We start from the raw sequence: 55796 nt of genomic DNA, 5'->3' as shown, positions 1-55796 counted from the left end.
AAACCGCAAGCCCACCACACGCAGAACGCCCCGCTCCCCCACCAAGGGGGAACGGGGCGTCCTCATGCTGCTAGAAACCTAGCGAATAATCCTCAAAGGAATTACTCGGCTACAACGTCCAGCTCAACGTTAGCTACAACGTCTTCGTGCAGACGCACGGAAACGGTGTAAACGCCGGTGCGCTTGATAGCGGAACCGAGGTTGATTGCACGCTTGTCGACGGAGCCTGCACCTGATGCCTCAATGGCGTCAGCAACGTGCTCAGCCTTGACGGTGCCGAAGAGGCGGCCGTCAGCACCAGCCTTGTGAGCAACAACAACGGGCTTTGCTGCCAGAGCAGCTGCGGTTGCCTTTGCCTCTTCGAGGTTAGCCTTGGCGCGAGCAGCGCGTGCTGCGCGGATGGACTCAACCTGCTTTTCGCCGCCTACAGTCCAGGTGACTGCGAAGCCGCGGGGCAGCAGGTAGTTACGTGCGTAGCCGTCCTTTACGGTGACGACGTCGCCAGCGGCACCGAGACCGGTGACTTCCTGAGTAAGAATGATCTTAGCCATGTTCTTCTACTCTCCTATCGATTTAGCGGCCAGCGCCTGAGTAGGGCAGCAGTGCAACTTCGCGGGCGTTCTTGATTGCCTGAGCGATCTTGCGCTGTTCCTGAACGGTCACGCCGGTGACGCGACGTGCACGGATCTTGCCGCGGTCGGAGATGAACTTACGCAGAAGTGCGACGTCCTTGTAGTCGATTACGGTGACGTCAGCAGCCTTCAGGGGATTCTGCTTGGGTTTGGGCTTGCGGATTTCAGCCTTAGCCATCGTGGTGCTCCTTTTTCTGGTGGGAGCCCGCGGGATAAACCGCGGGATGGATGAATATTTTGTCTTGGTTCAAAGAAGGACGCTGGACGCCCCTTCCCTTCTGCCGTGCAGGCGGTGCCTGCCCTGGGTTTAGAAGGGGGGTTCGTCGTCTGTGCCGGATCCCCAGTCGTAGTTGCCACCGGACTGCTGGCCCCAGGGGTCAGCAGCGGGTGCCTGCTGGGCAGGTGCGGCCTGGGGGGCTGCTGCGGGTGCGGCAGGGGCAGCGTTGAAGTTGCCCTGCTGTGCGCCGCCGGTGTTGCCACCGTAGCCGCCCTGGTTGCCGTAACCTGCGCCGCCGCCGTAACCACCCTGGCCACCGGCGTTGAAACCGTTGCCCTGCTGGTTGCCGTAGCCGCCGCCGAAGCCCTGGTCGCCACCGAAGTTGCCACCTGAGCGCTGGTTGCGGGATACATTAGCGGAGGCGAAGCGGAGTGAGGGACCGATTTCTTCGATCTCTAGCTCCATGCTGGTGCGGCGTTCGCCTTCTTTGGTTTCATACGAGCGAGACTTCAGACGGCCCTGCGCGATGACGCGCATGCCCTTCTTCAGGGTCTCGGCGACGTTCTCGGCAGCTTCACGCCAGACGCTGGCGCGCAGGAAGAGGGTCTCGCCTTCTTTCCATTCGCCGGACGCGCGGTCGAAGTTGCGGGGAGTCGAAGCGATCGTGAAGTTAGCTACCGCCGCACCGTTGGGGGTGAAGCGAAGCTCAGGATCGCCGGTCAGGTTACCGATGACGGTAATGACGGTATCGCCAGCCATGTGATGCCTCCAGTCGTAATAAGAGTAAGTATTTGAAGTTTTGCACGGGGGTCTGACATTTTAGTGAACAGGGCCCCGTCTCAAACATTTACTTGGAGGAGATCTGCTGATCTTCCGGGCGGATGATCTTGGTGCGCATGACGGATTCGTTCAGGTTCAGAACGCGGTCCAGTTCAGCTGCAGTCTCGGGGGTTGAGGTGAAGTTAACGACGGCGTAGATGCCTTCGGACTTCTTCTGAATCTCGTAAGCGAGCTTACGGCGGCCCCAGATGTCCATGTTGTCAACGGTGCCGTTGTCCTTGGTGACAACTTCGAGGAACTTGGTGAGGGTGGGCTCTACAGCCTTGTCCTCTACCTCGGGGTTGAGGATAACCATCAGTTCGTATGCACGCATGATTAAACCCCTCCTTTGGGCTAAGCGGCTATGGGATTTCCATAGCAGGAGATTACGTACGGCCTGGCCGGTCTCAGGTGTTGGCCGAGTGCCAGCACAGACTTGACCAACTTTACCGCAGGACGCCCGGTTTGGGCAGGGGTGGCGCGGTTAAAGCGGTGTTGTTCACAGCACCATTAGTAGATGCGGCGGTTAGCGAGGGCGTTGAGGTAGCCAACGCGTACGGGGATGGTGAAGAGATCCCAGATCATGACGATAACCAGAGGGATGTAGAAGATCCAGCCAATGAAGGGCACGGCCGCGGTGATGCCACCCGCGATGAGGTTACCCACGATGTAGAAGATACCCATGAAGGGCTGGCGCAGGTAGAACTTGTGGGCCCCGAGCCACCAGAGGAAGAAGAAAAGCAGGTAGGCCACCAGGGTGGATTTGGCCTGCACGATGTAGACCGGCTGGCCCTGCGCAAAGGAGCGGGCGCGGCCGGGGTTGTTGATGTAGGTGGGCTGGTAGTGCTGGGGCTGTTCGGGCATGGTCTCCTGCCTTTAGGGGGTGGTCTCGAGTGAGGCCACAAATTTTTGGAGGGTGGATTTGGCGGCGTCTTCGCTGTTGATGGCTTGGCGCAGCTGGGCTTCACTTTCTTCGCTACCGCCGAGGCCCACGCTGATGTCAGCTTGGGCTCCATCTGAGACTACCTCAGCGTTGATATAGAAGGGGATGATTTCTCGTTGGGCTTTACCGTCGGCAAGGTAGGTGACTTCAAAGGTGGCCTGGCGGTAGCGGGAGGCCCGCCAGATTCGGGGGTCGGTACGGTCTGGCACCAGGTAGAAGGCGGGGCGGTCGGTGAGCTCCCAGGAGACATTGCTGATGGTGGCGGTGGAGTCTTCGCCGTGCAGGAGGGATGTGGGGCACCCTGCGATGTCCAGGCGGCGGGCGCTTTCACAGCGTTCTAACCAGGAGGTGATGAGGTTGTTGGTTTCGTTCCACATGCGGGGAGAGGGGCGCACATCGAGGGTGAGCTCTTGGGTAGCATGCCCCTGACCGGGCAGGGGTGCAGTGATCACGTGGTCAGCATGGTTGAGGGTGTAGTAGGAGCTGCTCGGCAGGGTGAAATCGTAGGTGCCAGGCAGGGTGGGGATAGTCCACTGGTAGCCGGCCTCTGTTTCTGTACGGCGCGTAACGGGAAGGTCAAGGGACTGGCCGTTGACCTGCACCCCAGCGAGCGCTACCGGCGCGGTGAGGGTGAGGTAAGACTGGGCGGGGGTGGCAAGTTGCCAGCTGTCGTTGAAGGGCCCGGTGCGGGGTATCTGGGTCAGTGGCAGGGCGAGCTGGTGGTCTTGCCCCGCGACCGTGGCGAGGACGCTGGCTGTTACCTGCCCGGCGGCGTCCTTGCTGGTACCGGTGATGGTGTAGTTTTCTATGCGCCCCTGGGCGGCGCGGTAGATGGAGTTGGTGAGATAGGTGTAGGTGAAGTCGCTGTAGGCGCCGCGGTCGATGCCGGCGATGTAGTCGCCGCGTTCGAGGGCGCTCATGTAGTGGTCAACGCTGTCTTCGGGGGTGTGGGTGAGAGAGAGGTAGTTACCCACAGCGGCGACCAGTATGGCGAGCAGGGTGACGAAGAGGGTGGTGAGGGTGAGACGGACGCGGACGGTGTGGGCGTCCTTGCGGGTCAGAACGCCGGCAGCGCGCCCGGAGAACTCCCCGACCTGGCCAGGGATTCGGCTTACTCGCTGGATGGAGGTGGTGAAGGTGTCGCGCACAGCCTCGGGGCGGGCATGGGAGACGGCACGAGCCAGCCACTGTTCGCCGTCCTTTTTCTTGCGCTCAACCATGGCTCTATTGTAAAGCTAAACAATAAGGGTGGTGTTTTCTTCTCTGCTAGAGAGAAGAAAACACCACCCTATCTTTCTGAGGGGCTAGCCAGTTTTAGCCGCGGGTATCAGTGAGAGTAAACCGCAGGTAACCCAGCAGAGCGGGCACAGCAGCCCAGAGGGCAAACCAGGCACCGCCTTCCAGGTAACTGATGTCGGCGTCTGAACTCAGGTCGTAGGTGAGAATAACGCGGCCCAGGCCCGAGGGCAGGTAGTTGTAGGCGTCCGCTACCCATTCGAATTGACCCATGAAGATATTGGCAATGATGGGCAGCACGAAGAGCAGGAAGACCACCATGACGATGCCACCAGCGTTATTGCGGAAGAGGGCGCCGAAGCCGTAGCCCATCCAGGTCATAAACATGAAGTAAAGACCCACTGCCGCCCAGTTGAGCACCAGCCCGTCGGTGAATTCCAGGGTGTCTCGGATAGTTGAATCAAGCACGGGGTAGCCGGCAGCATAAGCCAGGGCAGCCAGTACAAAGCCCAGTACGAAACCATAGACGCTCAGAACCAGTAGCTTGGCGATGTAAAGCGACGAACGGCGGGGAACAACGGTTAGACTAGTATGTATAGACCGAGTGGCATATTCAGCCCCAATAAATACAGCTGCAACAGCGGCAATGAGCATATTGGCCAGATCAACACCCGAAGTGCCCAGGGCATATGCCATATTGGTCATAGATTCGATGCCGGCATTCGTCTGAGCCATACCCTCAGAGGCCTGAGCCATCATCTCAGCGTTCTCTGCCATAGAGTTCAACACGAGGGAGTACAGCGGGGCCATACCCACCATCACCACAGCCAGAATCAGGGTCATGGCCCAGTTGGTGGTGAGGGTTCGGAACTTCAGCACCTCAGAGCGCAGCACACCCCAGAAGGTCAGCTTGCGGTCGGCAAAACGGGAGTGGTTGACCTGCGCGGACGCGGGAGAAACAGATGCGGTGGTCATGGTTAGTTCTCCTGTGCTGAGGTTGAGTACCAAGGGGCTGCCGGGGCGGTAGCACCAGCCGGAGGCTGAGAGCTGGTGGGGGCGTCCGCACCGCCGTCGGACTGAGAGGTAGCGAAGCTAGCCGAGGTGTATTCCACGTCGTCGCGGGTCATATTCATATAGACCTGCTCCAGGGTGGACTTCTGCGGGGTGAGCTCATGTAGCAGCACGCCGACCCCCTGGGCCAGGCGGGCCAGGTCGCGAGCATCCGTCTGTTCCACCATCAGACCGTCCGTTTCAAGGGCGGTGAAGGGGTGGCCGGCTTCGTTCAGGGCGGTAGCGAAGGTATCGCGGGCGTCGGTGCGCACGAGAACCTTATTTTCATCGCCGATTTTCAGGAAGTCTTCCATGGAGCAGTTGGCCAGCAGACGGCCACGGCCAATCACGATGAGGTCGTCTGCAGTCTGGGACATCTCACTCATCAGGTGGGAGGAAATGAGCACGGCGCGGCCCTCAGAAGCCAGGTGGCGGGCCAGGTTACGCACCCAGATAACGCCCTCGGGGTCAAGGCCGTTGACGGGTTCATCGAGAATGATGTTCTGGGGATCCCCCAGCAGGGCGGCTGCGATGCCCATGCGCTGGCCCATACCCAGAGAGAAGCCCTTGACCTTCTTCTTTGAGACAGCGGCCAAGCCGGTCATCTCGATAACCTCATCAACACGGGATTTCGGGATACCGTGCGTCAGCGCCAGCGAGCGCAGGTGGGCTGCCCCGTTACGCCCGGGGTGCATGGCTTTGGCGTCGAGGAGGGCGCCGACAGAGGTGAGCGGGCTTTTGAGGGAGCGGTAAGGCTGGCCGTCGACCAGGGCGCTGCCCTTGGAGGGCTTTTCTAGCCCCACCAGCATGCGCATGGTAGTTGATTTACCGGCGCCGTTGGGGCCGAGGAAGCCGGTGACTCGGCCGTTGGGCACGGTGAAGCTGACGTCATTGACGGCCGTTTTTGGGCCGTAGTTTTTGGTGAGGTTTCTGACCTCGAGCATGGGTCTCCCCTTGTTGTGCGTGACGGTATCACTTTTAACACTAGGGGGTTAGGCCGAAGAAAACATCAGCCTGAGAGGTGAGTTCTTCATACTTCCTCAGTATGAAAGCCAGTCTCGCCATCCACTACTTTTTCCTCTAGCCCATTTGGATTAGGTGTGTAGGTAGGACGCATAGACCTGCCCAGAGTGCCGATGCAAAAGTTCCTACAATGAACTTTTCAGCGAGACTGCTCTTTGCGCGAATCTCAGGGTAACGAGCCAGCCCCTTAACTGCTACCACCGCTGCTAAAAGTGCTGGCTGTGCAAAGACGAGCAGCGCGGCGATGGTTAAGCGCTCAAAGATTCCAATCCAGTGCCCACCGGCTAACAGAGCACTCTCATGTGTTTTCGGCGAACTCAGCGTTCCTTCAATCTGTAGCTGTTCACCTTCCGGTGTTGTTATCGACCCGTGCAGTTGCTTCGAATCGTCAGAGCCAGTGGAGAGTTCAGATTCACGGTTTGCGATACGGTTTAGCAAAGTTGCTAGAGGAAGACTTCCGCCACACGCTGCGGCCCAAACAGCACACACGGTCAGTACCCCAATTTCCTGATAAGAATTTATATACCCATAGAGGCTTACCACGAGTACGGTGACCATGAGTGCTGCTTGAAGAATAAGCAGGAAGCCCGCTCCTGGCATTCTGTTGAGAGCGGGTTGCAAGCTGGGCAGAATGCCCGCCAGACCCACAACCGCTAGGGCACAGGCCAAAAAGATGCTCATACAGCTCCCTCATCGTTGAGTTTCGCTACCGCAGGATCTCTACCAGTTCGTCTATCAGGGCTCGTGTTTCAGACCAGTAGCCCTCGCTGAGCCGCTGGCTCACGGCAGACTGACTTATCCCAAGTTTTTCAGCTATTTGTTTCTGAGACAACCCCTGACGAGCTATTTCTCCTGCCTGCTGGCGGGTTTCTTGCCGGTCTATTTCAAGACGGGCGAGCAAGCTCAGGGCTCTATCAACCAGCTGAGCTACCGCTACAGACCCAGCGAAGCAGCAGCGTCCTTTTGTTTTTTTAGCCCGCTCAACCGCTCTGCGGGCATACTCAAAGGCAGGCCCTGCCCCTGCCCGAGTTTCTGCAGGTAGCGGGACGTTTGCCGGCCCCTCCCCTATGCCCACATACCAGTGACCGGTACGCACCAGGGCAAGAGCGGTTACAAGCGCAGCAGCTGGGTCATCGAACACCGCTTGGGCTTCATCGCCTGCGGTGCGCTGGAATGGACGGAGTGGGGCGCCACCGCTCTCTAGCCCATCAACAAGGGCAAAGAGGTCGGGGATTCGATCTTTATCAGCGGAGGATCCCACCTGGTCAACAGTCAGAACAAACATAAGATAAGCATATAGACTTATATATTCATATATAAGGCTATATGCTTATACCCAGGTTTCTGGACTTACTTTTTACTCCACTCCAGCAGGCGGGCCGTCGCTTCTTCTTTGCCCAGGGCGCCTTCGTCCAGGCGCAGGTTGAGCAGGAACTTGTAGGCCTGCCCCACCCGAGGGCCGGGCTTGATACCCAGAATCGCCATGATTTCTTCACCGTCCAAATCGGGGCGGATAGCGTCCAGCTCCTCCTGCTCGGCCAGCTCTGCGATGCGACGCTCTAGGTCGTCATAGGCGGACGCGATGCGGTTGGCCTTGCGCTTGTTGCGGGTGGTGACGTCCGCCCGGGTCAGCCGGTGCAGGCGCTCCAGCAGGTCCCCGGCGTCACGTACGTAGCGGCGCACCGCAGAATCTGACCAGCCGGCGTCCCCGTAGCCATAGAAGCGCATGTGGAGCTCTACCAGGCGGGCAACGGCCTTGATGGTGTCGTTATCGAAGCGCAGTTCGCGCATGCGCTTCTTGGTGAGCTTAGCCCCCACCACGTCGTGGTGCAGGAAGCTCACAGCCCCGTTGCTCTCGAACTTGCGGGTGGCGGGCTTACCGATATCGTGCATGAGGGCGGCAAAGCGCAGGATGAAGTCGGGGCCGGGCACAGCTCCGTCCGCGTCGGTTTCGAGGGCGGCAGCCTGCTCCATGACGGTCAGAGAGTGATGGTAGACGTCCTTGTGGCGGTGGTGCTCGTCGACCTCCAGCTTGAGCGCCGGGATTTCGGGCAAAACAAAGGACGCCAGCCCCGACTCCACAAGCAGGTCAACACCGCGGCGGGGGGCGGTACCGCAGATGAGCTTGACCAGCTCATCACGCACGCGCTCAGCAGAAATAATCTGAATGCGGTCGGCCATATCGACCATGGCCTCAAAAACCTCGGGAGCCAGGTCAATATCCAGGCGGGAGGCGAAGCGGGCAGCGCGCATCATGCGCAGCGGGTCGTCAGAAAAGGACGCCTGCGGGGTGCCGGGGGTGCGAATAATGCCCTTCTGCAAATCCTCCTGGCCCCCAAAGGGGTCAACCAGTTCAAGAGAGGGCAGGCGCAGGGCCATCGAGTTGATGGTGAAGTCGCGGCGGAAGAGATCTTCCTTCAAATCTGTACCGAAGGCAACGACCGGCTTACGGGAATCAGGGTCGTACTTTTCAGCACGGTAGGTGGTGATTTCAACCATCTCATTGCCCTTGCGGATGCCGATGGTGCCGTACTCCTTGCCAATCTCCCAGGTAGCGTCGGCCCAGCCGTCCACCACAGCCAGGGTTTCATCGGGAGTGGCGTTGGTAGTGAAGTCCAAATCTACCGAGGTTTCCCCCAAAAACAGGTCACGGACGGGCCCGCCCACCAGGGCCAGCTCGAAGCCAGCGCGGGCAAATAACTCGCCCGCCTCAAGTGCTACCGGGTGAATGAGGGAAGTATCAAAAACATGCGCCATAACCCTTCAATCGTGCCAGCAAACCGCATAAGTTACCACTTACACCCTTAACTTTTAAAACATCACCCCTCTCTATCGGTTAAGGTAGAGACATGACTTTTCCTATTCCCCGGGCACCAAAGAAGCGGGCTTTCACGCCCGTTGCTGCCATGCCCACGGTTGAGGAGGTCTCTGCAGGCGGCGTCATCGTCAACTTTGACGACCGCAACCTACCCGTTGCCATCATCGCCCGCATCAACCGTGGCGGGCGTCTGGAATGGTGCCTGCCCAAGGGCCACCCCGAGGGGGACGAGTCCAAGGCGGCCGCTGCGGCCCGCGAAATTGAAGAAGAAACCGGCATCTCTGGCGATGTGATTACCTCGCTGGGGTCCATTGACTACTGGTTCAACGTTTCGGGGCACCGCGTGCATAAGACGGTTCACCACTTCTTGTTCTCCGCAACCGGTGGCGAGCTCACCACCGAGAACGACCCTGACCACGAGGCGGTTGACGTCGCCTGGGTCAATATTGACGATTTGGGGCGTAGGCTCTCGTTCCCCAATGAGCGGCGCATCGCTGAGATTGCCCGTGAGTACATCATTCACCAGCTCTCCTAGCTGACTGAGTAGATAAGGATTCCCGTGGCACGTTCCGGTGCTTTATCCAGCGCGATTATGGCCGCTGGTACGCTCGTTTCGAGGGTTCTCGGCTTCGTTAAAACCTTCCTGATTACTGTTGCTCTCGGTGCTACAACCACCGTGGGCGATATTTTTGAAACCGCTAACACCCTGCCCAATCTGATTTATGTGCTGGTGGCTGGCGGTATTTTTAATGCCGTGCTGGTGCCGCAGATTATCAAGGCAGCTAAGCACGATGACGGCGGCTCAGACTACGTCTCACGCCTGGTAACGCTGGCGGTCAGCGGTATCGCCGCGGTGACCGCTGTGGTTCTGCTTTTCTCATGGCCCATCATTGCGGTCATGGGCAGTAAGTGGACGCCCGAGCAGCAGCACTTCGGCTGGATTTTCGCCCTCTGGTGCCTGCCCCAGATCTTCTTCTACGGCCTCTACACGGTGCTGGGCCAGGTGCTGAATGCCCGAGGGGCCTTCGGCTGGTATATGTGGGCCCCCGTCCTCAACAACGTGGTGGCTATCGCCGCCCTGGTCGTTTTCATCATGGCCTTTGGCCCCCAGGACGTCACCACCAACCCGCCTTTCCACAACCTGGAGAGCTGGACGTCCGTCCAGACCCTGGTGCTGGCCGGTTCAGCGACTCTGGGTGTGGCCCTGCAGGCCCTGATTCTCTTTATCCCCCTGCGCAAGGTGGGCCTGAAACTACGCCCCAAGTTTGGTTGGCGCGGCATCGGTCTGGGCACCGCAGCCAACCTAGCGGGGTGGACGCTGGCCACCGGCGTCATCTCCAATCTAGCCTTCCTCTACCTGGCTAAGGTAGCGGCAGGTGTTGTCGGTGCCCGCGAGGACTTCCTGGCCATGGGCGTGCAAATTCCCGGTGTGCAGGCCCTGAATTACTCTTCCATGCTCTACTCCCTGCCCCACGGCGTCATTGGCCTCTCCATCGCCACGGTGCTCTTCAACCGTATGTCGGCCGCCTCTCAGGACGACGACCGTACCTCGGTAGCTACCGCGCTCTCGTCCGGCCTGCGTACCGCCTCTATCGCCACCATCTTCTGCGCCGTAGCCCTCATCGTCTTTGCCGGGCCCATCGGCATGATCTTCGGCGGCGGATCCCAGCAAGCAGGCGCTGTAATCGGCCAGACCATCGCTGTCATCGCCCTGGGCGGGCCCTTCCTCACCATCGCCTTCATGATGGGCCGTGTCTTCTACTCCCAAGAAGACGCCAAAACCCCCTTCTACATTCAGCTCTTCTCGGCGGTGGTCATCGTGGCCATGGGCTTCATCGCCTCCCGGCTAGCCCCCCAGCACATCATCTACGGCCTGGCTCTCACCTACGCCCTGCAGAACGTGCTGGCGGTCTACCTAAGCCACCGCGTCCTTGCCCGCCGCCTCGGCGACTACGGGGTGCGTGAGCTCATCTCAACCCATGCCCGCGTCTCCTTCGCCTCTATCGGCGCAGGTCTGGCCGGCGCCGCAGCCCTCTACCTGCTGGGCGGCTACACCTTCGACGGCTTCGCCTGGGCCTCACGCGGCAGTGCCTTCATCACTGTCCTTGCGGGCGGCATCGTCATGGCCATTGCCTACTACGCCATGCTCATGCTCTTCCGCGTGCGCGAACTCGACACCCTCATCAACCCGATTATGGCGAAAATCGGCATGCGCCGCCCCGCCGCCCGCCACAGAGGGTAAACTCAGTAACCTAACCAATCACTCACCCATTCGCTACGGGAGGCCCCACTTGACACAGCAGATTCCCCTCAACACCCTGCTGGGAGATCGCTACAAAGTCACCGCGCACCTGCTCGACACAGCCAGCGGCGACACCGTGCTCGACGGCCTTGATACGGTACTCGGCCGCAAGGTCTCCATCGTTGTGGCCGCTCCCGACCACAGCCGCCTGCTGGTCACCAACGCCCGTAACTCCAGTTCATTTTCACGCTCCGCCGTGCAGGTGCTCGATTTGGGCAACCACAGCGAGCACACCTACCTGGTCACCTCCCACTCCCGCCCCGACACCCTGCTCGATATGCTGCTGACCGAGGGTGAGAGTAACTCTGCCGAAGAGTTCGGCGAAGAAATCTTTGGTGATACAGGCTCCATGGCTGCCCCCAACACCTACGTGGTGGCTAAGGAAAAGCCTGCTGGCAAGAGTCAGGACGCCGGCGCGGCAGCAGGTGCCGCAGCGGTAGCAAGTGCAACCTCCATCTCAGCTACCCGTAATCTCTCCACCGTAGAAGAAGAACCCACCGACGAGTTCGAAGAATACGACGCCGAAGAAGAGGGCTACTACGAGGGTGACGAGCCCACCGAACGCAACGGTGGTATGTGGGTCGTTGGTATTGCGGCCGTCCTGCTGCTCGTTATCGGCGCCGGAGCCGTCTTTGCCAGCCTCGGCGGCATGGTAGATTCTGACGCCTCCAAGCAGGTACTCGACGCCAACGGCACCGCCGTAGCCACCGCGTCAGCCAGTGCCTCGGCAAGCGCCTCAGCGAGCGCGTCCGCCTCTGCAACCCCCAGCGAAACCTCTCTGCCCACCCCTAAAATTGAGGGCACCTTTACCCGCACGGTGCCGTCCGCTCCCACCCTCATGGCAGAAAGTGACTCCCTGCTGGGCAACCTGACCGATGGTAACGCCTCTACCACCTGGCTCTCCCTGGCCTTCGGTTCTGCTAACTTCGGCGGCCTCACCGACTCCTTCTACCTCTCAGCCAAGCTCGACGAGGCAACCACCGTCAACAGCATCACCATCAACCAGGTATCGGGTGTAGGCGGCGCTTTCACCGTCTACTCCAACGACTCAGCTTCCATTGAGGGAGCCACCGAAATCGGCTCCGGTAGCTTTGCGGCCACCGGCGACACCACCGTCCAGCTCAACAAGGAAGCCCAGGACGGCAAGACCGAATACATCATCATCCAGTTCACCAGCGCACCGCAGCTAAGCCAGCCCATCGTATCGGGCTACGTCTACGGCCTGCGACTGGCAGAAATTTCCGTCAAGTAACAGCACTTCTACCGCCGGCGGGTGGGTTGGGAATAAACCCCACCCACCCGCCGTTTCATACCCATAACGCACCAAACCAATACCAAGGAGAACAATGACCGACAACGCACTCGGCGGCCTCTTCGGCGGCACCGCCGCTGCCGGCCTCAACCTGGCAGGCTCAGCCACCACTACCGCCCCCGACGCCACTGCCCAGAACGATGACCAGACCGTTCACAACGTCATCATTGTTGGCTCAGGCCCCTCCGGCTACACAGCCGCCATCTACACCGCCCGCGCCAACCTCAAGCCCGTCCTCTTTGCCTCATCGATTTCCCCCGGCGGCGACCTGATGACCACCACCGAGGTTGAGAACTTCCCCGGCTTTATCAACGGTATTCAGGGCCCCGAGCTGATGACCAACATCGGCGCCCAGGCAGAGCGTTTCGGCGCAGATATTCGCTACGAGGACGTCGCCGAGGTTGAGCTCGACGGTGACGTTAAGAAGGTTATTCTGACCGACGGGTCAGTTCACCTGGCGAAGACCGTCATTATTTCCACCGGTTCTGAGTACCGCAAGCTGGGGGTGGACGGCGAATCCCGTCTCTCTGGCCACGGCGTCTCCTGGTGCGCTACTTGCGACGGTTTCTTCTTCAAAGAGAAGGCCCTGGCTGTTATCGGCGGCGGCGACTCCGCCCTCGAAGAAGCCCTGTTCCTGACCGCTTTTGCGTCTAAGGTCTACCTGGTCCACCGCCGCGATTCCTTCCGCGCTTCTGAGATCATGACTCAGCGCGCCCTGGCCCACGAGAAGATTGAGGTTATCTGGGATTCGGTCGTCAAGACCATTGACGGCGACGAGAAGGTCTCTGGCTTGACCCTGTCGAATGTGAAGACCGGTGAGGAAACCACCCTGGATGTTGAGGGTGTCTTCGTTGCTATCGGTTCGGACCCCCGCACCTCCCTGGTGCAGGGCCAACTGGACCTCACCGAAGCTGGCACCATCGCTGTAGAGGGCCGCTCTTCACGCACCTCTATTCCCGGTGTCTTTGCCGCAGGCGACGTCATCGACCCCACCTACCGCCAGGCCATCACCGCAGCCGGTTCAGGCTGCGTTGCGGCCCTGGATGCCCAGCACTATCTTGAGGCTCTCTAGGCCTCCCCTACCCCCTCTACGAAAGGTTATTTATCATGGCACAGCAGGTTACTGACGCTACTTTTGCTGACGAGGTTCTGAAGTCAGACAAGCCCGTCATCGTCGATTTCTGGGCTGAATGGTGCGGCCCCTGCCGCATGGTCGGCCCCATCATCGACCAGCTCGGTGAAGAGTACGGTGACAAGGTTAAGGTGCTCAAGCTCGACGTTGAGAACAACCCCGCCACCGCAATGAAGTACGGCATCACTTCTATCCCCGCCATCTACGTCTTCAAGGACGGCGAGGTTGCCAAGCAGACCGTCGGCGCTAAGCCCAAGGCTGCCCTGGAGCAGGAGTTTGCGGAGTTCCTCAAGTAGGCCTTGCTGCTTCTCCAGACACCCCTGACAAGCCCCTCAGATTCCTACTGAGGGGCTTGTTTGTGGCCACAGAAGGCCGCCAGAGACATCAGACTGCGGAACAAAAGTAGGCAGGCAAGGGCCCGCTCTCGATAGCTTCATGCCGGGCAACAAGGGCATGAACCTGATTGGAGAACTCCCGGGTCAGTTCAAATGTTCCGGACTCAACATGCTCTGCAACGAAGTTGTAGCCCTCACTCAAGGCAAAAATTTGCTCCTCATCTTCAATGCTTTTACCCCCCACTGTTACTCCATCGAGCAGGGTAATAACTTCTGGCAGAGTGAAAGCATTTCCTTCTAAGGCTGCAGTATTCCAAATCAGCTGCCCCAATGTATGCGGCGCGGTGGGAGACTCATGGTTAGTTTTCACCCCACTGGCTTGTTATCTGGCGGGCTAATGCCCCAAAGCCAAGAGAGTGCAAGTCAAGTATGCCCTGGACGGGGGAAACGAGGTTTTCTGCCACCCAGAGAACAATGGGAGCCAAAACAGCTTGCTTCCCCAAAAGGTGCGAGGCAATGGGGCACCGGAGAGAGCCCAGGAGGCTTTGCTTTGATCTCCTGCTGAAGCTACACGCAAGGCAAGTTCAGCTGACGACATCGAAGGAGCTGGCGCATAGAAAAGCACCCCCTGCCGCTGGGTCAGGTTTCCGTAAGAAGCGATTTTTTCAGCAATTTTTTCAGGGTCGAGGGGAGCTTCTGGGGTGGTTGGGGTAATTCCCCACCGTTCATAGCGGGCTAACCATTGGGCTACTTCCGGACGAGTTTGGGGCAGGTTTTCTGGCAGGGTGGGGTCGAGAAGACAGCGAGCCGCAGTAACAGCCCAGGGGTCTGAGGCTGGCTTGAGGGAGCAGGTGAGATCATACCCGTGAGCTAGTGCTATTTCGCGCAGGGTCGCTGGTGTGGGCTCCGTTTTTTCTTGGGTTATGCGGAGCAAAGTTGAGCGAGCTATACCGGCTTTTCGAGCTGTTTGGCTGCTTCACGGATAAGTTCAGGCATATCCACATATCCCACCCTAAAATATCTGTTGCATACACGCAACAGATGGTGCATGCAGGCAACAGATATTTTGAAGTATCACACCATGGGTTTTACAAGAATCTTATTTCTTTTTCTTATCAAGAAGACTAATCCCCCACAACAAAAGCACCAGGGGCGTCAGCAGAGTTGATAGAGGTGGGTAACTTTTCACCACTACGCCCTGGGGGAAAGAATCCCAAGTGCAGGTATACCCCAGCGGAATAAGAGAAACCCCAGCATCGCCATAAATTGAATCTAGATTTGTTGGGCATGAGGTAAACATACGAGAAAAAACAAATACTTCAATAAAGGCAACAAATACCCACAGGGAGAGAGCTATAAAAAATAATTTTTTAGACATATTATCAACCTCCACACATAATATATTCAACAAAGGGCAGCTTGAAAATTGGGTTATGTTTCACGTGAAACGGCAAAAAATCTTAGAATTTACGATAATTAAACCCTGGAGAGATACTTTCAAGATTCCAGAGGGTCCTTGCCAGAGTTATGGACCAACGAGCTTTCCCGACTGCTTGTCTGGGGCGCTTCAAATCTTGCCGACCGCCCGGGAGCAAAAGAAGAACCGTATAATTCCATAGGCTGGGCCAAACTATCACCCACAACCGATTTACCACCAGAGGAAATATTACCCTTACTAGCGGTAGGTTTATTTTTAGATTTTCCCGCTTTAGGCTTTTCTTTAATAATCACACGGCGCACAATAACAATAAAGGCAAGAAACATCAAACCGTAAATAATCAAAACGCCAAACCAGGAAATAAATTCATAGAAAAAATTCACCGTTATCACCTCCTTGTGATACCCCCAGTATAGAACAGCCCCCCTCCTCCAAAACCCCCTCACAATAGTTACTGCGAGTGAGAGGAGCTAAAGTATCCCCGCGAGAAGTGACCAGATTAGTTCCAATCGTATGCGCACACATCAAGGAAATCGGGAGAATTTTGGTCCCTACTAGAAAAATCGAAGCTCTAGAAGCCTCTCTCAACGCCTCACGCGACTTAACCGATGTCCAAGTAAGGCGAGCTCTCTTTAAGGCCCTCAGGCGGCCGCACAGCGCTTTTTCATCTCTCCGCAAGCCCAAAAAATCTATATTTCCATTCAAGGACACCCACATACGCCATGTTTCACGTGAAACATAAAGAATCGGCACCAGCTTTTGGAGCAGGTGCCGATTCCAGGTCTTATGGGTAAGCTAACCAGTCCAAGTTGGCCGCTCCCCTACTTTTTCTTGAGCTTGGGATCAATGATGTCAAGAATTCGATTGAGGTCATCCACCGAGGCGAACTCAATGGTCATCTTGCCCTTACGGGCTCCCAGATTGATTTTGACGTTGGTATCCAGCTTGTCTGCGAGGGCATCTGCCAGATAGTCCAGTCGTTCAGAGTGATCCTGAACCTTGGCGCTCTTCTTGGTGTACTTGGGCTCTGCCGAAGATCCTGCAGCTACGAGCTCTTCAACGGCGCGCACAGATAGACCCTCATTGACAATTTTCTGGGCCAGAGTCTCAATGTCAGCGGCCTTTTTCAGTCCCAGTAGGGCACGGGCATGGCCTGAAGAGATGGTACCGGCAGCAACCCGGCGCTGAACCAGGGCAGGCAGCTTCAGCAGGCGGATAGTATTTGAAATCTGCGGGCGAGAACGACCGATACGCTGGGCCAGCTGCTCCTGGGTGGTTCCAAACTCTTCCAAGAGCTGCTGGTAGGCGGCAGCTTCTTCAATGGGATTAAGCTGCGACCGGTGCAGGTTCTCTAGCAGGGCGTCCCGCAGCAGGTCTTCGTCCTGGGTCTCACGAATAATCGCCGGAATAGTGGTCAGGCCCGCACGCTGGGTAGCGCGCCAGCGACGCTCACCCATAATAAGTTCGTACTTTTCAGCGCCACTCTCCCGGCTGGGGCGCACAACAATTGGCTGCAGTACGCCGATTTCCTTGATGGAATGCACCAGCTCCTGCATATCGTGCTCGTCAAAGTCGGTACGGGGCTGCTTACGGTTAGGGTGGATATCGGTGACGTTGAGGGTAGCAAAATCAGCACCGGGCACAGGCACCAGACCATCGCCTGCGGCGGCAGTCTCGTCACCAAAGAAGAAATCGACAGGACGCCGGGAACCGGTTGCGGTGCGCAGGGCAGCTCCCATGTCTGCCCGCTTCTTCTTTGATGTTTCACGTGAAACGCTCTTCTGGGCGGGGGCAGGAGCCTCTACACCTAGACCCAGATCTAGCTGTTCACTCTCTACCGACTCGGTGCTTTTCTGCTCCACCGGGGGCTTAGTGCTCTCTGGAATGAGAGCTCCCAAGCCACGACCTAGACCGCGTTTCTTCTCTGCCACGTTGACCTCCGTACTCAAAAGTTTTCCTCACCCAAGTCTAGTGGAGTCAACTCCCCCGCATAGACCAACGGCGCCCTGTTCAAGCACAAGGCGCCGTCATTCTTACTGAGCTTTTTCGAAAGGCTACGCAGGCTCACGCTCGCTGCCGACCCTCTCGCTGGTTCGCTGACGCTCACAAGCGATTCACGCCAGCCGCCGAGCCAGCAGCTTCGCTGCGAGCCTGCTTTTGCCTTTCTCTAGATATTTATTAAAACATCGCAGAAATGGTGTTTACACTCTTTTTGCCATCTCCATAGCAGCCTTTAGATAGGCCACGGCACCGGGTGATGCGGGGTCATAGCTCATCACGGTTTGCTGGTAGCTGGGAGATTCAGAGATGCGCACAGAGCGGGGAATAGCGGTTTCAAGCACCTGCTCAGGGAAGTGTTCACGCACTTCGTCAGCTACCTGAGATGAGAGGTTGGTGCGGCCGTCGTACATGGTGAGCAAGATAGTGCTGATGTGCAGCTCAGAGTTGAGGTGCTTTTGAATCATGCCAATATTTTTGAGCAGCTGGCTCAGCCCCTCTAGGGCGTAGTACTCACACTGAATGGGGATGAGTACTTCCCGGGCGGCACAGAAGGCATTGATGGTGAGCAGCCCCAGGGAGGGTGGGCAGTCGATAAAGATATAGTCCAGACGCGGCAGTCCGGCAGCCTCTCGAGCAGCAGCATAATCAGAGACAGCGGTCTTCAAACGGGTCTCTCGAGCCACCATAGAAACCAGCTCGATCTCGGCTCCGGCAAGATCGATATTGGCTGGAGCACACCAGAGGTTTTCGACATCGGGGCAGGGCTGCACAATATCTGCCAGGGGCTTGTCGTCGATCAACACATCGTAGGTAGAGGGAACTTCCACCCCGTGTTCTATGCCCAGCGCGGTAGAGGCATTACCCTGGGGGTCGTTGTCGATAACCAGCACGTTCATACCTTTGAGGGCAAGCGCCGCAGCCAGGTTGACTGCTGTTGATGTTTTACCCACCCCACCCTTCTGGTTGGAGATGGTGAAGATGCGGGTTTCGCGGGGGCGGCTCAGGGTCTCGCTGGCCAGCTCTTCAAACTGCTGCTTGGCCGAGCGGGCCTGCTGAGTGATGGGGTTATTCTGGGCGGCCGCGGCGTCAGTGCGCTCCAATTTTTCGCGTGTTTCACGTGAAACATGTGAGCCTCGGTCAGGTTTGGCCAGGGCGTCCTGGGGTTCAGGTGGCAGCCCAAAGTCGGGGATATTGGAGATGGTAGACACCGGCTATGCTCCCTCGGTAGGTGTGGTGGTCTCGCTTATCTAAGGTTACCCGCTCTCCCCCACCTCTCGAAACATCGAAAAATAAACACCATAATTGAGTTGTTTTACAGATAAAAACCCATGTTTCACGTGAAACACTTTGCACACCCCTATAATCACTGACCATGATCACCATTCGCAGAGCCATCCCCCGCGATGCCCAGACTCTAGCAACCCTGTCTGCCACCACCTATGCGCAGACCTTCAACTACTACCCACCCGAAGACCTAGAGCACTACCTCTCCACCACCTACACCGCCGAAAACTACCTCGCCCATCTCACAGACCTCCGCACCGCTATCTGGCTGGCAGAAGATACGGACGCTGGCAGCCCGCTGGGCTACGTCATGGCAGGCCCTGCCGGTCTCCCCCACCCTGATTGCAGCGACCAGGACGGCGAACTCAAACGCCTCTACGTCTTAGCGGACCAGCAGGGCTCAGGAGTGGGCACCAGACTGCTGGAGACAGCCCTGGAATGGCTGGAGCGCGAGCACCCCGACCGTTCCCTCTGGCTGGGGGTCTGGTCTGAGAACTACGGTGCCCAGCGCCTCTACCAGCGCTACGGTTTTGAGCGCGTTGGTGACTACTATTTCACGGTCGGCTCCACTCAAGACTACGAGTTCATTTTCAGAAGAGACCCCCGATAGGTCCCAAATAAAAAGCCCGGCTTCCCTCTACGGGGAAGCCGGGCTGTGCCGTCCTGGTCTAAAGCCTAGAGGCTTACTCGCACCACGGTGGTGGGCTCTTCGAGCAGGGTCTCGCCAGCGACCAGAATTTCGGTCTCGCGAGCGCCGTACTTGTTGAGCTTCTTCTTAGCCTTGGTGATCTCGTCAGCCGCGCTACGGCCCTTGAGGGCTAGCAGCTGGCCGGTGCCGCGCAGAATCGGCAGGGTGATGTCCAGCAGGCCTACCAGGGCAGAAACGGCGCGGGCGGTCACATAGTCAGCCTCAACCTGCCCCACGGCCTGCTCAGCGCGGGAGCGCAGGATCTCGACGTTATCCAGCCCGAGGTCGTCCATAACCTCAGCTAGCCAGATGACGCGGCGCTCCAGGGGCTCGATGAGGGTCAGTTTGAGGTCGGGGCGGGCAATGGCCAGGCAGAGGCCGGGAAGGCCCGCCCCTGAGCCCACGTCGGCGACGCGGGCGCCGTCCTCGATGAACTCCTCAACCACGGCGCAGTTGAGCACGTGGCGCTCCCAGAGGCGGGGAACCTCGCGGGGGCCAATCAGGCCGCGTTCGATGCCGCTGGTAGCCAGGTGCTCCACGTAGCGTTCTGCCAGGGGCAGGCGGTCACCGAAGATCTGGTCGGCAGCTACCAGGGTAGGGCCGGCCAGTTCGGGAAGGTCGGTGGTTGCTTCGCTCATGGTTTAGTCCTCCGCCGGCATGATGACGATGTGACGGTCGGGGCCAGCTCCTTCTGACTCTGAGTAGAGACCGTGGGCTGCCACGATGTCGTGTACGAGCTTACGCTCGTAGGAGCCCAGGGGCTCCAGGTGTACCTCGTCGCCGGTTTCTTTGACACGGGCAATGGCGGTCTCTGCCATGTCAACGAGGGCCTTCTGGCGGCCGGCACGGTGCTCAGCGATATCCAGAATCAGGCGGGTGCGCTGGCCGGTGGCAGCGAGTACCGAGAGGCGCACGAGCTCCTGCAGGGCGTCCAGCACTTCGCCGTCCTCGCCCACGAGGGCTGTGAGCTCGGTGTTGTTGCCGTCCTCAGTAACGACCGAGAGGTAGGTGCGGCCGTTGCGCACCTCGATGTCGATGTCGCCGTCGATGTCTGCGATGTCGAGAAGTTCTTCGAGGTAGTCGGCGGCGATGTCACCTTCGTCCTCAAAGCCCTGCTCTACGGCGTCTTCAAGGACGCTGTCTGCGGCGGTTTCTTCGTAGGCTTCAGTCATGGGTTCCTCCTGTAGCTGCCGCTATTTCTTCTTGTTCTGCTTGTTCTGCTGCTTTTGGCGCTTCTTGCTCATAGGCTGCTGACGCTGGCCGCGGTTGGCACGTTCACGCTGGGCTTCGAGCTCAGCTTCGTGCTGTTCCTTGGTCTTACCAACGGGGGGCAGACCCTTGGCGGCACGGCGCTCGTTGAGCTCACGCTCGGCCTGAGAACCGGGGGTGGGGTTGTTCTTGATAACCCAGTACTGCTGGCCCAGTGACCAGAAGTTGGAGACGGTCCAGTAGACGAGCACGCCCAGGGGGAAGTTGATACCCGAGATGGCGAAGATGAGGGGCAGCACGTAGAGCATGATCTGCTGCTGGCGGTATATGGGGGACTGCTTGGCGGCGTCCGACATGTTCTTCACAGAGAGCTGCTTGGTGATATAGAACTGGGTGGCGCTCATGAGCACAACCATGATGGCGGCGATGATGATGGTGGCGGCGTGGTTACCGTCGCCGGGGCGCAGCATGGTGGAGAAGAGGGGGGCACCGAAGATGTAGGCGTCGTTGAACTGCTCAACCTTGTCGTTGGAGAGCATCAGGATGCTCTCGTTGTTGGCAGCTGCGCTGGGTACGCCGTTGAGCACCTGGAAGAGGCCGAAGAAGATGGGCATCTGGACCAGGATGGGGAGGCAGGAGGCGAGGGGGTTGGAGCCGGTGCGGCGGTAGAGTTCCATCTGCTCCTGGGCCATGGCCTGGCGGGAGAGCTGGTCGGTCTTGCCCTTGTACTTAGCCTGAAGCTTGGCTAGTTCGGGCTGCAGTTCCTGCATGCCGCGCATGGCCTTGATCTGCTTCATGAAGAGCGGGATGGTGAGGGTTCGCATGACCAGGGTCAGGCCGATGATGGCTAGTACCCAGGTGACACCGGACGCGGGGTCCATGCCGATTGCGGTGAAGAGTTCGTGGAATGCCCAGAGAATCGCAGAGACGATCCATTTGAAGGGCCAGAGAATGATGTCGAACATAGTTCTCTCCCTGGCTCGGGTGTGTGAGCCGGTTGTGGTGGACTGCAGCCAGTACCTGTTAGTGGTTCAGGTGCTGGTGCGGGTGGTTTAGAAGTATTATTTTGGGTTCGGTGCCGGGGGCGAAGGTGCGCCGCCCGGGTGGAACAGGGTCGAGGCCTCCGGTGGCCCAGGGGTGGCAGCGCAGTAGGCGGCGGACGGTCAGTGAGAGCCCGCGTATGGCGCCGTGGGTAGTGAGCGCTTCGAGCCCGTAGGCTGAGCAGCTCGGATAGTACCGGCAGACGTTGCCGTAGAGCGGCGAGACGATGGCGCGGTAGACCTTGATGAAAGCAATGAGGACGTTCTGGGGCAGGGTGATAGCTGCCTGAACGATGGTGGTGGGGACGACGAACTCGTGGGGGGCGTTATCTAGCAGGACGTCTTCGTCCGCGGGCTCCCCGGCGGGGTGCTGGTGGGAGGTGCTCATGGCTTAGAGCTCCTCTCGGGCGGTGGCACCGAGTTTTTTGAGGGTGGTGGCCAGCGCGCTGGTCAGGTCTGTTTCGAGGTCGGTGTAGGGGGCGGACGCTGCCGGTGGCAGGGCGCGCACCACCACCCGGTAGCCGGTGGGGTTTTCGGCGACGAAGGGGGCAATGATGTCGCGGAGGCGTCGCTTGGTTTTGTTGCGGGTAACGGCGTTACCGACGGCCTTGGAGACGATGAAACCGATGATGGTTGGTTCTTCGCCTGTTTTGGCTGTATATAGAACTAAGTTCCGACGCCCTGAGCGGGCGCCGGAACGTGTAGTTGCTGAGAATTGAGCCGAAGCTCGCATCCGGTGCTGTTGTGCCAGCACGTAGTCTCCTTTGTCTTTTCGGTCGTCTCTCGGCGGGCTGCGTGATCACGCTGGCCTGCACAAGGGGCTAGGCCGAGGCGAGGAGATGTGAAGCCTTATGCTGAGAGGCTTGCGCGGCCCTTTGAACGACGGTTCGCGAGGATGGCGCGGCCTGCACGGGTGCGCATGCGAAGACGGAAGCCGTGCTTCTTGGCGCGGCGGCGGTTATTCGGCTGGAAAGTCCGCTTGCTCATTTGGTTACTCCAAAAATGGTTGGTACGGGGGCCAACCTTTCAACAGTTCTTCGAACAGGTTGACGCTTCTTGCTCGTGTGTTAGCTCCGCCGCGTGAGGGGCGGAATCAGGCCTTAGATATAGGCATAGTCCTAGCACACTTTGACTAAACAACTCTAGAAGAGGTTGTGATATAAGGTCAAGCCCGCTAGGGGTAGGTCTTTAATCACAGATAGGTGGGAGAGTTTGCCCACACCTGTGGATAGCTTGCGAGCGCGCTCGCCCTAGCGAGAGTTATCCACAGGCACACCGGGGAAAGTTGTAAATTACAAAAACTGCGGCTTTGAGCTAGCGGTGCGCGGTTTAATCACATACTGTAAACAGGTACTCCCCTCGTTAAATCACAAGTTTTCCACCCTGTGGATAACATTGTGATAAATCGGTGGGCCCTGCGGCTAAGCTGTGGGTAAGTTTTTTGCGTGACCTGAGATTAAAGGAGAGCCAGTGGGCGATTATATGGACCCGGAGCTTCAGAAGAAGTGGATGCACCTGGTAACCCTGTTGCGGGCAGATACCTCGGTGGCTCAGCGTCACCGCGCGCATATTGGCCTGGCTCAGCCTCACGCTTTTATGGGTAATGTGCTGCTGATTGCGGTGCCGAGCGAGTTTACCCGCGATATTTTTCAGCACGAGCTGAAGGAAACCCTGCAGGAGGCTATTACCGCGACTTTTGGCCAGGGGGTAACCGAGGCTTTCATTATTGATACCAGCCTCGAGAATTCTCCCGAGAAGGTGGCACTGCCTGCATCCGAGCGTCCTGCTGCTCCGTCTTTCCCTGCACCCGCTGAGCGGGAGCAGGCTTCCCGCGCCGGTTTCGACGAAGCTGCCCACCAGCGTCCGGATGCTGCCCCCGCCTTTGGGCAGACACCGGCGGCTCCCGAGTTTGCCCAGGTCAGCCACGAGATGGAGCCTCTTGAAGAACCTGTTGAGGCAGGCGAGCTAATCGAGGCCCCTGCGGAGCCGGGGGATGTAAAGACCTGGGACTCCACCGCGCGCCTGAACCCCAAGTACACCTTCGATAGCTTTGTGATTGGCCAGTCCAACCGTTTTGCTCACGCGGCTGCTTTCGCGGTGTCCGAAACCCCGGCGTCTGCTTACAATCCCCTCTTTATCTACGGCGGCTCGGGTCTGGGTAAGACCCACCTGCTGCACGCCATTGGCCACTACGCTAAGAGCCTCTACCCCGGTTTGCGGGTGCGCTACGTGAATTCTGAAGAGTTCACCAACGACTTCATCAACTCCATTCGCGACAACAACGGTATTACCTTTAAGCAGATTTACCGCAATGTCGACATGCTCCTGATCGACGATATTCAGTTCCTGGCTGGGAAAGATAGCACCCAGGAAGAGTTCTTTCATACCTTCAATGCCCTGCACAACCACCAGAAGCAGGTGGTCATTACCTCTGATCTGCCGCCCAAGCAGCTGACCGGTTTTGCAGAGCGTATGCGCTCGCGCTTTGAGTGGGGTTTGATTACCGATGTTCAACCGCCGGAGCTCGAAACCCGTATCGCGATTCTGAGTAAGAAGGCCCAGAACGAGGGTCTTGATGTGCCCGATGACGTGATGGAATATATTGCCTCGCACATCTCCACCAACATTCGTGAGCTGGAGGGCGCGCTGATTCGTGTGACCGCTTTTGCTTCCTTGCAGGGGCAGCCGGTGGACATGCAGCTGGCGGAGCAGGTGCTTAAGGATCTGTTGCTGGACGACGGTGCCCAGGAAATCACGGCATCGCAGGTACTGCAGGCAACGGCAGAATACTTTGATGTGACGATTGATGATCTGCGGTCGAAGTCCCGTAGCCGGACTCTGGTGAACGCACGTCAGATTGCCATGTACCTCTTGCGAGAGCTCACCGATATGTCCCTACCCCGTATTGGGCAGGAGCTAGGCGACCGTGACCATACCACCGTGATGTACGCAGATCGCAAGATTCGTAACCTCATGGCGGAGCGTCGACCTATCTTTAACCAGGTCACAGAGCTTACCAACCGCATTAAGCAGGGGTCTCGCGACGCATCCTAAACCTAAAATGCCTAGTCACAGGGTTGTGGATAACTTTGAGACTTAAGGGGTTTTACTGTGGATGTTAAGTGCATGAATATGCAAAGCCTGTGTAGTTCGATGATTGCATAAATATCCATCCACTATTCATTCACAGCGGAGACGGGTTTTCTGCACAGGCGCCCCACAGGCACTTGGTTGAAATTCCGGGCTTAAACGGGGTTTTCCACAGTTTTCACAAGGGTTATTAACACTACGATTCTTAAAGAAAAAACGTCAAATAACAAAAAATCTGTGCTCGTGCTTCCAGGCGGGGTGGGCTCTTGTAATTACAGATTTTCGTGAGAACTCTTTGGTTCAGGGTCACGGCTTGTAATTACAGAAAAACAGCTTTGGTGCCAGGGTAGTCCGGTAGACTGGACACCTGAACTGTGCCCGTTTATAGGGCTCCTCATGTTTAAAGCTTTGGAAGGTGCTCCAGTGAAATTTACTGTCGAACGCGATACTTTGGCCGAGGCCGTCAGCTGGACTGCCCGCTCCCTCTCCCCTCGTCCGCCTGTACCGGTACTCTCTGGTCTGCTCATCAAGGCAGCTGCCGGTGAAGTATCTATTGCCAGCTTCGACTACGAAACCTCAGCTAAGCTCAATATCGCAGCCGATATCGCTGAAGAAGGCAAAGCCCTGGTATCTGGTCGTCTGCTTGCCGATATCTGCCGTTCGCTGCCTAAGTCTGACGTGCTCTTTGAGCTGCGTGAGGGCAAGGTTCACCTTTCCTGCGGTTCTTCTAACTTCAACCTCTCGTCCATGCCTGTAGCTGACTACCCCGAGCTACCTGCCCTACCCGCGGTATCAGGTACCGTTGAGGGCTCTGAGTTTGCCAAGGCTGTTGCCCAGGTGTCGGTAGCAGCGTCCAAGGACGACACCCTGCCGATTCTGACCGGTGTACGCATGGAAATCGAAGGTGACCAGATCACCCTGCTCGCAACCGACCGCTACCGGCTAGCCATGCGCGAGCTGACCTGGAACCCCGCAGACGCTTCTATTTCAACCGCTGCTCTAATCAAGGCCAAGACCCTTTCCGAGGTCGCCAAGACCCTGGGTGGTGCAGGAGAACTGTCCATCGCCCTCTCAGATGCCCACGAACTCATTGGCTTCGAGTCTGACTCCCGCCGCACCACCAGCCTGCTGGTCGACGGCGAGTACCCCAAGATTCGTTCCCTCTTCCCCGAAGTCACCCCCGTGCACGCGATCGTCCGCACCTCAGACCTGATGGAAGCCGTCCGCCGTGTCTCCCTAGTCGCTGAGCGCAACACCCCCGTCCGTCTGGCCTTCAGCCAGGGCCAGGTCACCCTGGACGCCGGCACCGGCGAAGACGCCCAGGCAACCGAGGTGCTACAGGCCCACCTGCACGGCGACGACATCACCGTAGCCTTCAACCCCAGCTACCTCTCCGAGGGTCTACACACCTTCGCAGCCAACAAGTTCGTGCGCTTCTCCTTCACCGACCCCCGCAAGCCCGTTGTGCTCTCTGAGCAGGACGACTGGCAGGCTGAGGACGAGAAGAACTACCGCTACCTGCTCATGCCTATCCGCCTGCAGAACCAGTAAAACCGCTATCTCAAGGAGGGCGCGCTGTACATCGACCACCTTTCGTTGATGGACTACCGCACCTACCAGCTCCTGACTCTCCCCCTCACCCCCGGCGTCACCGTCTTTCTCGGGTCAAACGGGGTGGGCAAAACCAACATCGTTGAAGCCATTGACTACACAGCGCAGCTGGCTTCACACCGGGTTAGTCAGGATGCCCCGCTGGTACGTGTGGGCGCTGACCGCGCCTACATCCGCACCCGCACGGTCCGCGGCAACCAGCAAACCGTCCTTGAATTTGAACTAGCCCCAGGTAAAAGCAACCGGGTGCGCATCAACCGGGCGGCGCCCGTCCGCGCCCGTGAAGCCCTGGGAGTCACCCGCACCGTGCTCTTCTCACCCGAGGATTTGCAGCTGGTGAAGGGGGACCCCGCCGGGCGGCGCCGTTTTCTTGATGATTTGGCGGTATCTCTGCGTCCCTCGGTTGCCGCCTATCGGGCGGACTATGAGCGGGTTGTGCGCCAGCGGAATTCCCTGCTCAAGTCCATGCGCTCGCGGCGCAGCACCGGGCCAGAGGAAGCCTACACCCTGGAAGTCTGGAACAAGCAGCTGGCGGACGCCGGTGCCTACCTCTTACAGGCCCGGCTACGCACGCTTGCCCTGCTTCTACCTCAACTACAGAGGGCCTACACCGAGCTGACGGATGGCTCCAAGAGCGTGAGCCTGGCGTACGACTCTACTGTTTTCCCGCCAATTTCAGCTAACCTTTTGCCGACCGCCGCCCTGATGGGGATAGATGATTTGCGGGAGGCTATGCTGCGCGGTTTTGCCGATAAGCAGCGGGAAGAATTGGAGCGCGGCGTAACCCTGGTCGGCCCCCACCGCGATGACCTTGCCCTGGAACTCGGTGGCATTCCGGTCAAGGGCTTTGCCTCCCACGGGGAAAGCTGGTCTTATGCCCTGGCTTTGAAACTGGCCTCCTGGTATGTACACCTGGCAGATAATGATGCCCCCGGCGCCTCCCCCATCTTGATTCTTGATGACGTCTTTGCTGAGCTCGATACCGCCCGCCGCCATAAGCTGGGCACTATTGTTGCCGGTGCTGAACAGGTGCTAGTGACCTGCGCTGTAGCCAGCGATATTCCTGAGGAACTGGGCCACATCACCCTGGTACGGGTGGAACCCGGCCGAGCCTGGGTAGAACCTTCACCACTAGTCAATATTCCAGAAAAGGAATAGATTGCCGTGCGGGAAGGTATATCTCAAGCGGAATACGGTGCGGAGACTATAGACGCCCCCCATGCCTTGCTCAGTCGTATCCGGGCTGCCAAAGAAGCCCGCGGGGAACACCGGGTGCAGGGTGCTGCCGGCCGGAAAATTATCAAAGACTTCGGCCGCGTGATGAACGCTGAGCCCGGCACCAAGGTGCGCCGCTATACCTCAACAGAATCTACCGACCAGCTGGGTGGCTACACCGGAGCCGGCCCCAGCGCCCGCGATCCACAGAGCCTCGGTGGCCTGCTCGACCGCGTCATTATGGAGCGAGGGTGGACTACTCCCCTGGCGGTTTCCTCTGTCATGGCTCGCTGGGACAAACTGGTTGGCCCCCAAATCGCTTCGAAAGCTACCCCCGAGAGTTTTGAGGACGGGGTGATGACCGTGCGCTGCGAGTCCACCGCTTGGGCCGTGCAGATTCGCCAGATGAAATACGACATCATGCGCCGCTTCAACGGGGAGCTGGGGGACGATGTCGTCAAAGATGTGCGCGCCTTTGGGCCTGCCGCCCCCTCCTGGAAAAAAGGACGGCGGGTTGCCCCCGGCGGGCGCGGCCCCCGCGACACCTACGGGTAGAAAACTCAAGAATACAAATTACAAAAATCGCTTCTGCGCCCCTGACCCCCTGCCCCTGTGAGAACCCACAGCATCGGGGGCTTGGGCGCTCTAGCGGCGCTCTAGGTATCTTCTGGCAGTATATGCCCCTCTAAAACATCACAAAACAGGTTCAAAAATGGCCCTGTGCGGTAGAATTGAGAGCAGAATACGCGCGCCTGCCCGCCCGTACAGCAGCCCCACCCCGTCGCCTTGAGCGGGGGCCTCCGCGCTGAACGGCCGCCGGTGCGAGACCGACCATGCAAGGAGCCTAACTACCTGTGGCAACTGAAGAAACCTCCCACGAATACGGCGCCGCCGATATCACGGTCCTCGAAGGCCTTGAAGCCGTGCGCAAGCGCCCCGGTATGTACATCGGTTCAACCGGCGAACGCGGCCTGCACCACCTGGTCTACGAAGTCGTTGACAACTCCGTCGATGAGGCCCTGGCAGGGCACGCCAACCTGATTGAGGTCGTCATTCAGAAGGACGGCGCAGTACGAGTTGCCGACAACGGGCGAGGCATTCCCGTCGACGAGCACCCCACCGAAAAGAAGCCCACCGTCGAGGTCGTCATGACCATCCTGCACGCCGGTGGTAAGTTTGGCGGCGGCGGCTACGCGGTCTCCGGCGGCCTGCACGGCGTGGGTATCTCCGTTGTTAACGCGCTCTCGACCAAGGTCGAAACCGAGGTGCGTCGCCAGGGTTACAAGTGGCACATCAGCTACGCCAACGGCGGCCACACCGTCAAGCCCCTCACCCGCGGGGAGGCCACCGACGAAACCGGCACCACCCAGACCTTCTACCCCGACCCCGAAATCTTCGAAACCGTTGAGTTCGACTTCGAGACCCTGCGCGCCCGCTTCCAGCAGATGGCCTTCCTGAACAAGGGCCTGACCATCCAGCTTACCGACGAACGCGAGCTACACGAGGGCGACGAAGTCACTGGTGAAGAAAAGCCCGAGAAGCTGCCCCTCAACCAGGTGGGCGCCGACGCCAACGGCTACAAGACCGTCACCTACATGTACAAGGACGGCCTTTTTGACTACGTGAACTTCCTGAACACCTCCAAGAAGCTCACCACCGTGCACGATGACATCATCGCCTTCGAAACCGAAGACACCGACCGCATGATGAGCCTGGAAGTGGCCATGCAGTGGACCACTGCCTACAAGGAATCGGTGCACACCTACGCCAACACCATCAACACCCACGAGGGCGGCACCCACGAAGAGGGCTTCCGTACCGCTCTAACCACCCTGATCAACCGCTTCGCCCGCGACAACAAGCTGCTACGTGAGAAGGACGATAACCTCACGGGTGAGGACGTGCGCGAAGGTCTGACCGCCGTGGTTTCCGTCAAGATTTCCGAGCCCCAGTTTGAGGGGCAGACCAAGACCAAGCTGGGCAACTCCGAAGCCAAGGCTTTTGTTCAGCGCGAGACCATGGACCAGCTGGGCGACTGGCTCGAACGTAACCCCGGCACCGGCAAGGAAATCGTCCGTCGCGCTATCACCGCAGCCCAGGCCCGCCTGGCCGCCCGCAAGGCCCGCGAAACTACCCGCCGCAAGGGTCTGCTTGAAACCGGCTCCATGCCCGGCAAGCTCAAGGACTGCTCCTCCAAGGACCCCTCAATTTCAGAGATTTACCTGGTGGAGGGTGACTCTGCGGGCGGTTCAGCCGTACGCGGCCGCAATCCCGAAACCCAGGCCATTCTGCCCCTGCGCGGTAAGGTGCTGAACGTCGAGCGCGCTCGCCTCGACCGCGCCCTGTCTAACGCTGAAATCCAGTCACTGATTACCGCCTTCGGTACTGGCATCGGTGAGGATTTCGATATCGAGAAGGCCCGCTACCACAAGGTCGTCCTGATGGCCGATGCGGATGTGGATGGCCAGCACATCACTACCCTGCTGTTGACCCTGCTCTTCCGCTACATGCGTCCGCTCATCGAAGCTGGCTACGTCTACCTGGCCCAGCCCCCGCTCTACCGCATCAAGTGGTCCAACGCCCCGCACGACTACGTCTTCTCTGACGCCGAGCGCGACGCTGCCCTGGAAGCCGGCTATGCCAAGAACCAGCGCATCCCCAAGGACAACGGCATCCAGCGCTACAAGGGTCTGGGCGAGATGGACTACACCGAGCTCTGGGACACCACCATGGACCCCAAGCGCCGCACCCTGCTACAGGTCAAGATGGAAGACGCCGCCGCGGCTGACCAGATCTTCTCCGTGCTGATGGGTGAGGATGTCGAGGCCCGCCGAGAATTCATCCAGCAGAATGCAAAGGATATCCGCTTCCTTGATATCTAAGGCTTATTAGTATGAATTAAGCGCTATATAGCTAATATGGAATATAAAAATCAAGGACGAAAAACGAGGAACTTATGAGCGACGAGAACACCACCAGCTCACCCCAGCCCGTCGAGGGCGATATCGTTGCAACCGACGCGACCCCGGCGCCTGCTGGCGGCAACGTTGAGGTTGTAGACCTGCGCTCCGAGATGGAGCGCTCCTACCTGGACTACGCCATGGCCGTCATTATCGGCCGCGCCCTGCCCGATGTTCGTGACGGCCTCAAGCCCGTGCACCGCCGCGTCATCTACGCCATGTACGACGGTGGTTACCGCCCCGAGCGCTCCTTCAACAAGTGCGCCCGCGTGGTCGGCGAAGTCATGGGTCAGTACCACCCCCACGGCGACGCCGCTATCTACGACACCCTGGTGCGCCTGATTCAGGACTGGGTCATGCGCTACCCCCTGGCGCTCGGCCAGGGTAACTTCGGCTCCCCCGGTAACGATGGTGCAGCAGCTCCCCGTTACACCGAAACCAAGATGGCTCCCCTGGCCCTCGAAATGGTACGAGATATCACCGAGGACGCCGTCGACTTCCAGCCCAACTACGACGGCAAGAATCAGGAACCGGTCGTCCTGCCCTCCCGTATCCCCAACCTGCTGGTCAACGGCTCCTCGGGTATCGCGGTCGGTATGGCCACCAACATCCCACCGCATAACCTGCGAGAGGTGGCCGACGGTGTGCAGTGGTTCCTGCAGAACCCCGATGCCTCCAATGAAGAGCTACTGGAAGCTCTGATTGCCCGTATCAAGGGCCCTGACTTCCCCACCGGCGCGACCATCCTGGGTCACAAGGGAATCGAGCAGGCTTACCGTACCGGCCGTGGTTCCATCACCATGCGCGCTGTGGTCAATGTTGAAGAAATCCAGGGCCGCACCTGCCTGGTCGTTACCGAACTGCCCTACCAGGCCAACCCCGATAATCTGGCCATCAAGATTGCTGAGCTGGTCAAGGACGGCAAAATCACCGGCATCGCTGACCTGCGTGATGAAACATCCGGTCGTACAGGCCAGCGCCTGGTCATCGTCCTCAAGCGCGACGCCGTGCCCAAGGTTGTGCTGAATAACCTCTACAAGCACACCCAGCTGCAGGAAAACTTCTCAGCCAACATGCTGGCGATTGTGGACGGCGTGCCCCGCACCCTCTCCCTGGAGGCCTTCATTCGTCACTGGGTCACCCACCAGCTCGAAGTCATTGTGCGCCGCACCCGCTACCGCCTGCGTCAGGCTGAAGAAGAAGCGCATATCCTGCGCGGCCTGCTCAAGGCCCTCGATGCCCTCGACGAGGTCATCGCCCTGATTCGCCGCTCCCCCACCGCCGATGACGCCCGCACCGGCCTGATGGACTTCCTCGACATCGACGAGGCTCAGGCCCAGGCGATTCTGAACATGCAGCTGCGCCGCCTGGCTGCCCTGGAACGCCAGAAGATTCAGGACCGCCATGACGAGCTCATGCGCATGATTGACGAGTACAACGCGATTATCGCCTCTGAGGACCGCCAGCGCGGCATTATCTCCGAAGAGCTGGCCGAAATCGTCGCCCGCTTCGGTGATGAGCGCCGCACCAAGATCCTCATGGGTTACGACGGCGACATGTCCATGGAAGACCTCATCCCCGAGGAAGAAATGGTCGTCACTATTACCCGCGGCGGCTACGTCAAGCGCACCCGCAGCGACCAGTACCGCTCCCAGCACCGCGGCGGCAAGGGTATCAAGGGTGCCTCCCTGCGCGGGGACGATGTCGTGCAGCACTTCTTCGTCACCTCCACCCACTCCTGGATTCTCTTCTTCACCAACCTGGGCCGCGTCTATCGCACCAAGGCCTACGAGCTCATGGAAGCCGGCCGCGACGCTAAGGGGCAGCACGTGGCTAACCTGCTGGCCTTCCAGCCAGAGGAGACCATTGCCAAGGTTATGGAGCTCAAGTCCTACGAGGACGCCCCCTACCTGATTCTGGCTACCAAGAACGGTCTGGTGAAGAAAACCGCCCTGTCGGACTACGACACCAACCGCGCCGCCGGCGTCATTGCTATCAACCTGCGTGACGGCGACGAGCTGGTCTCAGCCCAGCTGGCCAGCGCTGAGGACGACCTGCTGCTGATTTCCCGCCAGGGCCAGTCCCTGCGTTTCACCGCCTCTGACGAGGCCCTGCGCCCCATGGGGCGCGCAACCTCCGGTGTGACCGGCATGAAGTTCCGCGACGGCGACGAGCTGCTCTCAGCCAATGTCGTCACCGACGACTCCTTCGTATTCGTGGTCACCGCTGGCGGCTACGCTAAGCGCACCCAGGTCGACCAGTACCGCGTGCAGGGCCGAGGTGGCCTCGGCATCAAGGTCGCCAAGCTGGCAGAAGACCGCGGCGAGCTCGTCGGCGGCCTGATTGTGGGCGAAGAGGACGAGGTCATGGTCGTCATGCAGTCCGGCAAGGTCGTGCGTACCTCGGTCTCAGAAGTACCGGCCAAGGGCCGCGATACCATGGGTGTCATTTTCGCCAAGCCTGGCAAGAACGACGAGATCCTCGAAGTTGCCCGCAACTACGAGCGCAACATCGATGAGGCAGACGACACCGACGAAAATGGCGCCGAAAGCCCCGAAAAGCCGGCAGATGAAGTACCTTTAGAAAACAACACCACCCCGGCAGTAGCCGACACCGCAGACGCACTTGGAGGTAAGAGTGAGCACTAAAAGCACCGGAACCGCACCGCGGCCAGCGCCGCGAGCCGGCACCCCGCGCGCTGCCCAAGGTAAGGCACGCCCCCAGAACGCGGCGTCCGCAGGTGCCCAGCGCAAGCCGCTGGTGCGCCCCGCCCCCCGCTCCAAGATTCGTCGCGCTCGCCTGGTCGTTGCCAAGGTAGATACCTTCTCGGTCGCCAAGCTCGTATTCCTGCTCTCGGTCGCCATCGGTATCGCTACCGTGGTTGCAGCCGTCATTCTCTGGCTCGTCATGCAGGCCACCGGTGCCTTCCAGAGCCTCAACGACCTGCTCACCCTGCTGGGTACCACCGGTGACGCCGTAGACATCTCCCGGTACCTCTCACTGGGCCAGGTAGCTCTCTACAGCACCATCATCTCCGTGGTGAACGTCGTGCTCTTCACCCTGCTCGGCACCCTGGCAGCCATGCTCTACAACGTGGCAGCCAAGCTGGTCGGCGGCGTGGGTGTAACCCTCACTGACGAATAAACCAAACCCCTTTTCAGCCTCGTGGCGCTCTGTAAACTCAGGGTGCCACGAAGCTTTTAAACACCCTTTCAGAGTATGTGTCTCAGAACACGCTATTTCGATTTGGCAAGGTGTCAAAACCTGTGTAAAGTTATATCTCGTTCTGAGGAACACCAAGGGCGTATAGCTCAGACGGTTAGAGCGCTACACTGATAATGTAGAGGTCCCAGGTTCAATTCCTGGTACGCCCACTCACCTTGGTTGAAAGGTTGACATGAAGAAATTTATGGCAATCACGCTCGCTGCGCTAGCAACAGCGATAGCAGCAAAGAAAGCTAAGGATTCTCAGGAGAATAAAAAAACTTGGGAAGAAGCTACAGATAAAATTTCATAGGTAGCACCCGATGGGGGCGTGGCGCAATTGGTAGCGCACCTGCTTTGCAAGCAGGGGGTTAGGGGTTCGAGTCCCCTCGCCTCCACTCTTCGGTGATTATAGCAAGAGGGAAACACCCGGTCCCATCCCGAACCCGGAAGTTAAGGCTCTTAGCGCCGATGGTACTGCACTGGCGACGGTGTGGGAGAGTAGGTCATCGCCGAATTAAATGTGGTAAGGAACCCCAGTCGAGAGACTGGGGTTCCTTTTTTGCTGTCGTCGATAAAAGTTTCTCCTTTAGTTCGCTGGCCTGGAAATAAAGCTATCAATGACTAACAGCACAAGCGATTCTGGTCTGTCATGGCCTTGAAATAACCAGAAAAGCATGAGAATAGAAACCGTGACTACAGAACTCATCATTCTGGTGATCGTAGTGCTGACCGCACTAGCTTTCGACTTCACCAACGGCTTCCACGATACCGCCAACGCCATGGCCTCATCTATCGCCACCGGCGCCCTCAAGCCCAAGGCGGCTGTCGCTCTCTCAGCCGTCCTTAACCTCATCGGCGCCTTCCTCTCCATCGAGGTAGCTAAGACCGTCGGCTCCGGCCTCATCGACCTTGAAACTGCCGGCGGTGGCCCCAGCCTTATGTTGATCGTCTTTACCGGCCTGGTAGGTGCAATCCTCTGGAACGTCTTCACCTGGCTGTTGGGTCTGCCCTCCAGTTCATCCCATGCCCTCTTCGGTGGCCTGATCGGTGCAACCCTGGCGTCACTGGGCACCAGCGGTGTGCTCTGGAACGGTGTGCTGATGAAGGTTATCATCCCAGCCCTGATGGCCCCGCTCATCGCGGGGGTGGTTGCCGGCGTCGGCGCTGCCATCATCTACGCGCTGACCAAGAGCGTGCCCGGCGACCAAAAAAAGAAGAACTTCCGCTTCGGCCAGATTTCTGCTGCTTCCCTGATGTCCCTGGCGCACGGCACCAACGATGCTCAGAAGACCATGGGTGTTATCTTCCTGGCCCTGGTTGCTGCCAACGAAATCAACCCCGAAGCAGATATTCCCTTCTGGGTCCGCCTGGTCTGCGCCCTGGCTATCGCCCTGGGCACCTACCTGGGTGGCTGGCGCATCATCAAGACCATGGGTAAGGGTATCGTCGATATTGAAGGCCCCCAGGGTTTCGCAGCGGACGGCTCCTCAGCAGCTATTATCCTGACCTCCTCCCACTTCGGCATGGCCCTGTCGACCACTCACGTGGCAACCGGCTCTATCATCGGCTCCGGTGTCGGCCGTCGCGCCAAGGTGAGCTGGTCAACTGCCCGCCGTATGGTTATCGCCTGGATTATCACCCTGCCCGCCGCTGGCTCCGTCGGTGCGCTGACCTGGTTCGTGGGTAACGGCATCAATTCCATGACCGGTAGCGCCTGGATGGGTGAGGCAACCGTCTTCCTCATGCTGGTCGGCTTCTGCTTCTGGATGTGGGCCCATTCCCGCAAGAGCGCCGTCAGTCACATCGATATGCACTCGGGTGAGGGCGTTACCACCCGCGAGGTGCATACCGAGTCGATTCCCACCGTGAAGGCTGGTTCCTAAATGTTGATTGTTGATATCTTCCACAAGATTTACCCCGTCTTCCTGGCCGGTCTGGGCTTTGGTGCTGGCCTGCCGATTCTCTACGCTCTGGGTGTGCGCCTGATGAGCGGCACCGCTGTAGAGACCCCCGAGGGCCCTGCCTACACTGAGCCTGCCCCGGCAGCGCGCGCTGCCGCCTACGTACTGTTTGCGGTGCTGGCTTTGGCTGTTGTGAGTGGTATTCTCTGGATCGCCAAGGACTTCATCTACGCCTACACCGGCTTCAACTTCCTGGGAGCTGCAGGCTAAGGGTTCTGTGTATAGATGGCGGGGGCTGGTAGTTTGTAACCACCAGCCCCCGCTGGTTTTAAGGGGCGGACGCCGCTGGGCTGGTGTCTTGTTTTGTTAGGGGGGCGCAGGTAGGGTGCGAAGTATGGCGCTCAACGACCTTCCCTTACGCAGTATCACCGCCCGTAGCAATTTTGAGCCGCTCACCGGCGGCCGCGCACAGGCCTGGCCTTATCACTTGGCTGTGACGCGTGCGGCGCTCGCCGGCCTCAGCTTCGGGCAGCTCACGGTTATCGTGGGAGAGAACGGGGCCGGTAAATCCTCCCTTGTGGAATCCATCGCAGAAGCCTACGGCCTGCCTCTTGGAGGCGGGGATAACCGGGTTGCCCGCCCCACCTTTGAACAGGCCTCAGCTTTTGGGGCCGACCTGCAGGTAGTGCGAGGTGTGGCAGGACGCCGGGCAGGGCTCTTCCTGCGAGCTGAGGGGATGCTGGCCCACCTGGAACACATGGCCAGCCTCAACTCACAGCAGGCAATCGATATTCTGCGCCTCTCCCACGGGGAGGGCGCCCAGCGTTTACTTGAAGAATCCTTCGATGATTACGGCCTCTGGATCCTTGATGAACCCGAATCAGGCCTATCTTTCTCGGGGCAGCTTGAGCTGTGCGCCCGCGTCCTCGCCTTTCTTGAGCGAGGCGGGCAGGTTGTGCTCTGCACCCATAGCCCACTTCTTGCTGCGCTCGCTGCCCGCCGCAATGAGCTGGTGTGGGAAATAGGGGAGTGGGGAATCCAGAGACTGGCCTGGGCTGAGCTTGATATGACCACCCACTGGCGCAATATGCTCGATGACCCTGATATGTACCTGCACCACCTTGGATAAACCGGGGCATATCGCCTATTTTTCAGACTTTCACCCTCAACTTGTGGCGGAGCTAACCGCACATTTGGTAGAATTAGTTTGCGCGTGCAAAAAACCTGTAGTAAGGTAGAAGCATAACACCACGGGGGCGTGGCGCAATTGGTAGCGCACCTGCTTTGCAAGCAGGGGGTTAGGGGTTCGAGTCCCCTCGCCTCCACTCTTCGGTGATTATAGCAAGAGGGAAACACCCGGTCCCATCCCGAACCCGGAAGTTAAGACTCTTAGCGCCGATGGTACTGCACTGGCGACGGTGTGGGAGAGTAGGTCATCGCCGAATTAAATGTGGTAAGGAACCCCAGTCGAGAGACTGGGGTTCCTTTTTTGTATGCACACTCAGCGATATGGCACATGCTCGCGTCCGTCCGCCCCTGCCATAAATAGCCAGAGGCAGCCCTATATAGGTAAACTAAACACTTCAAAAGTAAGTAATGTTGCAATCTTGTGTGATTGCAGGTGCAAGGACGCACCAGCGAGAACAAAGGCAAAACCATGTCACCACAAGCAGTTGGCTTCGCCCTCCTCATCCTCGGCGTAGCCCTTCTCATCGGCAAGATTATTCGAGTCAAAGTCGGCTGGGTGCAAACCCTCTTCCTGCCCAGCTCCATCGTGGCGGGCATCCTGCTGCTCCTGCTCGGGCCCCAGGTACTTGGCCGGCTCTCCGGCCCCTGGGGCGAAAACGGCCTCTTCACCGACGCCATGCTCACCACCTGGGGAGCCCTCCCCGGCCTGCTCATCAGCGTCATCTTTGCAACCATGTTCCTGGGCCAAGAGCTCCCCACTCCCAAGCGGGCCGTGCAGCTCGCCGGCCCCCAGCTTTCCTTGGGCGTCGCCCTGGGCTCCGGTCAGTACGTTGTTGGCCTGCTCCTGGCAGCCCTGATCCTTGTACCTGTTTTTGCAGCCTCACCCATGACTGGTGCCCTGATCGAAATTGCCTTCGAGGGCGGGCATGGGACCGCTGCCGGTATGCGCGGCGTCATGGAAGACCTGGGCTTCGGCGAAGGCGCCGACCTGGCAGTTGGTCTGGCAACCGTAGGTATCGTGGGTGGTATCGTCATCGGTATTGCCCTCATCAACTGGGGCGTGCGCACCGGCAAGACCGAAATTCTCAAGGGCGATGCCAAGATGTCAATCGCAGAGCAGAAGGGCCTCTTCCGCGAAGATGAGCACTACTCCGCTGGCACCATGACCTCCCGCCCCGCATCGGTCGAGCCGCTCTCTTTGCACATGGCGATTATGGCTCTGGCTGTGCTGATTGGCTGGCTGATTCTGGAGGGCCTGCGCTGGATTGAACAGCAGACCTACGCCTCTATCATGCTGGACGAGAACACCCCGCTTGAAATCTTCGCCTATGTTCCGCTCTTCCCCATGGCTCTGCTCGGTGGCGTCATCGTGCAGATGGCAGCTAAGGCGGTAGGGGCCGCTTCTATCATCGACCACCAGATGATGCTACGTATTCAGGGCTGGGCTCTGGACTTCCTCATCGTCGCCGCTATCGCCAACCTGTCTCTGCAGGCTGTGGGTGAGAACCTTGCTGTCTTCGCCATTCTGGCGGTGGCCGGTATCGGCTTCAACGTGGCTATCTTCCTCTGGCTGGCCCCGCGCCTGATTGGCCGCTACTGGTTCGAACGCGGCATCGGCGACTTTGGGCAGTCCATGGGCGTGACCGCCACCGGCCTGATTCTGATGCGCGTTGTTGACCCCAAGGGCGAATCCCCGGCCTTCGAAGCCTTTGGCTACAAGCAGCTGGTCTTTGAGCCCTTCTTCGGCGGTGGCCTGGTCACGGCCCTGGCGGTGCCCGTCATTTACCTGATCGGTATCTGGCCCCTCTTCTTCGTCATGCTCGCCATCTTCATTATCTCCATCGCGGTGGGGCTCATCTTCCTGCGCCCCAAGGAGATGAAGGACCGCGAGCGCCACACCCAGCAGATGCAGCAGGTCAAGGCTAAGGACGCTTAGACGTGGCAGGACGCGCGAGCGCGGCCGGGTGCCCCGCCTCCGCCGGCTAAAGCAGTACCTGCCACGGTGCCCGGTGCTCGCAACCCCGAAATCGACAACAGGTCGTACACCCGGCGTAATATTCTGATTCTGCTGGGTGTGCTGGCTGTTCCTACGGTGCTGGTTCTGGCTCTTGTAGCCTATTTCGCGGGGTCCCGTAGCCACATGACGCTGGGTGGTGGGAGTATCTGGGATTCATCGCTGCTGGCTGATGACGGTTCCTTAAACTCAGATGCCATCTGGCTTAGCGTTGTCGATACCGGCAGTATAGAGTCGGGGGCGCTGGCCGAGCACCTAGCCCAGGTGGTGCCGGGGTCGAGTCGGTAGGTGTAGGAACGACCTACGCGCGGGCCGCGGTGTAGGATTCCACGTTCCATAAATCTCTTAATCGAGGGTGAGACAGATTCTCGGCTACGCCCCCATTCCTTCAGCCAATGCCTTCACATCCAGGTGTAGGTAGTTCTCAAAGTCCAGCCGGCCCAGGAGCTTAACAAAGACCTTGTAGCCCCCATCGGGCCAATTTGCGTTAGCAATCTCATCAAATGCGTCTAACATTCCCATAAAGAACCTCCCCTGTTGAACCTTCTAGCCTGTGAATGAGGTACAGCTACGATGTCGTATGCCAAAACTATTTTGGACCCCAAGGGCCGTGACAAAAACGTGCGCCCCCCTGCCCCTGAGATGGATGTAAAAACTGCTAGCGATTACCCCCTGACGGGGTGCTGATTTTTCCGGCACACTTCGTGCATCCAATAAGCCAGGTAGTTCTATTTGGGTGTGGGTGGTGTTGCCGCCTAACACCCCGGTGGTAAGCGTGTTGCGTAGTTTTTCGAGGGCGTGCTGACTAGGGGTTTTGCTAGTGTTGTTATCAAGCTGTTATATGCCAAGTTGACTTAGCTTAAGAAATTTGATTGGATTGAAGTAATCCCCAATACCAGGGTAAAGATGCTCTGGGGATAAGGACTAAAACAATGACTATTGTAAAGAAAATTTCAGCTAGTCTTGCGACTGGTGTATTGGTTATTGGCATGGCAGGTGGAACACTATCTGCTGCTTATACGCAGGAACCTGAAAATGCTACTATCTCTAATAGTCAAAGTCACAAGCAAGCCTTCTTAAATATTCACGAAGTCAATGCCCATGGATTTTCTGCTGAAATTGAAAACGGTAGTGCAGTGATGCAAGAAGATGGTTCTGTCCATCTACTTGATTCAGATGGAGAAGTAGCAGTTCTCAGCTCCCATATCCACCTTAATGATGGCACTGAGAGGGAAGTTAGCTATAGCCTGAGTGGTAATAGTATTGTCGCTAAATATGATTCTCCAATTGCTGAAGATGCAGTGAAGTTGCAGTCTCCGTTTAGGGATAACGTTGAGTGTGCTCTTTCTGCCGTCGGCGCCGCTGGTGCGTTTATTGGTGGCGTAGGAGCTGCCCTTACAGCACCGCTTACTTTTGGTGGGGGTCTTGTTGTGGGTGGTGCTGGTATTGCCGCTGGCGCTGCTGGTGCAAATGCTGCATACCAGTGTTTCGGAAAACAGCAGTAGAGATAAAAAGGGCTGATAAGCTGTGCATAGTGAAAATAAAAAACTATTTGTAGGATTTATCTTCGGTCTAGTAGCCATCCTTTTAGGAAGTTTTGTACTAGTAGCAACACTTATAACTGATTATAATAATTTGCTAAACTCCGTAATTGGGGTTGTCTCAATAACTATCGGCTCTATTGCATGTTTAATGTATTCTAGAGAAAAATGGTTGAAGGGTTAGATAAATATTAAGGGGCGAGGGAATAATCCCTCGCCCCTTAATTAATCTGCCTCTATATGCTCACCTTTACGCTCTTTACGAGCACGATAAGCACGGCGCTTCACAGCGCCGTAGTGTAGACCAAACAAATTTAGCTGTTTCTGGCCAGGAATGGCCTTTGTCGTCCACCATTTTGCGCAGATACTTCTAAGCAGGTACTTGGGTTACTTTGTTGTGCCACCTGAGAGAACCTTCCATTTACGTTCTGCTATCTGATGTTCAAGCCGTTCGCGGGCTTCTAATTTGCCTCGCCAGGCGGTGCCGCAGCTCGGTGGCACCAGCGGAATCTTCCAGCGGGAATCCACCCACTCCACCTATATTCACCTGCCGAGCGGTTGAGAGCGTCTCGTACGTGGAGGAAACTCAGGTTGACACCGAGACGGTACAGGTTTTCGTCTTCGGTCCGTTGAGCGAGACGCAAGCCTGGTCATACTCTGCCGCCTCCGTTGCCCAGGTATTCGCGGCGCACACCGAGAGGTTAGAAGTCGTGAGCATCAACAAATACCGGGACTCTACCGACTACTTTGTGACCGCCCGCTTTGAGGCCTACACAGGCGATACGGACGCCGCCCGCCAGGCCATGGTCGAAGGCGTGCAGGGAACGGCAATTGGCAGCGCCTTCACCCTTGACCTGATGGACGCCACCACCTCGGCTTACTTCGAGGGCCGCTGGGACATCTACACATCAGGAACCTCAGAATAAGCCCCCCCCTACAGCAAAGGCCCCGGCCTCCCTGCGCGGGAGCCGGGGCCGGGCGTCCGCGCTCGCGGTGAGCGAGCTAAGGACGCGGGCTAGTGGTTCGTGAAGACTATGCGGCGGGGGTCTTCCAGGGGTCCTCAACGGGGCGAGAAGCCTTGAAAGCAGCCGCGCCGGCAACAGCGCCAGCAACGATCAGACCGAAGACCAGCAGGCCCTTGTTGCCGCTCTTAGCAGCCTTCTTCTGCTCCTTGGCGTAGCCCTTAGCAGCCTTAACGGCGGCCTTCTGAGCCTTCTTCAGGGCCTTCTTGTCGCCGGTGACCTTAGCAGCAACGGTCTCAACCTGGGTGGGAACCTCAGCGTCAGAGAGCTTATCTGCAACGGTGCTTGCAACGTCGGCAGCCTTAACGCGGGCGGTTGCTACAGCGTTTTCAACGGCGGGGGTGACGTCGTCGATGGTGTGCTGGATCTTGTCGGCCAGAGTGGACTGGACCTTCTCCAGCTTCTTGGAACTGTCCTTAGCAACAGACTGGGTTGCCTTTGAGATGTTCTTACCCTGCTTCTCAGCAGCCTTCTGCAGCGCTGAAACCTTCTGGCCGGTCAGCTTCTCGGCGCGAGCAGCCTTCTTCTCAGCCAGGGCGGTCAGCTTGTCAGCCTTCTTACCGGTGTTCTTAGCAGCCTTTGAGAAGAACTTCTCTGCCTGCTTCTGAGCCTTCTTAGCCTTGCTCTTCTTGCACAGTGCCATGGTTGTTTCCTCCATGTGTGGGGCTGCCCCTAACTAAACCCGTGAGTTCGAGTAGAGTGCGGTGGCAAGCAACTTACATTTAGTATCAGCTTACTTTCTAAAACCGTAAAAGTGCTTTGAGGCGGCACAAAAACCCTCGTGTTTCTCTGCCCGCTAAAGTTAAGGGCTTCTGAAGAGTGCGCGGACGCCGGGGTGCGCCCGCTCGAATGCGACGTGAATTCCCGAGGGGGTGTTGTTTGAACGGACGCTCGGGACGCAGAGTCACATTCGGGGGATATGCGGTTCTAAATCTTTCTAAGGCATTCTAAAATATTTTTTAGAATGCCTTAGAAAGATTTAGAAAGTAGCGAACGATGAATCAAGACCTCAACCCCTTCACTCCCGGAGCAGGGCTCACACCGCCTGAACTTACAGGTCGAGACCAAGAAATCCTTGACTTCGACAGGCTCGTAGCCCGTAGCAAAATGCGCCTGACCGATAGGGGGCTTATGCTCTACGGTCTGCGCGGAGTCGGTAAAACCGTCTTACTTCGCAGGCTAGAAACCCATGCAGAACGCTCCGGCTGGCTCACCCTCAGACTTGAAGGGAGCCTTACTTCCTCTGCCCAGAAACAGCTTCGTATCAAACTCGCACGAGATCTTGCCCAGCAGACCAGGGTAGCCACCCAGGGGCATACTGGAAGTGCGATACAGCGAGCAATCGCCTCCATCGCCGAACTATCACTGACGCTGGGCTTTGCCCAAGCCCGCCTAGTGCTCAAACCCAAGGCTGACGAACCCGCTTTCACCACCGGCGTCCTCGAAATAGACTTCCCCGAAGCAATCCTGAACCTGGCAGAAGCCCTCAAAGAGCTTCCCCAGCCTAAAGCTATCGGTTTTTTCATTGACGAAATCCAAGACCTCGATAGTGAACTGCTCGATATGCTCCTGACAACCCAGCACGAAGCAGGGCAACGGGAACTGCCTTTTTACATCATCGGGGCCGGTCTGCCCTCAGTACCCACCCGGCTAGGGGAAATCAAAACCTACGCCGAAGGCCTCTTCAGCTACCGCGAAATAGGTGCTCTTACCCCGGATGCGACCCGGCGGGCTTTCATCGAACCTATCCGCAGGCCCGGCGGCCATATCGTAGAAAGCGCCCTCGAAAAAGCAACCGTAGCCTCGCAGGGCTACCCCTACTTCATTCAGCAGTACGGGCAGGCTATCTGGAACTCTACCGCCCAACAAACCATCACCGACGACGATGTGCTTGCTGGCCTTGCCGTAGGGCGAAGCGAACTAGATAGCGGTTTTTACCTCACCCGCTGGCAGCGGACTACCGCTGCAGAACAGGACTACCTGGTTGCTATGGCCCGCGTGATGAAAGGTCAGGCCGCCCGTACCGGCGAAATTGCAGAGGCTCTGGATAAGACAGCTAACGGAACCAGCGTGGTGCGTAAATCCCTCATCGAAAAAGGGCTGGTGTACTCACCGGGTGTAGGCCAGCTGGCCTTTACAGTGCCGGGAATGCAGGAATTCGTGCTGAGACAGGCGGGGGCAGGTATAGGCCGCGCCCCGGCGTCCGCCCCTTTCACTCACCGCAAAAGCTCAGGTCATATCTAGCGGCTGCCCACCTGCCCGTGCGAGAATAGGGGCATGACTGCAACTGCAAAAGCAACTATTCACACCAACCACGGTGACATCGTCGTTAACCTCTTCGGTAACCACGCACCGCTGACCGTTAAGAACTTCATCGGCCTGTCAGATGGCACCCAGGAATGGCGCCACCCCCGCACCGGCGAAGTGCAGGACGGCCCCCTCTACAAGGACGTCATCTTCCACCGCATCATCCGCGACTTCATGATTCAGGGTGGCGACCCCCTCGGTCAGGGTATCGGCGGCCCCGGCTACCAGTTCAAGGACGAAATCCACCCCGAACTGAGCTTCAACAAGCCCTACCTGCTGGCCATGGCCAACGCAGGCCCCGGCACCAACGGTTCCCAGTTCTTCATCACCACCGTTGAGACCCCCTGGCTCAACGGCCGCCACACCATCTTCGGTGAGGTAGCAGATGAGGACTCCAAGAAGGTCGTTGACGCCATTGAAGGCGTAGCAACCGGCGCTATGGACCGCCCCGTCGAGGACGTCGTTATCTCCTCCATCGACATCGAAGAACTCTAAACCTTACGTAGGTTAGTGCAAGGCCCGCCCCTTCCTGGGTGGGCCTTTGCTCTACCCTAGAAAATTTTTTTTGAGCGGCTAACGCCGCAGTTGAAAGGACGAACGCGTGAGTGAGCAGGTCGGCAGGTACGGCTATTCCAGTGATGAGACTACGGTGTGCCCCCGCCACCCTGACCAGGTGACCTATGTGCGTTGCGGACGCTGCGGGCGGCTAGCTTGCGGGCAGTGCCAGGTGCCGCTTGAGGTGGGCATGATGTGCGTGGACTGCCTGGCAGAAACGCAGCGTTCAGCCCCGCGGATTCGCTACGCTAAAGCTCGCCCCACTATTACATATGCCCTTATCGGCATGAATATTGTGGTGTGGATTCTGCAGTTTATCTTCCCGAGCGTTACTACCTTCGGTATCTACAACCCCCTCTATGTGGAGTACACGGGCCAGTGGTACCGTCTGCTGACCTCTGGGTTCTTGCATTCGCCCAGCAATATCACCCACCTTCTGCTCAACATGTTCACCCTCTACCTCTTTGGGCAGGCCCTTGAACCCTTGATGGGGAAGGCGAAGTTCCTTGCAACCTACCTACTCTCAATCATTGGTGGCTCTGTGGCCGTGCACCTGCTGGCCTCGGTGCTGGGAGGTATGGAGGTGAGCACCCTGGGGGCATCCGGCGGCGTCTTTGGCCTCTTTGGAGCCTTCTTCGCTCTCTCCCGGGCCCGCCAGCAGAGCACCAGTAGCATCGTGATTCTGGTGGCGATCAACTTCGCCTTTGGCTTCCTCATGCCGGGTATCTCCTGGGAAGCCCACCTCGGTGGCCTGGTGACCGGCGCTCTGGTTGCTGCTGTTCTTGACCGGCTACCGAGTCGCCCGCGCAGGCCGTAAAAACAGTGCAAAAAGAGTGAGGGTCCGCCAGTACGGTGGGCCCTCACTCTTTGTCCACAGGACTTATCCACAGCTGTTAATAACTACAGGCATGTAATTCCATAGATGTTAAAAACCTGTGCACAGCACCAAAAAGCTTTAACTGCCGCCTGTAATTACACCGGTGTAAGAGATTTCCCCAGTTTTATCCCCACCTGTGGATAACTTCTATTCGCAGGGTGTAGAAAACCTGTAATTTCAAAAAATTACTCGGCAGGCACTACTTCACCTGTGAGGGCATCAACCTTGACCGACCCCAGGTCGTTGCCACGGGCGTCCTCAAAATCAACCTCCCACACCAGGGCACCGTTCTGGTCATCAAGATCAAGGTCGGTAGCAATCTGCCCGCCGCGCCCCTCAGCGGCGGTGCGGACGGCGTCCGCAGCCAGAACCTGGGCAGCAGCGGCCCGTGCTACATCCTCGGCATCCTCGCTGGTTTTCTCATCTGCCACAGACCCATCTGCAAAGAGGGTGAACTCATGCTTGATTCCGTCAACCACTATGGCAAGGTCGAAGCTATCTTGGGTTTCATCCTCTTCATCCACCTGCACCACGGTGCCACCCGGGCGGGCAGCTAGGCCCTGCTCAATAGCGGCGAGCAGGGCCCCGGTCTCGGCAGGGCCCTCAATGGTGGGGGAGGGGCTTGCGGACGCCGTAGCCTGGCTATTAGCAGCTGCACTGCTTGTTGCCACAGAAGTTCGCGGGGCGCTCGTCTCGGCACTGCCTGACCCGCAGGCCGCAAGGGCCAGGGCCAGTACCGCGCCGGAGGATACAAGAACAGTCTTTTTCGCAGAAAACATCATGACTCCATTCTCTCAGGCCCGCATGAAGCCAACATTAAAATAAGGCTTAAGCGCTTACTTGCCCGATGCCTCAATGAGCTCAGCTACGGTCTGCGGAGCGCTTGCCGCTGAGGCAACAAAAGACCGCTCCGCGGTGCGGACGGTCGGCACCACAGCGTTACCGTCATTGACGCTCTTTACATAAGCCTCGGCGTCCGCGTCCTCCCAAATATTGACCCAGATAGCCCGCTCGCCTACCTCGCCGAGACCGGCATCCAGGCGCTGGCAGAAGGGGCAACCCGGGCGCCAATAAATTGCGACGCCGCCTTCGGCGACGAACTGCTCGGCAGCGGCGTGGGTAGAAGATACGCTCGGCATAGAAAACTCCTTATTCAAAAACGGTAGAGGTACCTGGTACAACGCGGCGGGGGATCTGATATTCCCACTTTTTGCGACAAGACCTCTGCGAGATGGGTAGATACAGCTATCGCCGGGCGCCCACGATACATTGTGAGCACCCGGCGATAGGGATAAAACCTTAAAGACGGTTTTACTTACCGAATTTCTCGGTGAGCTTGGTGGCGGCGCCGGCAGCGGCTTCCTTAGCCTTCTCAGTGTTTTCTTCGCTGACAACTTCCTTGCCAGCCTTCTCGTTGATGGCGTCCTGAGCCTTGTCGATGCCGTCATTAAGGGAGCTGTTGAGATCGAAACCCATGGGTTTCACCTTTCTTTCTCGGTGCGAGGGGCCCCGAAATGGGTACCCACTAGCAGTTTAGCGCCTGAAAGGGGTGAGACTAGTCCTTCTTGATGGAATCCTTGATGCCGTTGATGGCGTCCTTGGCCTTATCAACACCGTCTGAGATGGTCTGCTTGGCTTCGTCGACCTTGTCCTTAGCCTGGGCCTGAACCTGGTCGGCCTTGCCCTCAGCTTCGAGACGGTCATCGCCGGTCAGCTTGCCACCGGCCTCCTTGGCCTTGCCAGCGAGGTTGTCGAGGCCGTTTTCAATCTTGTCTTCTGCAGCCATGGTGGGCTCCTTTCGTTTCTCGCCTGCGCGAGCTTGGAATGCAGGGATAGTTCGTAGGCTTCCCTTGTTGATAAGTTTACGCACTAGTGCTGCAAAAAGAAACCCAGTAGGCTGAGAAAATTCTGGTGATGAGCCCAGAATTACCCTGATACAGAAGAAGAAACTAGATGTCCCGGTCTGCCGGGAAGCCCGCCACCATGGGCAGGAACTCGGGGTCAGCATAGCCTCGCTGGGCATAGGCCAGAGCTACCCGCTCTGCCGCCGGCTCCAACAGGTGGGTTGGCAGTAGGGCCATCACAGCCCCGCCAAAGCCGCCACCCACAATACGGGCTCCCAGGGCTCCGGCCGCCAGGCAGGTATCAACTGCCAGGTCAATTTCGGGGCGCGAAACGCGCAGCTCATCGCGCATCGACACAAAACTCTCGGTAAAGAGCCTGCCCAGCTCGCTCCAGTCAACCGGCTCACCGGCGTCCTTGCGGCCCAGCAGGTAGGCTGCCCGCTCCACCAGGGTCATATCGTGCAGGGTGTGGCGCACCCAGCCGCGCGGGAAGGTGCGGGGCTGGCCGGTCTCATCCAGGGCAACCAGAGCACGGTTGACGGTTTGATCCACCAGATCCAGGCGGCACTGTTTAGCCTCGCGCTCGCTCATGCCGGCACAGGTGAGATCCTCGGGCAGGGCATTGCGCAGATAGTCCAGCCCCATCGCCTCGGTTACCGCCTCGTTCGCCTCGCGGCGGGCAGCAAACTCACCCCCCGCCAGCTCGTGGGGGGTATTGGTATTGATGACCAGCCAGCCCAAATCAACGCTCGCCACATCAACGGTTAGCGGGTTGATAGAGAAATCGCGGAAGTCCACCACCAGGGCCTTGCCCGGTGCCGAACGCAGCGAAGCGGTCTGGTCGAGGCCGCCGGTGCGGGCCCCCGCCACCTCGTTCTCGGCGCGAATACAGACCTGGGCCAGGCGGGCACGCAGGGCGTCGTTGGCGGGGGAGAGGTCAGAGGGTAGAGCCTCTGTACAGTCGCACCCCTGGCGCAGGGGACAGGAAAGATCTAGCAGGGCCAGGGCTGTGGAGCATTCCAGGGCGGCAGAGGACGACAGGCCCCCGCCCACCGGCACCTGCGAGGTAATCAGCAGGTCAGCCCCAAAATTATGGGGCAGGGCGATATCCTTGCCACCCTCCCGGTTCATGGCCCAGGCTACCCCCGCCACATAGGTGAACCAGCCCTTAAAAGTGCCCGGGGTAATCTCGTGAATTACGACCGTGCGGTCGTCCCCCGGCATCTGCAAGGACGCCGCCCGCAGCACCCCGTCGGTGCGCAGCCTACCCGCGACATAGGTGCGGTAGGGCAGGGGCATAGGCATGCAGGAGCCGCCGAGAAAGTCGATGTATTCACCCAGCAGGTTGAGGCGCCCGGGCGCTGACCATACCCCGTCGGGCTCCATGCCGTACTTTTCAACAAAAGCGGCGCGGGCTGCTTCAACTTCGGCGCGGTGGTCTGGCAGGGTAGCCCAGGCGGGCTCAACACGGAGGGTCACGGTCTTATTCTTTTCGTTCTGCGGGACTTGGCTGAGTGGGGTTGGTTAGGCGGTGAAGCCCTTGATGATGGCGGTGAGGGCGGAGGTGTAGGACGCCGGTGGTTCAGCGGGCGGGGTGCTGCCAGTGAGTAGGGCCCGGGTTTGCTCTTGCTCGATGAGGCTCAGGCAGGTGTGCATGAAAATTTCGGCGGCTAGGGCCGGCTGTGGGGTGCCGGTGGCGGCTTCAAAGTCAGTTTCAAGGGTGTCGAGCAGTTCTAGTCTATCGGGGGTGAGTGTTGCGGGATGAAGAGCCAGGGCTAGGCGGATGACTTCGGAACATTCCTTAACCGGAATAAGTTGCCGGTAGGTGTTTTCACTGGTTATGAGCAGGGTAGCGGGGGTGGCCGCTGCCTGGGGGTGCTCAACCGTGGCCAACATGCGGGAGGCCAGTGAGGCTAGAAGCTCCTGCTTATTCTTGACGTGATAGTAGAGAGCACCGGGGGCCACGCCCAGCTCGGTAGCCAGCCGACGCATCGAAAGGTCGGCTAAGCCAAACTGGCGCAGTACATCAAAAGCGGTGTCAAGAATCTTTTCACGGGATAAAGCCACCCCCTCATTGTGACCTATTTTCGCTCCCGGCAACAGCTGGCAGCGGGCGCTGTTCCCTCGAAGAGGAGTAGATTTGGACCCATGACCCTCAACTTTTCAAATCTTGCCGCCCGCCTGCGCGCAGGCGAAACTGCCTCACCGTCCGACCTTCACGACGTGCTCACCGCCAGCCCTGCCGCCACCTTCGCCCTTATGGACCTGGCAGCAGAACTACGCGCCACTCACTTCGGCTCAACCATCACCGCCACCAACCTGCTGGGTGCACCCGTGCGGCAGGTGGCGTCCTCCCTCGTAGAGGTCGCAGCCCCACTCGCCGCCGACGCCCTGGCGGCTACCCTGGCTGACCTGGCTGCCGATCCCGCGGTGGAGCGCATCGACGTGGACTTTGTGGGCATACCCGCCCTGGCCCCTATGGAGGCCCTGCGCGTGCTGGCTGCCGCCCGCCTGGCCGCACCCGTAAAGAGCCTGCACCTGGGGGAGAGTCGCGAAATGACCTTGCGCTCCCTGCAACCCCTGGCGGTCGGTGCCCTGGACTCGTTGGTGCTGACCGTAGACCCCGCCCAGCCCCGCCTGATTTTTGAGGACCTTAAGCTCATTGTGGGCGCTGGCCTCACCATTGCCGATACGGGCGACCGCGACCTGGTAGCTGAGTATGTAGAGCACCTGCGTGCTGCCGGGGTGGAGGACGCGGACGCCTATGCCCAGGTTGCACTGGAGGGTGCGGCGTCCGGTAGCGGCTGCGGCGGCAACTGTGCCTGCGGCTCTGGGGGCTGCGGCGCTTAGCACCTTCTGTAAGGGGATCGTAAAACTTAAAAGGGACCGCATAACGCGAGGTCTCTTTTAAGTTTTGTGCCCCTTGGTTGGTGTGGGCTGTGTAGGGAGAAGTAACAATTTGAACACCGTTCAAAATCGGTGTTGACTGGTTCCATGATTGACTTCTCTGCCATCGCCGACCGCGCCCTGACTGGCCAGCCCGCAAGCCGCGACGAAGCACTTGCCGCCCTGACCGCCAGTGACGCCGAAACCTTCGCCCTCGTCGACGCCGCCTCCCGCCTGCGCCGCCACTACTTCGGGAACACCGTTAAGGTGAACTACCTGGTCAACCTCAAGTCCGGCCTCTGCCCCGAAGACTGCACCTATTGCTCCCAGCGCCTTGGCTCCGAAGCTGACGTGCTCAAATACTCCTGGATTAAAACCGACGAAGCCGTCAAACAGGCCAGCTACGGCATCGCGGGTGGAGCCTCCCGCGTCTGCATGGTCGCCTCGGGTAAGGGGCCCACCGACCGTGACGTCGAGCGCGTTGCCACCATGGTCGAAGACCTCAAAGAGGAACACCCCCAGGTGGAAGTTTGCGCCTGCCTGGGTATTCTCAAGGACGGCCAGGCCGACCGTCTCAAGCAGGCCGGAGTGGACGCCTACAACCACAACCTCAACACCAGCGAAGACCACTACGCCGATATCTGCACCACCCACACCTATGCCGACCGCCTTGCCACCGTTGATAAGGCCCAGTCTGCCGGGCTTTCTGCCTGCTCCGGTCTGATAGTGGGCATGAAGGAAACCGACGAGCAGTTGGTCGATGCAATTTTTGCCCTGCGTGACCTGGGCGGCGACTCCATTCCCGTCAACTTCCTTATGCCCTTTGAGGGCACCCCGCTGGCTGGCACCTGGGAGCTCACCCCCATGCGCTGCCTGCGCATTCTGGCCACCGTGCGCCTGGTAGCCCCCGACAAGGAGCTCCGCATGGCGGGTGGACGCGAGATGCACCTGCGCACCCTGCAGCCTCTAGCCCTGCACGTGGTCAACTCCCTCTTCCTGGGCGACTACCTCACCTCGACCGGCCAGTCAGCCCTCGACGACCTGAAAATGATTCGGGACGGCGGGTTCGTGGTGCTCGGCGCCGAAGACCGCGACCTGGTCGCCGAACATGAGGACTACCTGCGCGCCCACGGCGTAGACCTCGCCCAGGAAACTGCTCTTGCGACCGCGCCCTGCGGGGCGTCCGGTGGCTGCGGTGGGTGCAGCTCCGGGGCCTGCGGGACCCACCCGTCCGCGGGGGAGGCGGACGCCGGCGTCCGACCCGCTAGCGAGCAACGGACTCCCGAGATTCTGGTCCCCGAGATTCGCCGCCGCGGGGTCGGGACGGATGCCACCCCCAACTTCTAGCCCTAGCTGGCATCTCAAAACCGCACCTGAGGCGCAGGTTCACCCTAGGTTGAGGTACTAGAGTAAGATGCCCAGCCTGCACATTGAGCCCGAGATTATTCTGCCTATCTTCCTGCCGCCCTGCTGTGGGCTATTGGCCAGCGCGTCTCGTGGGGCATGCTGCGCACCGAGGCTGTCTTTATCGTGCTGACTGTCCTCTTCTTCACCATGGTCTTCCCCGGCCTGACCCTGCCCTGGCTGGTGCAGGCCCAGGACGCCATGAACCAGGGCTCCGGGGTGCTCACCATGTCACTGTCTAAGTCCTTCATCATTGGCGAGCACAAGCTGGATCGCGAGGAGGCAGAGCAGCTCTTCAAGACCACCGAGATGCGCATTATCTCGGCCCAAAAGGAGCTGGACGATGAGGCCCTGCGGGTGGCAACCCGTCAGCTACCTGTAGTTGGGGGTGCGGACGCCCGCGACCGGGAGTGATTCCGGGCACCGGCTAGGTGATACTCAAGAAATTTGCAGGTTCATCACCTAGTATGGGTAGGTGCTTATTCCGTTATAGGCCTATGTGAGCCCCAGATTTGACGCGGGCTTCTTGGGGTGGGTGGGCACGTAAGCAATATATTCTGAAATTAAAATATAAGATTTTCTCACAGAATCAGGATCAATGGACACCAAAGACCTCTCCCCGGCATACTTCACCTCCCTCGCAGCCCTTTTTGCGGGCGCTTTAATGGTGGGTGCGAGTTCCACCTGGGTATCAGTGCTGGGTTGGGTCGTGCTGCTGGCCGGTATGGGCCTGAACGTCTTTGCCACCCTGGTGATGGTACAGCGCCTCAAGGGCGGGCCCCTGCCCGCTATAATCGCCGGTGCGGACGCCGACGCCCAGGTAGAGTATGAAGAAGAGGGTGCGCCCGCTGACCCTTACCTTTACGAGCCCGAGGCCATTACCGAGTCCCAGCCCCTGGTCTCAGCGGCAGCACCTAGCGCTGGTGCCGGTGAAGCAGCCAGCGACGAGCGTATCTTCCGCTCCCGCGCCCCGCGCCCGCACGTCCGCTAGAACCACCGAGAGGACCCCCATGGATACCCGCTTTCTTCTCTCCCCCGCTTACCTAGTTTCGGTTGCTGCCCTGATTGTTGGTGCAATCCTCAGCGGTACTGCCCTGATGGTGATTGGCTGGATTATTTTCATTATCGGTTTGGCCCTCAATGCCCTGGCCCTGGTTGTACTGGCCAACCGCGAGCAGCTCTACAAGGCGCAGCGGATTGGGGTCATCCCCAAGGGTCAGAAGTCCGGTTCTGCTGACCAGCAGTAAAGTCTAAAATTTTTTTTGCTCTGCCTACTGGCAGAGCAAAGACGAGGGGCGGACGCTTCTAAGCGTCCGCCCCTCGTGTATCTTCTAGGCTCTTACCCGCTTGCGCTCGGGGTGGGCAACCTTGCCGAGCACACTGCGGGAAAAGTGGGCCAGGGCCCGGGCAGTGGTGGAATCCATCCCCTCAAAGACTGCGCGCTGTACTTCGCGGGTGTAGACCGGGGTGGCCTCTCTGTAGACCTGCTGGCCCTGCTGGGTGATAATCACGCCCTTGCCCCGCTTATCGCCGGGCACAGAAACCTTGGTAACCCAGCCGTTTTTCTCTAGCACGTCAATCTGGTAGGTCAGCCGTGACGCTGAAACGTTGGTGGCGCGGGCTAGGTCGCGCATGCGCACGACGGGGTGGGTGTCGGTGGAATCATTCTGTGGTGAGTCTATGATGGCTGCCAGAATCCTGTAGTCTGCCAGCTTGATTTTCACCTCTTCTTTGAGGCACCTATCGAGGTGCAGGTTGAGGGTCTCTAAAGTATTGGTGTAAATCTTCCACAGATTTTCCTGTTCTTTGGTGAAGCGAGCCGGTGTGGGGGCTGTTCCCATAGAACCTCCTCTCCTCTCTACCGGGTGGGTAGGTGTGGTTCAGGAGACTTTCGCAGAAAATCTCTATCTGGTGCCAGCCTAACGCGCAGTGTCACCTGTATGGAATATATGTGGGAAATATTAAGACGGGTTAACGGGTGCTCTGGCGCTCACCAGCTAGGACGCCGTTTTAGTTGCGGGACGAAAATGCAAAAATTTAGACACCTTAAAGAATGGCGGGGAGGGCTTCTACCCTCCCCACCAGTGCTGTACCGGTAGGCTGCCCTTTAGGCGCCCGGTGTATTCCGTTTCGGTAATTCCTCAAAAGGGGTGACCGTCAGGGCTTCTAGCCCCGGGGCCTTATAGGCTGCCGCAGGTGCCTGGCCGCCCCGCTCTTTCTCAAGAATGCCGAAGAAGGAGCCGGTGTTGGCGTCCTGAACTGCCTGCTGCCTTGAAGACCGAGGTGACCACGATGAGGGCGTCGGCCTCCCCCCCCACCTGATCCAGGGCAGTGGTGGACGGCTCGCCCAAACCTGCCGTGACAACAACGATAGAAGGAGTGTTCATGGGTCTCCCCCCTACTTACCCTGCTCAGCCAGGTGGGCAGCGTAGCGGGGGTGGACGGGGGCCTCGGGCACACCGGCGGCGCGCAGCTTAGCGAACTCCTCGCGCAACACGGGCACAACCTGCTCACCCAGCATGTCAATCTGGTTCAGAACCTCCTTGAGGGGCAGGCCTGCGTGGTCCATCAGGAAGAGCTGACGCTGGTAGTCACCGGCGTAGTCGCGGAAGGACAGGGTCTTCTCAATGACCTGCTGGGGTGAACCCACGGTCAGCGGGGTCTGGTCAGCAAAATCTTCTAGAGAAGGGCCGCCGCCATAGACCGGAGCGTTGTCGAAGTAGGGGCGGAACTTAGCAACGGCGTCCTGGGAATTCTTGCTCATGAAGACCTGCCCGCCCAGGCCCACGATGGCCTGCTCGGCGGTGCCGTGGCCGTAGTGCTCGTAGCGCTCGCGGTAGAGGTTGATCATCTGCTGGGTGTGCTCCTTGTTCCAGAAGATGTTGTTGTGGAAGAAGCCGTCACCGTAGTAGGCGGCCTGCTCTGCGATTTCGGGAGTGCGAATCGAGCCGTGCCAGACGAAGGGGGCGGTGCCGTCCAGGGGCTGCGGGGTGGCGGTGAAGGAGTTGAGCGGGGTACGGAAGTTGCCCTGCCAGTTGACCACCTGTTCGCTCCAGAGCTTGCGCAGCAGGGCGTAGTTCTCGATGGCCAGGTTGACGCCCTGGCGGATATCCTTGCCGAACCAGGGATAGACGGGGCCGGTGTTGCCGCGGCCCAACATGAGGTCCATGCGGCCGTCGGTCAGGTGCTGCAGGGTGCCGTAGTCTTCGGCGATGCGCACGGGGTCGGTGGTGGTGATCAGGGTGGTGGAGGTCGACAGTAGGATGTTCTTGGTCTGGGCTGCGATGTAGGCCAGGGTGGTGGTCGGTGAGGACGCGATGAAGGGCGGGTTGTGGTGCTGGCCAACGGCAAAGACGTCGAGGCCTACTTCGTCTGCCTTCTTGGCAATTTCAACGATGGCCTTTTGGCGCTCGTATTCGCTGGGGGTCTTGCCGGTGGTGGGGTCCATAGTGACGTCGCCGACGGAGAAGATGCCGAACTGCATGGTGGTGACCTTTCGAGGTGGTGTTGTTGTTTCGATGTTTTTAATCTACTCCTAAAAACTTTCCTTGTAAAGTATTTTGGGGGTGTGGGGTGGCGCGCGGCTTCTGCAGCCTACTCTTTCTCTCATGACCCTAGGGATTATCTCGGGGTGAAGAGAGAAAGAATAGGGTGTTCTTTGTGACGATGCAGAGGCCATCTTGTGTCTTCTTGTCCACAGGCATCTGACGAGCGAAAATAAGGGTTATCCACAGGCTCAAATAGGGTCACTTGAAGCCCCCGAACCTTTTTGCCACAGTAGCGGCATGGAACTCAACCTCTCACACATCTGTTCAGCGATGCACACTCACCGTGAACTCAAAGAATCGGGCATGAGTAACAACCTCATCAGTGCGAAGCACCGTAGAGGCGAGCTTATACGCCTGACCCGCGGGGTCTATCTCAAAGGTGATATCGCACGACACTGCACAGGCAGCGACCGAGCCAAAGCTGTGACGGTAGCCCTGCAAAAAACCCGCCCCACAGCCGTAGTGAGTCATCAGTCAGCCGCCCTGCTGTGGGGTGCTCCGCTGATGGCCCTACCCCCTAAAGTGCACCTCTCCCTCTTGGGTATCAATAAGTCGGGGCACCCGCAGGCAATCCTGCATAGCCATAAGGTAAAAGAATGCTCCCTGGCTACTGATTTAGGCGGAGTTAAAGTCACGAACCCGCTCACAACCGTCATAGACTGCGGAAAAACCATGCCTCTGCAGGAGTCGCTAGCTATCGCAGATTTCTTTTTAAAACACGGGAATCTTGAACTCAACACTGCGCGAGAAGAGCTCGAACACTGTGAGGGGCGAGGCTCCCAGAAATTACGTGTTGTGGCTGCGCTGATGAGCCCGCTGAGCGAGTCCCCTCTAGAATCTTTTGCCAGGCTTCGCTTCTATCAAGGAGGTATCGAACAGCCTGTTCAACAGTTTGAAATCGTTACCCCGTCCGGGCGCCTGTGCCGTGCTGATTTTGCCTGGCCCCACCTCAAGCTGCTTCTTGAGGTGGACGGTCTGCATAAGTACTACGGAGCCTACCGGGCAACCGATGAGCAGTTACGCAATGATGCGCTGCGGCAACGGGAACTAGAACTGGCGGGGTGGACGGTTATCCGTGCCACCTGGGGTGACCTGGCACAGCGCCCGGAACTGTTGATCTCGAGATTGCGTCACCTCGGCGTCCGGG

63 protein-coding genes, 3 tRNA genes, 2 rRNA genes and 1 pseudogene (1 of these 69 only partly in view) are annotated in these 55796 nt (G+C 58.7%); 35 read left to right on the top strand and 34 right to left on the bottom strand.

Translation table 11 applies throughout. The features are described from left to right. Positions 1–101: 101 nt before the first annotated feature. The 11 genes from rplI to VSX42_RS08370 all read right to left on the bottom strand — a co-directional run bounded on the left by rplI (position 102) and on the right by VSX42_RS08370 (position 8677). The gene (gene rplI / locus VSX42_RS08420) at positions 102–551 is read right to left on the bottom strand and encodes a 50S ribosomal protein L9 (protein WP_237187011.1); all 450 of its coding nucleotides are present in this window, start codon (positions 549–551) and stop codon (positions 102–104) included. Between the two features lie 22 nt (positions 552–573). Then, positions 574–810, bottom strand: a complete 237-nt coding sequence (rpsR, locus tag VSX42_RS08415) for a 30S ribosomal protein S18 (protein WP_004005948.1) — start codon at positions 808–810, stop codon at positions 574–576. Positions 811–939: 129 nt separating this feature from the next. Then, entirely contained in the window at positions 940–1608 is a 669-nt protein-coding gene (locus tag VSX42_RS08410) for a single-stranded DNA-binding protein (RefSeq protein ID WP_326503856.1), read from the bottom strand. Positions 1609–1696: 88 nt separating this feature from the next. After that, complete coding sequence (gene rpsF, locus VSX42_RS08405; RefSeq protein ID WP_135011322.1) at positions 1697–2002, bottom strand: 30S ribosomal protein S6; 306 nt, start codon at positions 2000–2002, stop codon at positions 1697–1699. A 176-nt stretch (positions 2003–2178) separates the two neighbouring features. Further along, positions 2179–2532, bottom strand: coding sequence for a TM2 domain-containing protein (locus VSX42_RS08400; RefSeq protein ID WP_326503855.1), 354 nt, complete (start codon positions 2530–2532; stop codon positions 2179–2181). Between the two features lie 12 nt (positions 2533–2544). Continuing rightward, on the bottom strand, positions 2545–3831 hold the full coding sequence (locus tag VSX42_RS08395) for a hypothetical protein (protein ID WP_326503854.1): 1287 nt from the start codon (positions 3829–3831) through the stop codon (positions 2545–2547). A 94-nt stretch (positions 3832–3925) separates the two neighbouring features. Then, the gene (locus VSX42_RS08390; RefSeq protein WP_326503853.1) at positions 3926–4822 is read right to left on the bottom strand and encodes an ABC transporter permease subunit; all 897 of its coding nucleotides are present in this window, start codon (positions 4820–4822) and stop codon (positions 3926–3928) included. Between the two features lie 2 nt (positions 4823–4824). Next, positions 4825–5841, bottom strand: coding sequence for an ABC transporter ATP-binding protein (locus VSX42_RS08385; protein WP_326503852.1), 1017 nt, complete (start codon positions 5839–5841; stop codon positions 4825–4827). A 136-nt stretch (positions 5842–5977) separates the two neighbouring features. Continuing rightward, on the bottom strand, positions 5978–6601 hold the full coding sequence (locus VSX42_RS08380) for a hypothetical protein (RefSeq protein WP_326503851.1): 624 nt from the start codon (positions 6599–6601) through the stop codon (positions 5978–5980). Between the two features lie 25 nt (positions 6602–6626). Further along, complete coding sequence (locus tag VSX42_RS08375) at positions 6627–7205, bottom strand: helix-turn-helix domain-containing protein (protein WP_326503850.1); 579 nt, start codon at positions 7203–7205, stop codon at positions 6627–6629. Positions 7206–7270: 65 nt separating this feature from the next. Next, on the bottom strand, positions 7271–8677 hold the full coding sequence (locus VSX42_RS08370; RefSeq protein ID WP_326503849.1) for a CCA tRNA nucleotidyltransferase: 1407 nt from the start codon (positions 8675–8677) through the stop codon (positions 7271–7273). A 92-nt stretch (positions 8678–8769) separates the two neighbouring features. On the opposite strand from VSX42_RS08370, the gene VSX42_RS08365 reads away from it, so the two are divergent. From VSX42_RS08365 to trxA, 5 genes are all read left to right on the top strand, one after another. Beyond that, positions 8770–9273 (top strand): NUDIX domain-containing protein, encoded by a 504-nt coding sequence (locus VSX42_RS08365; protein ID WP_135011314.1) that lies wholly within the window; start codon positions 8770–8772, stop codon positions 9271–9273. Positions 9274–9297: 24 nt separating this feature from the next. Continuing rightward, a complete protein-coding gene (gene murJ, locus VSX42_RS08360) occupies positions 9298–10980 on the top strand; it encodes a murein biosynthesis integral membrane protein MurJ (protein ID WP_326503848.1) in 1683 nt (560 codons plus the stop codon). A gap of 49 nt (positions 10981–11029) precedes the next feature. Then, positions 11030–12292, top strand: a complete 1263-nt coding sequence (locus tag VSX42_RS08355) for a serine/threonine protein kinase (RefSeq protein ID WP_326503847.1) — start codon at positions 11030–11032, stop codon at positions 12290–12292. A gap of 94 nt (positions 12293–12386) precedes the next feature. Continuing rightward, a complete protein-coding gene (trxB, locus tag VSX42_RS08350; RefSeq protein ID WP_326503846.1) occupies positions 12387–13424 on the top strand; it encodes a thioredoxin-disulfide reductase in 1038 nt (345 codons plus the stop codon). 35 nt (positions 13425–13459) lie between these two features. Continuing rightward, the gene (gene trxA, locus VSX42_RS08345; protein WP_185173759.1) at positions 13460–13780 is read left to right on the top strand and encodes a thioredoxin; all 321 of its coding nucleotides are present in this window, start codon (positions 13460–13462) and stop codon (positions 13778–13780) included. An 88-nt stretch (positions 13781–13868) separates the two neighbouring features. Here the strand turns inward: trxA and VSX42_RS08340 are convergent, their stop codons facing one another. The 6 genes and pseudogenes from VSX42_RS08340 to VSX42_RS08320 all read right to left on the bottom strand — a co-directional run bounded on the left by VSX42_RS08340 (position 13869) and on the right by VSX42_RS08320 (position 18277). After that, positions 13869–14189, bottom strand: coding sequence for a hypothetical protein (locus tag VSX42_RS08340; protein WP_326503845.1), 321 nt, complete (start codon positions 14187–14189; stop codon positions 13869–13871). Positions 14190–14213: 24 nt separating this feature from the next. Continuing rightward, positions 14214–14777: pseudogene (locus VSX42_RS10955) on the bottom strand (hypothetical protein); the annotation flags it as partial. Positions 14778–14918: 141 nt separating this feature from the next. Beyond that, positions 14919–15197: a hypothetical protein gene (locus VSX42_RS08335; RefSeq protein WP_326503844.1), complete on the bottom strand. Its 279-nt coding sequence runs from the start codon at positions 15195–15197 to the stop codon at positions 14919–14921. 119 nt (positions 15198–15316) lie between these two features. Further along, entirely contained in the window at positions 15317–15640 is a 324-nt protein-coding gene (locus VSX42_RS08330; protein ID WP_326503843.1) for a hypothetical protein, read from the bottom strand. 438 nt (positions 15641–16078) lie between these two features. Next, on the bottom strand, positions 16079–17188 hold the full coding sequence (locus VSX42_RS08325) for a ParB/RepB/Spo0J family partition protein (RefSeq protein ID WP_326503842.1): 1110 nt from the start codon (positions 17186–17188) through the stop codon (positions 16079–16081). Between the two features lie 270 nt (positions 17189–17458). Next, the gene (locus VSX42_RS08320) at positions 17459–18277 is read right to left on the bottom strand and encodes a ParA family protein (protein WP_326503877.1); all 819 of its coding nucleotides are present in this window, start codon (positions 18275–18277) and stop codon (positions 17459–17461) included. Positions 18278–18630: 353 nt separating this feature from the next. Here VSX42_RS08320 and VSX42_RS08315 point away from each other — a divergent pair, with 353 nt between their 5' ends. After that, a complete protein-coding gene (locus VSX42_RS08315) occupies positions 18631–19152 on the top strand; it encodes an N-acetyltransferase (RefSeq protein WP_326503841.1) in 522 nt (173 codons plus the stop codon). Positions 19153–19217: 65 nt separating this feature from the next. Here the strand turns inward: VSX42_RS08315 and rsmG are convergent, their stop codons facing one another. The 6 genes from rsmG to rpmH form a co-directional block, all read right to left on the bottom strand. Continuing rightward, positions 19218–19868 (bottom strand): 16S rRNA (guanine(527)-N(7))-methyltransferase RsmG, encoded by a 651-nt coding sequence (gene rsmG / locus VSX42_RS08310; RefSeq protein ID WP_326503840.1) that lies wholly within the window; start codon positions 19866–19868, stop codon positions 19218–19220. A gap of 3 nt (positions 19869–19871) precedes the next feature. Continuing rightward, positions 19872–20402 (bottom strand): protein jag, encoded by a 531-nt coding sequence (locus VSX42_RS08305; protein WP_326503839.1) that lies wholly within the window; start codon positions 20400–20402, stop codon positions 19872–19874. 21 nt (positions 20403–20423) lie between these two features. Further along, positions 20424–21404: a membrane protein insertase YidC gene (yidC, locus tag VSX42_RS08300; protein ID WP_326503838.1), complete on the bottom strand. Its 981-nt coding sequence runs from the start codon at positions 21402–21404 to the stop codon at positions 20424–20426. Positions 21405–21462: 58 nt separating this feature from the next. Continuing rightward, a complete protein-coding gene (gene yidD / locus VSX42_RS08295) occupies positions 21463–21867 on the bottom strand; it encodes a membrane protein insertion efficiency factor YidD (protein WP_326503837.1) in 405 nt (134 codons plus the stop codon). Between the two features lie 3 nt (positions 21868–21870). Beyond that, positions 21871–22233: a ribonuclease P protein component gene (rnpA, locus tag VSX42_RS08290; protein ID WP_135011299.1), complete on the bottom strand. Its 363-nt coding sequence runs from the start codon at positions 22231–22233 to the stop codon at positions 21871–21873. Positions 22234–22328: 95 nt separating this feature from the next. Continuing rightward, complete coding sequence (gene rpmH / locus VSX42_RS08285) at positions 22329–22466, bottom strand: 50S ribosomal protein L34 (protein WP_083091541.1); 138 nt, start codon at positions 22464–22466, stop codon at positions 22329–22331. Between the two features lie 495 nt (positions 22467–22961). On the opposite strand from rpmH, the gene dnaA reads away from it, so the two are divergent. The 18 genes from dnaA to VSX42_RS08195 all read left to right on the top strand — a co-directional run bounded on the left by dnaA (position 22962) and on the right by VSX42_RS08195 (position 38953). Further along, positions 22962–24533 carry a chromosomal replication initiator protein DnaA gene (gene dnaA, locus VSX42_RS08280; protein ID WP_418950784.1) on the top strand — a complete coding sequence of 524 codons (1572 nt, stop codon included), beginning with the start codon at positions 22962–22964 and terminating at the stop codon, positions 24531–24533. 459 nt (positions 24534–24992) lie between these two features. Beyond that, positions 24993–26120: a DNA polymerase III subunit beta gene (gene dnaN / locus VSX42_RS08275; RefSeq protein WP_326503836.1), complete on the top strand. Its 1128-nt coding sequence runs from the start codon at positions 24993–24995 to the stop codon at positions 26118–26120. Positions 26121–26144: 24 nt separating this feature from the next. Next, positions 26145–27338 (top strand): DNA replication/repair protein RecF, encoded by a 1194-nt coding sequence (recF, locus tag VSX42_RS08270; RefSeq protein ID WP_326503875.1) that lies wholly within the window; start codon positions 26145–26147, stop codon positions 27336–27338. 66 nt (positions 27339–27404) lie between these two features. Then, positions 27405–27950 carry a DUF721 domain-containing protein gene (locus VSX42_RS08265; protein WP_326503835.1) on the top strand — a complete coding sequence of 182 codons (546 nt, stop codon included), beginning with the start codon at positions 27405–27407 and terminating at the stop codon, positions 27948–27950. A 299-nt stretch (positions 27951–28249) separates the two neighbouring features. Next, positions 28250–30277 (top strand): DNA topoisomerase (ATP-hydrolyzing) subunit B, encoded by a 2028-nt coding sequence (gene gyrB, locus VSX42_RS08260; RefSeq protein WP_326503834.1) that lies wholly within the window; start codon positions 28250–28252, stop codon positions 30275–30277. Positions 30278–30351: 74 nt separating this feature from the next. Next, the gene (gene gyrA, locus VSX42_RS08255; protein WP_326503833.1) at positions 30352–33003 is read left to right on the top strand and encodes a DNA gyrase subunit A; all 2652 of its coding nucleotides are present in this window, start codon (positions 30352–30354) and stop codon (positions 33001–33003) included. Then, positions 32993–33499 carry a DUF3566 domain-containing protein gene (locus VSX42_RS08250; RefSeq protein ID WP_326503832.1) on the top strand — a complete coding sequence of 169 codons (507 nt, stop codon included), beginning with the start codon at positions 32993–32995 and terminating at the stop codon, positions 33497–33499. Before gyrA ends, VSX42_RS08250 begins: the two co-directional genes overlap by 11 nt. Before the next feature lie 156 nt (positions 33500–33655). Continuing rightward, a tRNA-Ile gene (locus VSX42_RS08245) sits at positions 33656–33729 on the top strand. 23 nt (positions 33730–33752) lie between these two features. Continuing rightward, positions 33753–33872 carry a DLW-39 family protein gene (locus tag VSX42_RS08240; protein WP_237205123.1) on the top strand — a complete coding sequence of 40 codons (120 nt, stop codon included), beginning with the start codon at positions 33753–33755 and terminating at the stop codon, positions 33870–33872. A 12-nt stretch (positions 33873–33884) separates the two neighbouring features. Beyond that, positions 33885–33957, top strand: a tRNA-Ala gene (locus VSX42_RS08235). A gap of 3 nt (positions 33958–33960) precedes the next feature. Next, positions 33961–34077, top strand: a 5S ribosomal RNA gene (rrf, locus tag VSX42_RS08230). A 174-nt stretch (positions 34078–34251) separates the two neighbouring features. Then, positions 34252–35445, top strand: a complete 1194-nt coding sequence (locus VSX42_RS08225; protein WP_326503831.1) for an inorganic phosphate transporter — start codon at positions 34252–34254, stop codon at positions 35443–35445. Continuing rightward, positions 35446–35733 carry a hypothetical protein gene (locus VSX42_RS08220; protein WP_326503830.1) on the top strand — a complete coding sequence of 96 codons (288 nt, stop codon included), beginning with the start codon at positions 35446–35448 and terminating at the stop codon, positions 35731–35733. It begins immediately after the preceding gene. Positions 35734–35857: 124 nt separating this feature from the next. After that, positions 35858–36592, top strand: coding sequence for an ATP-binding cassette domain-containing protein (locus VSX42_RS08215; RefSeq protein WP_326503829.1), 735 nt, complete (start codon positions 35858–35860; stop codon positions 36590–36592). Between the two features lie 123 nt (positions 36593–36715). Next, a tRNA-Ala gene (locus VSX42_RS08210) sits at positions 36716–36788 on the top strand. 3 nt (positions 36789–36791) lie between these two features. After that, a 5S ribosomal RNA gene (gene rrf / locus VSX42_RS08205) occupies positions 36792–36908 on the top strand. 212 nt (positions 36909–37120) lie between these two features. After that, on the top strand, positions 37121–38587 hold the full coding sequence (locus VSX42_RS08200) for a sodium:glutamate symporter (RefSeq protein ID WP_326503828.1): 1467 nt from the start codon (positions 37121–37123) through the stop codon (positions 38585–38587). Positions 38588–38653: 66 nt separating this feature from the next. Beyond that, positions 38654–38953: a hypothetical protein gene (locus tag VSX42_RS08195; RefSeq protein ID WP_326503827.1), complete on the top strand. Its 300-nt coding sequence runs from the start codon at positions 38654–38656 to the stop codon at positions 38951–38953. 84 nt (positions 38954–39037) lie between these two features. Here the strand turns inward: VSX42_RS08195 and VSX42_RS08190 are convergent, their stop codons facing one another. Then, entirely contained in the window at positions 39038–39187 is a 150-nt protein-coding gene (locus tag VSX42_RS08190) for a hypothetical protein (protein ID WP_326503826.1), read from the bottom strand. Positions 39188–39597: 410 nt separating this feature from the next. On the opposite strand from VSX42_RS08190, the gene VSX42_RS08185 reads away from it, so the two are divergent. Continuing rightward, positions 39598–40170: a hypothetical protein gene (locus VSX42_RS08185; protein WP_326503825.1), complete on the top strand. Its 573-nt coding sequence runs from the start codon at positions 39598–39600 to the stop codon at positions 40168–40170. Between the two features lie 746 nt (positions 40171–40916). Beyond that, positions 40917–41132, top strand: a complete 216-nt coding sequence (locus VSX42_RS08180; protein ID WP_326503824.1) for a hypothetical protein — start codon at positions 40917–40919, stop codon at positions 41130–41132. 106 nt (positions 41133–41238) lie between these two features. On the opposite strand, the gene VSX42_RS08175 is transcribed toward VSX42_RS08180, so the two are convergent. Continuing rightward, positions 41239–41871, bottom strand: coding sequence for a hypothetical protein (locus VSX42_RS08175; RefSeq protein WP_326503823.1), 633 nt, complete (start codon positions 41869–41871; stop codon positions 41239–41241). 353 nt (positions 41872–42224) lie between these two features. Here VSX42_RS08175 and VSX42_RS08170 point away from each other — a divergent pair, with 353 nt between their 5' ends. The 3 genes from VSX42_RS08170 (at position 42225) to VSX42_RS08160 (ending at position 44907) form a co-directional block, all read left to right on the top strand. After that, positions 42225–43472: an ATP-binding protein gene (locus tag VSX42_RS08170; protein WP_326503822.1), complete on the top strand. Its 1248-nt coding sequence runs from the start codon at positions 42225–42227 to the stop codon at positions 43470–43472. A gap of 33 nt (positions 43473–43505) precedes the next feature. Next, positions 43506–44030, top strand: a complete 525-nt coding sequence (locus VSX42_RS08165; protein ID WP_326503821.1) for a peptidylprolyl isomerase — start codon at positions 43506–43508, stop codon at positions 44028–44030. A 106-nt stretch (positions 44031–44136) separates the two neighbouring features. Continuing rightward, positions 44137–44907 carry a rhomboid family intramembrane serine protease gene (locus tag VSX42_RS08160; protein WP_326503820.1) on the top strand — a complete coding sequence of 257 codons (771 nt, stop codon included), beginning with the start codon at positions 44137–44139 and terminating at the stop codon, positions 44905–44907. 245 nt (positions 44908–45152) lie between these two features. Here VSX42_RS08160 and VSX42_RS08155 read toward each other — a convergent pair whose 3' ends face one another. The 6 genes from VSX42_RS08155 to VSX42_RS08130 form a co-directional block, all read right to left on the bottom strand. Next, a complete protein-coding gene (locus VSX42_RS08155; protein ID WP_326503819.1) occupies positions 45153–45749 on the bottom strand; it encodes a PepSY domain-containing protein in 597 nt (198 codons plus the stop codon). A gap of 54 nt (positions 45750–45803) precedes the next feature. Continuing rightward, positions 45804–46106, bottom strand: a complete 303-nt coding sequence (locus tag VSX42_RS08150) for a glutaredoxin domain-containing protein (RefSeq protein ID WP_326503818.1) — start codon at positions 46104–46106, stop codon at positions 45804–45806. A gap of 172 nt (positions 46107–46278) precedes the next feature. Beyond that, complete coding sequence (locus tag VSX42_RS08145; protein ID WP_326503817.1) at positions 46279–46443, bottom strand: ribosome recycling factor; 165 nt, start codon at positions 46441–46443, stop codon at positions 46279–46281. Between the two features lie 79 nt (positions 46444–46522). Next, on the bottom strand, positions 46523–46753 hold the full coding sequence (locus tag VSX42_RS08140; RefSeq protein ID WP_326503816.1) for a CsbD family protein: 231 nt from the start codon (positions 46751–46753) through the stop codon (positions 46523–46525). Between the two features lie 163 nt (positions 46754–46916). After that, positions 46917–48290, bottom strand: a complete 1374-nt coding sequence (locus tag VSX42_RS08135; protein ID WP_326503815.1) for a galactokinase — start codon at positions 48288–48290, stop codon at positions 46917–46919. Between the two features lie 45 nt (positions 48291–48335). Beyond that, positions 48336–48878: a TetR/AcrR family transcriptional regulator gene (locus tag VSX42_RS08130; RefSeq protein ID WP_326503814.1), complete on the bottom strand. Its 543-nt coding sequence runs from the start codon at positions 48876–48878 to the stop codon at positions 48336–48338. Between the two features lie 81 nt (positions 48879–48959). Here VSX42_RS08130 and VSX42_RS08125 point away from each other — a divergent pair, with 81 nt between their 5' ends. The 5 genes from VSX42_RS08125 to VSX42_RS08105 all read left to right on the top strand — a co-directional run bounded on the left by VSX42_RS08125 (position 48960) and on the right by VSX42_RS08105 (position 52348). Then, positions 48960–49661: a hypothetical protein gene (locus VSX42_RS08125; protein ID WP_326503813.1), complete on the top strand. Its 702-nt coding sequence runs from the start codon at positions 48960–48962 to the stop codon at positions 49659–49661. Positions 49662–49805: 144 nt separating this feature from the next. Next, positions 49806–51044, top strand: a complete 1239-nt coding sequence (bioB, locus tag VSX42_RS08120) for a biotin synthase BioB (RefSeq protein WP_326503812.1) — start codon at positions 49806–49808, stop codon at positions 51042–51044. Positions 51045–51200: 156 nt separating this feature from the next. Next, entirely contained in the window at positions 51201–51515 is a 315-nt protein-coding gene (locus tag VSX42_RS08115) for a hypothetical protein (RefSeq protein WP_326503811.1), read from the top strand. A 184-nt stretch (positions 51516–51699) separates the two neighbouring features. Then, complete coding sequence (locus VSX42_RS08110) at positions 51700–52092, top strand: hypothetical protein (RefSeq protein ID WP_326503810.1); 393 nt, start codon at positions 51700–51702, stop codon at positions 52090–52092. Positions 52093–52111: 19 nt separating this feature from the next. Beyond that, complete coding sequence (locus VSX42_RS08105) at positions 52112–52348, top strand: hypothetical protein (protein WP_326503809.1); 237 nt, start codon at positions 52112–52114, stop codon at positions 52346–52348. A gap of 84 nt (positions 52349–52432) precedes the next feature. Here VSX42_RS08105 and VSX42_RS08100 read toward each other — a convergent pair whose 3' ends face one another. The 3 genes from VSX42_RS08100 to VSX42_RS08090 all read right to left on the bottom strand — a co-directional run bounded on the left by VSX42_RS08100 (position 52433) and on the right by VSX42_RS08090 (position 54585). Continuing rightward, positions 52433–52942, bottom strand: coding sequence for a MarR family winged helix-turn-helix transcriptional regulator (locus tag VSX42_RS08100; RefSeq protein ID WP_326503808.1), 510 nt, complete (start codon positions 52940–52942; stop codon positions 52433–52435). A 378-nt stretch (positions 52943–53320) separates the two neighbouring features. Next, on the bottom strand, positions 53321–53488 hold the full coding sequence (locus VSX42_RS08095; RefSeq protein ID WP_326503807.1) for a hypothetical protein: 168 nt from the start codon (positions 53486–53488) through the stop codon (positions 53321–53323). A gap of 11 nt (positions 53489–53499) precedes the next feature. After that, the gene (locus VSX42_RS08090) at positions 53500–54585 is read right to left on the bottom strand and encodes an LLM class flavin-dependent oxidoreductase (protein ID WP_326503806.1); all 1086 of its coding nucleotides are present in this window, start codon (positions 54583–54585) and stop codon (positions 53500–53502) included. A 367-nt stretch (positions 54586–54952) separates the two neighbouring features. On the opposite strand from VSX42_RS08090, the gene VSX42_RS08085 reads away from it, so the two are divergent. Further along, positions 54953–55796: the 5' portion of a hypothetical protein gene (locus tag VSX42_RS08085; protein ID WP_326503805.1), read on the top strand. It continues 14 nt past the right edge of the window; only the first 844 of its 858 coding nucleotides appear in the window; its start codon is at positions 54953–54955; the stop codon falls past the right edge of the window.

The sequence above is a fragment of the Rothia nasimurium genome (assembly GCF_035916755.1).
Classification (GTDB): Bacteria; Actinomycetota; Actinomycetes; order Actinomycetales; family Micrococcaceae; genus Rothia.
This window is presented reverse-complemented; position numbering and strand designations above follow the sequence as displayed.

Bases quoted from the DNA above. Each gene is read 5' to 3' on its own strand.
- rplI (WP_237187011.1), bottom strand. From the start codon at position 551: ATGGCTAAGATCATTCTTACTCAGGAAGTCACCGGTCTCGGTGCCGCT.
- rpsR (WP_004005948.1), bottom strand. From the start codon at position 810: ATGGCTAAGGCTGAAATCCGCAAGCCCAAACCCAAGCAGAATCCCCTG.
- VSX42_RS08410 (WP_326503856.1), bottom strand. From the start codon at position 1,608: ATGGCTGGCGATACCGTCATTACCGTCATCGGTAACCTGACCGGCGAT.
- rpsF (WP_135011322.1), bottom strand. From the start codon at position 2,002: ATGCGTGCATACGAACTGATGGTTATCCTCAACCCCGAGGTAGAGGAC.
- VSX42_RS08400 (WP_326503855.1), bottom strand. From the start codon at position 2,532: ATGCCCGAACAGCCCCAGCACTACCAGCCCACCTACATCAACAACCCC.
- VSX42_RS08395 (WP_326503854.1), bottom strand. From the start codon at position 3,831: ATGGTTGAGCGCAAGAAAAAGGACGGCGAACAGTGGCTGGCTCGTGCC.
- VSX42_RS08390 (WP_326503853.1), bottom strand. From the start codon at position 4,822: ATGACCACCGCATCTGTTTCTCCCGCGTCCGCGCAGGTCAACCACTCC.
- VSX42_RS08385 (WP_326503852.1), bottom strand. From the start codon at position 5,841: ATGCTCGAGGTCAGAAACCTCACCAAAAACTACGGCCCAAAAACGGCC.
- VSX42_RS08380 (WP_326503851.1), bottom strand. From the start codon at position 6,601: ATGAGCATCTTTTTGGCCTGTGCCCTAGCGGTTGTGGGTCTGGCGGGC.
- VSX42_RS08375 (WP_326503850.1), bottom strand. From the start codon at position 7,205: ATGTTTGTTCTGACTGTTGACCAGGTGGGATCCTCCGCTGATAAAGAT.
- VSX42_RS08370 (WP_326503849.1), bottom strand. From the start codon at position 8,677: ATGGCGCATGTTTTTGATACTTCCCTCATTCACCCGGTAGCACTTGAG.
- VSX42_RS08365 (WP_135011314.1), top strand. From the start codon at position 8,770: ATGACTTTTCCTATTCCCCGGGCACCAAAGAAGCGGGCTTTCACGCCC.
- trxB (WP_326503846.1), top strand. From the start codon at position 12,387: ATGACCGACAACGCACTCGGCGGCCTCTTCGGCGGCACCGCCGCTGCC.
- trxA (WP_185173759.1), top strand. From the start codon at position 13,460: ATGGCACAGCAGGTTACTGACGCTACTTTTGCTGACGAGGTTCTGAAG.
- VSX42_RS08335 (WP_326503844.1), bottom strand. From the start codon at position 15,197: ATGTCTAAAAAATTATTTTTTATAGCTCTCTCCCTGTGGGTATTTGTT.
- VSX42_RS08315 (WP_326503841.1), top strand. From the start codon at position 18,631: ATGATCACCATTCGCAGAGCCATCCCCCGCGATGCCCAGACTCTAGCA.
- rsmG (WP_326503840.1), bottom strand. From the start codon at position 19,868: ATGAGCGAAGCAACCACCGACCTTCCCGAACTGGCCGGCCCTACCCTG.
- VSX42_RS08305 (WP_326503839.1), bottom strand. From the start codon at position 20,402: ATGACTGAAGCCTACGAAGAAACCGCCGCAGACAGCGTCCTTGAAGAC.
- yidC (WP_326503838.1), bottom strand. From the start codon at position 21,404: ATGTTCGACATCATTCTCTGGCCCTTCAAATGGATCGTCTCTGCGATT.
- yidD (WP_326503837.1), bottom strand. From the start codon at position 21,867: ATGAGCACCTCCCACCAGCACCCCGCCGGGGAGCCCGCGGACGAAGAC.
- rpmH (WP_083091541.1), bottom strand. From the start codon at position 22,466: ATGAGCAAGCGGACTTTCCAGCCGAATAACCGCCGCCGCGCCAAGAAG.
- dnaA (WP_418950784.1), top strand. From the start codon at position 22,962: ATGGACCCGGAGCTTCAGAAGAAGTGGATGCACCTGGTAACCCTGTTG.
- gyrA (WP_326503833.1), top strand. From the start codon at position 30,352: ATGAGCGACGAGAACACCACCAGCTCACCCCAGCCCGTCGAGGGCGAT.
- VSX42_RS08240 (WP_237205123.1), top strand. From the start codon at position 33,753: ATGAAGAAATTTATGGCAATCACGCTCGCTGCGCTAGCAACAGCGATA.
- VSX42_RS08220 (WP_326503830.1), top strand. From the start codon at position 35,446: ATGTTGATTGTTGATATCTTCCACAAGATTTACCCCGTCTTCCTGGCC.
- VSX42_RS08215 (WP_326503829.1), top strand. From the start codon at position 35,858: ATGGCGCTCAACGACCTTCCCTTACGCAGTATCACCGCCCGTAGCAAT.
- VSX42_RS08200 (WP_326503828.1), top strand. From the start codon at position 37,121: ATGTCACCACAAGCAGTTGGCTTCGCCCTCCTCATCCTCGGCGTAGCC.
- VSX42_RS08190 (WP_326503826.1), bottom strand. From the start codon at position 39,187: ATGGGAATGTTAGACGCATTTGATGAGATTGCTAACGCAAATTGGCCC.
- VSX42_RS08185 (WP_326503825.1), top strand. From the start codon at position 39,598: ATGACTATTGTAAAGAAAATTTCAGCTAGTCTTGCGACTGGTGTATTG.
- VSX42_RS08175 (WP_326503823.1), bottom strand. From the start codon at position 41,871: ATGGCACTGTGCAAGAAGAGCAAGGCTAAGAAGGCTCAGAAGCAGGCA.
- VSX42_RS08170 (WP_326503822.1), top strand. From the start codon at position 42,225: ATGAATCAAGACCTCAACCCCTTCACTCCCGGAGCAGGGCTCACACCG.
- VSX42_RS08165 (WP_326503821.1), top strand. From the start codon at position 43,506: ATGACTGCAACTGCAAAAGCAACTATTCACACCAACCACGGTGACATC.
- VSX42_RS08155 (WP_326503819.1), bottom strand. From the start codon at position 45,749: ATGATGTTTTCTGCGAAAAAGACTGTTCTTGTATCCTCCGGCGCGGTA.
- VSX42_RS08150 (WP_326503818.1), bottom strand. From the start codon at position 46,106: ATGCCGAGCGTATCTTCTACCCACGCCGCTGCCGAGCAGTTCGTCGCC.
- VSX42_RS08145 (WP_326503817.1), bottom strand. From the start codon at position 46,443: ATGGGTTTCGATCTCAACAGCTCCCTTAATGACGGCATCGACAAGGCT.
- VSX42_RS08140 (WP_326503816.1), bottom strand. From the start codon at position 46,753: ATGGCTGCAGAAGACAAGATTGAAAACGGCCTCGACAACCTCGCTGGC.
- VSX42_RS08125 (WP_326503813.1), top strand. From the start codon at position 48,960: ATGACCCTCAACTTTTCAAATCTTGCCGCCCGCCTGCGCGCAGGCGAA.
- bioB (WP_326503812.1), top strand. From the start codon at position 49,806: ATGATTGACTTCTCTGCCATCGCCGACCGCGCCCTGACTGGCCAGCCC.
- VSX42_RS08115 (WP_326503811.1), top strand. From the start codon at position 51,201: ATGCTGCGCACCGAGGCTGTCTTTATCGTGCTGACTGTCCTCTTCTTC.
- VSX42_RS08110 (WP_326503810.1), top strand. From the start codon at position 51,700: ATGGACACCAAAGACCTCTCCCCGGCATACTTCACCTCCCTCGCAGCC.
- VSX42_RS08105 (WP_326503809.1), top strand. From the start codon at position 52,112: ATGGATACCCGCTTTCTTCTCTCCCCCGCTTACCTAGTTTCGGTTGCT.
- VSX42_RS08100 (WP_326503808.1), bottom strand. From the start codon at position 52,942: ATGGGAACAGCCCCCACACCGGCTCGCTTCACCAAAGAACAGGAAAAT.
- VSX42_RS08095 (WP_326503807.1), bottom strand. From the start codon at position 53,488: ATGAACACTCCTTCTATCGTTGTTGTCACGGCAGGTTTGGGCGAGCCG.
- VSX42_RS08090 (WP_326503806.1), bottom strand. From the start codon at position 54,585: ATGCAGTTCGGCATCTTCTCCGTCGGCGACGTCACTATGGACCCCACC.